At 38.9% G+C, this 57671-nt stretch carries 44 protein-coding genes and 2 pseudogenes (1 of these 46 running past the window's edge); 35 read left to right on the top strand and 11 right to left on the bottom strand.

What is annotated here, in order from left to right; translation table 11 throughout:
* Positions 1-136: the 3' portion of a hypothetical protein gene (locus H6G41_RS23570; protein ID WP_190749174.1), read on the top strand. The gene continues 11 nt to the left of window position 1, outside the view; 136 of the gene's 147 nt are visible here — the last part of the coding sequence; the start codon falls outside the window, past its left edge; its stop codon occupies positions 134-136.
* A gap of 84 nt (positions 137-220) precedes the next feature.
* Here the strand turns inward: H6G41_RS23570 and H6G41_RS23565 are convergent, their stop codons facing one another.
* The 3 genes from H6G41_RS23565 to H6G41_RS23555 all read right to left on the bottom strand — a co-directional run bounded on the left by H6G41_RS23565 (position 221) and on the right by H6G41_RS23555 (position 3698).
* Complete coding sequence (locus H6G41_RS23565) at positions 221-571, bottom strand: Rieske (2Fe-2S) protein (protein ID WP_190749172.1); 351 nt, start codon at positions 569-571, stop codon at positions 221-223.
* 295 nt (positions 572-866) lie between these two features.
* Positions 867-3335: a filamentous hemagglutinin N-terminal domain-containing protein gene (locus H6G41_RS23560; RefSeq protein ID WP_190749170.1), complete on the bottom strand. Its 2469-nt coding sequence runs from the start codon at positions 3333-3335 to the stop codon at positions 867-869.
* Between the two features lie 186 nt (positions 3336-3521).
* Positions 3522-3698, bottom strand: a complete 177-nt coding sequence (locus tag H6G41_RS23555) for a hypothetical protein (protein WP_190749167.1) — start codon at positions 3696-3698, stop codon at positions 3522-3524.
* Between the two features lie 736 nt (positions 3699-4434).
* On the opposite strand from H6G41_RS23555, the gene H6G41_RS23550 reads away from it, so the two are divergent.
* Complete coding sequence (locus H6G41_RS23550; protein WP_190749165.1) at positions 4435-7020, top strand: adenylate/guanylate cyclase domain-containing protein; 2586 nt, start codon at positions 4435-4437, stop codon at positions 7018-7020.
* Between the two features lie 216 nt (positions 7021-7236).
* On the opposite strand, the gene H6G41_RS23545 is transcribed toward H6G41_RS23550, so the two are convergent.
* Both H6G41_RS23545 and H6G41_RS23540 read right to left on the bottom strand, forming a co-directional pair.
* The gene (locus tag H6G41_RS23545) at positions 7237-7812 is read right to left on the bottom strand and encodes a DUF2808 domain-containing protein (RefSeq protein ID WP_190749163.1); all 576 of its coding nucleotides are present in this window, start codon (positions 7810-7812) and stop codon (positions 7237-7239) included.
* Positions 7813-7937: 125 nt separating this feature from the next.
* Positions 7938-10136 (bottom strand): polysaccharide biosynthesis tyrosine autokinase, encoded by a 2199-nt coding sequence (locus H6G41_RS23540; RefSeq protein ID WP_190749161.1) that lies wholly within the window; start codon positions 10134-10136, stop codon positions 7938-7940.
* 1805 nt (positions 10137-11941) lie between these two features.
* Here H6G41_RS23540 and H6G41_RS23535 point away from each other — a divergent pair.
* From H6G41_RS23535 to H6G41_RS23400, 29 genes and pseudogenes are all read left to right on the top strand, one after another.
* Positions 11942-13381, top strand: a complete 1440-nt coding sequence (locus H6G41_RS23535) for a glycosyltransferase family 4 protein (protein ID WP_190749160.1) — start codon at positions 11942-11944, stop codon at positions 13379-13381.
* A 372-nt stretch (positions 13382-13753) separates the two neighbouring features.
* Positions 13754-14179 carry a hypothetical protein gene (locus H6G41_RS23530; RefSeq protein WP_190749158.1) on the top strand — a complete coding sequence of 142 codons (426 nt, stop codon included), beginning with the start codon at positions 13754-13756 and terminating at the stop codon, positions 14177-14179.
* Between the two features lie 819 nt (positions 14180-14998).
* On the top strand, positions 14999-15361 hold the full coding sequence (locus H6G41_RS23525) for a hypothetical protein (RefSeq protein ID WP_190749156.1): 363 nt from the start codon (positions 14999-15001) through the stop codon (positions 15359-15361).
* 224 nt (positions 15362-15585) lie between these two features.
* Positions 15586-16545 (top strand): GDP-mannose 4,6-dehydratase, encoded by a 960-nt coding sequence (locus tag H6G41_RS23520; RefSeq protein WP_199316266.1) that lies wholly within the window; start codon positions 15586-15588, stop codon positions 16543-16545.
* A gap of 2 nt (positions 16546-16547) precedes the next feature.
* Positions 16548-17372: an ABC transporter permease gene (locus H6G41_RS23515; protein WP_190749152.1), complete on the top strand. Its 825-nt coding sequence runs from the start codon at positions 16548-16550 to the stop codon at positions 17370-17372.
* A gap of 55 nt (positions 17373-17427) precedes the next feature.
* Positions 17428-18678, top strand: a complete 1251-nt coding sequence (locus tag H6G41_RS23510; RefSeq protein ID WP_190749150.1) for an ABC transporter ATP-binding protein — start codon at positions 17428-17430, stop codon at positions 18676-18678.
* Between the two features lie 17 nt (positions 18679-18695).
* Positions 18696-19262 (top strand): DapH/DapD/GlmU-related protein, encoded by a 567-nt coding sequence (locus H6G41_RS35850; protein WP_190749148.1) that lies wholly within the window; start codon positions 18696-18698, stop codon positions 19260-19262.
* 31 nt (positions 19263-19293) lie between these two features.
* Entirely contained in the window at positions 19294-20409 is a 1116-nt protein-coding gene (locus tag H6G41_RS23500) for an acyltransferase (RefSeq protein ID WP_190749146.1), read from the top strand.
* A 158-nt stretch (positions 20410-20567) separates the two neighbouring features.
* Complete coding sequence (locus H6G41_RS23495) at positions 20568-21518, top strand: glycosyltransferase (protein ID WP_190749145.1); 951 nt, start codon at positions 20568-20570, stop codon at positions 21516-21518.
* 73 nt (positions 21519-21591) lie between these two features.
* Positions 21592-22059, top strand: a complete 468-nt coding sequence (locus H6G41_RS23490) for an acyltransferase (RefSeq protein ID WP_190749143.1) — start codon at positions 21592-21594, stop codon at positions 22057-22059.
* A 114-nt stretch (positions 22060-22173) separates the two neighbouring features.
* On the top strand, positions 22174-23145 hold the full coding sequence (locus tag H6G41_RS23485; protein ID WP_190749141.1) for a glycosyl transferase: 972 nt from the start codon (positions 22174-22176) through the stop codon (positions 23143-23145).
* Positions 23146-23196: 51 nt separating this feature from the next.
* On the top strand, positions 23197-24117 hold the full coding sequence (locus H6G41_RS23480) for an acyltransferase (RefSeq protein WP_190749139.1): 921 nt from the start codon (positions 23197-23199) through the stop codon (positions 24115-24117).
* A gap of 348 nt (positions 24118-24465) precedes the next feature.
* The gene (locus H6G41_RS23475) at positions 24466-25494 is read left to right on the top strand and encodes a glycosyltransferase family 2 protein (protein WP_190749137.1); all 1029 of its coding nucleotides are present in this window, start codon (positions 24466-24468) and stop codon (positions 25492-25494) included.
* A 700-nt stretch (positions 25495-26194) separates the two neighbouring features.
* Positions 26195-27361, top strand: coding sequence for a hypothetical protein (locus tag H6G41_RS23470; RefSeq protein ID WP_190749135.1), 1167 nt, complete (start codon positions 26195-26197; stop codon positions 27359-27361).
* 438 nt (positions 27362-27799) lie between these two features.
* The gene (locus H6G41_RS23465) at positions 27800-28900 is read left to right on the top strand and encodes a glycosyltransferase (protein WP_190749133.1); all 1101 of its coding nucleotides are present in this window, start codon (positions 27800-27802) and stop codon (positions 28898-28900) included.
* Positions 28836-29645 (top strand): FkbM family methyltransferase, encoded by an 810-nt coding sequence (locus H6G41_RS23460; RefSeq protein ID WP_190749131.1) that lies wholly within the window; start codon positions 28836-28838, stop codon positions 29643-29645. Before H6G41_RS23465 ends, H6G41_RS23460 begins: the two co-directional genes overlap by 65 nt.
* A 132-nt stretch (positions 29646-29777) precedes the next feature.
* On the top strand, positions 29778-31088 hold the full coding sequence (locus H6G41_RS23455; RefSeq protein WP_190749129.1) for a hypothetical protein: 1311 nt from the start codon (positions 29778-29780) through the stop codon (positions 31086-31088).
* Positions 31089-31099: 11 nt separating this feature from the next.
* On the top strand, positions 31100-32593 hold the full coding sequence (locus H6G41_RS23450; protein ID WP_190749127.1) for a hypothetical protein: 1494 nt from the start codon (positions 31100-31102) through the stop codon (positions 32591-32593).
* Between the two features lie 142 nt (positions 32594-32735).
* On the top strand, positions 32736-33929 hold the full coding sequence (locus tag H6G41_RS23445; protein ID WP_190749125.1) for a glycosyltransferase family 4 protein: 1194 nt from the start codon (positions 32736-32738) through the stop codon (positions 33927-33929).
* A gap of 63 nt (positions 33930-33992) precedes the next feature.
* A complete protein-coding gene (locus H6G41_RS23440; protein WP_190749123.1) occupies positions 33993-35186 on the top strand; it encodes a glycosyltransferase in 1194 nt (397 codons plus the stop codon).
* Positions 35187-35227: 41 nt separating this feature from the next.
* Positions 35228-36448 carry a glycosyltransferase gene (locus H6G41_RS23435; RefSeq protein WP_190749121.1) on the top strand — a complete coding sequence of 407 codons (1221 nt, stop codon included), beginning with the start codon at positions 35228-35230 and terminating at the stop codon, positions 36446-36448.
* A 12-nt stretch (positions 36449-36460) separates the two neighbouring features.
* Positions 36461-37597, top strand: coding sequence for a glycosyltransferase family 4 protein (locus H6G41_RS23430; RefSeq protein WP_190749118.1), 1137 nt, complete (start codon positions 36461-36463; stop codon positions 37595-37597).
* A 31-nt stretch (positions 37598-37628) separates the two neighbouring features.
* Positions 37629-37841 (top strand): annotated as a pseudogene (locus H6G41_RS36240) (methyltransferase domain-containing protein); the annotation flags it as partial.
* 33 nt (positions 37842-37874) lie between these two features.
* Entirely contained in the window at positions 37875-38096 is a 222-nt protein-coding gene (locus H6G41_RS35315) for a hypothetical protein (RefSeq protein WP_242038024.1), read from the top strand.
* 5 nt (positions 38097-38101) lie between these two features.
* The gene (locus H6G41_RS23420) at positions 38102-38908 is read left to right on the top strand and encodes a glycosyltransferase family 2 protein (RefSeq protein ID WP_190749117.1); all 807 of its coding nucleotides are present in this window, start codon (positions 38102-38104) and stop codon (positions 38906-38908) included.
* A 123-nt stretch (positions 38909-39031) separates the two neighbouring features.
* Positions 39032-39778: a Uma2 family endonuclease gene (locus H6G41_RS23415; RefSeq protein WP_190749115.1), complete on the top strand. Its 747-nt coding sequence runs from the start codon at positions 39032-39034 to the stop codon at positions 39776-39778.
* Positions 39779-39791: 13 nt separating this feature from the next.
* A complete protein-coding gene (locus H6G41_RS23410) occupies positions 39792-40364 on the top strand; it encodes a YdcF family protein (RefSeq protein ID WP_190749113.1) in 573 nt (190 codons plus the stop codon).
* Between the two features lie 11 nt (positions 40365-40375).
* Entirely contained in the window at positions 40376-40996 is a 621-nt protein-coding gene (locus H6G41_RS23405) for a WcaF family extracellular polysaccharide biosynthesis acetyltransferase (protein ID WP_190749111.1), read from the top strand.
* 203 nt (positions 40997-41199) lie between these two features.
* Positions 41200-41691: a DUF4149 domain-containing protein gene (locus H6G41_RS23400; RefSeq protein ID WP_190749109.1), complete on the top strand. Its 492-nt coding sequence runs from the start codon at positions 41200-41202 to the stop codon at positions 41689-41691.
* Between the two features lie 111 nt (positions 41692-41802).
* Here the strand turns inward: H6G41_RS23400 and H6G41_RS23395 are convergent, their stop codons facing one another.
* The 3 genes from H6G41_RS23395 to H6G41_RS23385 form a co-directional block, all read right to left on the bottom strand.
* The gene (locus H6G41_RS23395; RefSeq protein WP_190749106.1) at positions 41803-42090 is read right to left on the bottom strand and encodes a TMEM165/GDT1 family protein; all 288 of its coding nucleotides are present in this window, start codon (positions 42088-42090) and stop codon (positions 41803-41805) included.
* Positions 42091-42300: 210 nt separating this feature from the next.
* Entirely contained in the window at positions 42301-42729 is a 429-nt protein-coding gene (locus H6G41_RS23390) for a TMEM165/GDT1 family protein (protein WP_190749104.1), read from the bottom strand.
* A 101-nt stretch (positions 42730-42830) separates the two neighbouring features.
* Complete coding sequence (locus H6G41_RS23385; RefSeq protein WP_190749102.1) at positions 42831-43181, bottom strand: YkgJ family cysteine cluster protein; 351 nt, start codon at positions 43179-43181, stop codon at positions 42831-42833.
* Positions 43182-43481: 300 nt separating this feature from the next.
* On the opposite strand from H6G41_RS23385, the gene psb30 reads away from it, so the two are divergent.
* Positions 43482-43604: a photosystem II reaction center protein Ycf12/Psb30 gene (gene psb30, locus H6G41_RS23380; RefSeq protein WP_096642123.1), complete on the top strand. Its 123-nt coding sequence runs from the start codon at positions 43482-43484 to the stop codon at positions 43602-43604.
* Between the two features lie 65 nt (positions 43605-43669).
* Here psb30 and H6G41_RS23375 read toward each other — a convergent pair whose 3' ends face one another.
* Positions 43670-45817: a DHH family phosphoesterase gene (locus H6G41_RS23375; RefSeq protein ID WP_190749100.1), complete on the bottom strand. Its 2148-nt coding sequence runs from the start codon at positions 45815-45817 to the stop codon at positions 43670-43672.
* Positions 45818-45940: 123 nt separating this feature from the next.
* Here H6G41_RS23375 and H6G41_RS23370 point away from each other — a divergent pair.
* Together H6G41_RS23370 and H6G41_RS23365 are read left to right on the top strand one after the other, a co-directional pair.
* Positions 45941-46156 (top strand): annotated as a pseudogene (locus H6G41_RS23370) (sensor histidine kinase); the annotation flags it as partial.
* 162 nt (positions 46157-46318) lie between these two features.
* Entirely contained in the window at positions 46319-52312 is a 5994-nt protein-coding gene (locus tag H6G41_RS23365; RefSeq protein WP_190749098.1) for an AAA family ATPase, read from the top strand.
* A gap of 7 nt (positions 52313-52319) precedes the next feature.
* On the opposite strand, the gene H6G41_RS23360 is transcribed toward H6G41_RS23365, so the two are convergent.
* On the bottom strand, positions 52320-52745 hold the full coding sequence (locus H6G41_RS23360) for a hypothetical protein (protein ID WP_190749096.1): 426 nt from the start codon (positions 52743-52745) through the stop codon (positions 52320-52322).
* 298 nt (positions 52746-53043) lie between these two features.
* On the opposite strand from H6G41_RS23360, the gene H6G41_RS23355 reads away from it, so the two are divergent.
* Positions 53044-56052, top strand: coding sequence for a GAF domain-containing protein (locus H6G41_RS23355; RefSeq protein WP_190749094.1), 3009 nt, complete (start codon positions 53044-53046; stop codon positions 56050-56052).
* A 43-nt stretch (positions 56053-56095) separates the two neighbouring features.
* Here H6G41_RS23355 and sbcD read toward each other — a convergent pair whose 3' ends face one another.
* Complete coding sequence (gene sbcD, locus H6G41_RS23350) at positions 56096-57349, bottom strand: exonuclease subunit SbcD (protein ID WP_190749092.1); 1254 nt, start codon at positions 57347-57349, stop codon at positions 56096-56098.
* Between the last annotated feature and the right edge of the window lie 322 nt (positions 57350-57671).

Below are 57671 nucleotides of genomic sequence, written 5' to 3'. Positions count from 1 at the left end.
TCTTTCATCAACTCTAGAAGTTTTAATCTTTCTCTTCATTGCGGCTTTTGTGAGTGGATTTTTCTTATCCGATTTTGCCAAGAAATCCGAATCTTCTACACAAGTAACAGGTAACAAAGCAATAGCAAATAAATAAAATCAGCTATCATCATCTCTTGGTATATCTGTTTGGGTATACCAAGATGATGATGTCAACCTTTAAGAAATTCTTGGTAAGCTATTACACGCCTACCAAAATATTGCCATTTTCCACACGGGTGGGGAAAACAGGTACAGCTTTTTCCTTAGATACTAAGCCCATGAGCTTATTAATCCCAGGGGGAAAGGTAATCCATTCCGTAGGATTACCAGTATTTAGGTCAAAGGCGCTACGGTGAAATGGACAGACAATTGCCCCGTCATCTGTAATTTTGCCTTTCTTCAAAGGTAGCTTCATGTGCGGGCAAGAATTTTCTAAGGCGTAAATTTTGTTGTTATGGTGGACTAATAAAATAGAACGGTTTTCAACTTTTACTACTTTCCGTTCATTGGGTGGTAGTTCATTTTCTGCAAGAACCTGAATCCAATTCATAAATTCCTCTCTTGACATCATCTAAAGGACGGCTGGGTAATTCGTAATGCTTCGGCTTCTCTTCTCCCAAAGGGAGACGCTGACGCGAACGTTGGTAACGTAATTCGTCATTGAAGGTACAAGCCTAAGCTGCTATGCTGACACCGGCTCCTCACATAAGGCGCAGTCAATTCAAACATTGCCGAAATTGCAGGAAATAGCCTGAATTACCGGATAATTGACTTTTTGGTATTCCCTAGTTGATTAGACAAACATTATTTATTATCCCAGAGCAAGGGACTTCAATTGTGGAGAATCAATGACTAATCAGCATTGCCGCTGGTTGAGATCTAGTACAATCTGTTGACTTGTACCAAGAACTGTGAATATTCCCTGTGGCTGTATGGGCGGTGAGTACAACTTCGCCTTGGGGATTGACTGCCCATCCTGTAGCTTCGACAATTTTTGCATGAGGAGATGGAGAATTTAGGCTAGCAGTGGGTTGAGAGGTTGGTTGACGAATATTATCTACTGCAATCCAATCAGCGATCGCAATCTCACTATTGAGGGTTTGTGTGGGGTTGGAAGGTATACCCCCACGTCCAATAACTGTAAAACTACTTTTATCATTAGCGACAATTACTTTACAAGTTTCGTCTACTTTCAGTTCTACTGGTTGAGTTGGTAAGTTGACTAACCCACTATTAGGATCTACATCTGGGGTATTAATATCGACTACGCCGCTTAATGTTGGGTTTGTCTGGGAAATGGCGGTAATATCGTTTGTTTGTAACAGTTGGGGATTGAGTTGAGTCGGATCTTTAGTGTTGAGCAATGTTACCAAATCTTCCCGGCTGCGCTGTTCGATGCCAAAAATATCATAGGCGTTGATTTCCACTCTGCCACCAGAACCAGTGAAAGCATTAGCGGTGATATCGCTGTTTTCTTGGGGAACGGCAACAATAAAGCCATTGGGAGTATTGATGGTAATATTACCACCATTACCACCGCCCCCAGATGTTCCGGCGGTTGTGGAGATTTGAGCGCGATCGCGTAATAACAGTAAATTTTGAATTTCTAATGTTAAATCTCCACCGTTACCAGAGACGGTTTCCGCAACTACTTTACTTTGTCTCTCCAAACGCATTTCTGTGGCATTAACTGCCAATATCCCGGCATTTCCTCTCCCTAAAGCTTCTACAGTCAATCTTGCGCCATCTCTGACAATTAACTTTTCTGTATTCACAAACAAAGAACCCGCCTCTCCACTACCGCGACTGCGCGCAAATAAGCCGCTAGGATCTTTATCAATGGGTGAAACTCCACTTAAATCTATCAATTCAGAAGCCCGTACTGTGAGGCTACTGCCATTACCCCGACTATTTCTACCTGTACCGGCGGTAATTACTCCGCCATTCTGGGCAATAAACTGTTTGGTATCAATGATTATCGAACCGGCATTGCCTAAATCGAGAGTTTGCGAAAATAAGCCACTGGGAAAATCCTGAAAAGAAGCCCCGCTGAGTAAAATCGAATCTGTAGCGGTGACTTTCAACATTCCTCCATCACCTCTACCTTGCCAAGCGGTAGTTGTGATATTTGCCCCACCATCAATAATTAATTTTTTGGTTTCGACAGTCAACAAGCCAGCCGCACCATCGCCAAAGGTTCTAGTAGCTAAACCGCTGGGGAAACCCGCAAAAGGCTTACCTTGGGGAATAGTTCCGCTGACTTGGATCAAGTCTGTGACTTTTACGGTTAAACTTCCCCCAATACCTGTTGTTCCAGGGCTAGTACCAGCTACGATTTGCGAACCATCTTGCAGTGTTAACTGCTGTGCTTGCACAACAATACCTCTACCATTTTCACTGCCTTGGGTGTCTGCTTGGACTATAGAACCATCGGTGAGTTGAATTTGTCTACCTTGGAGTTGAATAAAACCACTCCCCAATCCATCAGCAACAATTACAGCTAGATTTTTGAAGGAAATATCCGCTGGTGTGACGTTATTCGGAAAGCTTAAAGGCTGATTTTGGCTGTCAATGTTGATTTGGATTGTCCCTGGCTGTGATATTCCACCAATAGCAATTTGTCCGCTAAAAGCTTTGAGCGTTCTCCGATTTTCCTGTAATTGACCATTGCCTATCAAGTTAATATTACCGCCCACTAAAGCCAAAGTTTTACCTAGGGGTACTTCTAGCGCTCCATAATGATTAATTTCTCCCCCTAGCTGGTCAAATTGCAAACCCACAGGTGTACTAATTGTTAATAGGGGTGCTGTTTGGGGATTAGTGGCACTAAAAACTGTGTCATCGGCAAATTTGATGCCGCTGGCTGTACTAGCAACAAAGGAACCACCTATATTGAGTCGAGCATTGGCTCCAAAAAATATGCCGTTAGGGTTAACTAAAAATAAGTTGGCATTGGAACCTACTATACTCAGTGTGCCAAGAATCTCGGAGCGATTATTACCAGTAACCCGCACCAAAATATTTTGAATATTACTATTAGGACTTAAGAAAACTGCTGAACGTCCTTCACTGACGTTAAATTCCCGTAAACTGTGGAATAAATTGCGATCGCGGATTGCGCCTTTGGCGATCGCTTCGGTAGCATCAAGGTAATTCTGGATAACTTGAGAACTTTCATTACCAAGGTTACTATCAGGAGTAATGGCACTCTGGGCAAATACAGAATTGCTCATGAACAAGCTCATGCTCAAGGTTAACGCGCCAACACTTCCTAAGCCCAGTTGCCAAGCACAAATTTTCCTACTTTTAACCATCTCCAGAATTGCCTCTGCTGAAAAATTTCCCACAAAAAAACGCTATAAATAGCGTCTGGTAAGGCATTAGCAATCTAGTATACCTGGTTGATGGGCCTTGATTCTGACTTTGACCACCCCATACTCATATCCAGGGGGCAGTTTTCCCTCTCCTTTCACCTGAGTGATGGGGTTTCCCGCCGCTTTTTATGAAGCTTCTTCAGTCTCGCTCGGCTCAGATGTTTCTTCTGTTGGCGTAGTTTCAGTTGCTTCTTCAGTTTTTGTCGGTTTAGATGGTGGATCTAAGGGTAATAAAGGTTTGGGATTGGGGGGAGTGTAGGTACTCTTGACTACAGTGCGTGGGCGCTCTAATGTTTGAACCATAAGTTAATTTACCTGGATAAAAAGATTAAACTATGAGGTTTGAGACTCAGTTGATGTAATTTTCAACGTCTACATTTATATATCGCCCTCTTATCTAGGTTTTATGCAATTAACTCAATTTTTTACAAAACTTCAACTTAAATCAGTGGTAATATCTGCACGGGTGGTTGACTGTTGACGGTTGACTGTTGATTCTTAACAAAGGCTTTTCATTCGTTCTGGTGTATGCATGAAAATACTTCCTTTCCTTCTGCCATCTGCCATCTGCCATCTGCCTTATTTAGGTAATAAAAACAACTGACAACAGACATCTTTACAATCAGCCTGAATTAGGGTATCTCTTGACTGTTGTTAGATTTGCTCCCATGAAGATGACTAGCAAAATAGAGCAAAATTTTGCTTATCGCTCATTCAATAAGCAGATTTTTAGAGGCATAAACATATGGAAGTTACTATGCATCAGTCTAGTAGAAATCCTCAATTATTAATTTCACCCAGTTTTCCACAGGATGACGCTAGCTCAACAACAGATTAAACTGTGGATACTGTCTATAGTAATCCGAAGAGCGGATTTGTGAAATATTACATGTAGAGTTGTTGACGGTTAACGGTTAACAGTCAACAGCCAAAACCGATATTTTTCATAACTGAAATAGGATTGCTATAGAGATTGTTGTCATCTGCAACAATTAAATTACAGTTCTAAAATATAACCATTATATATATAAAGCTGATTATGTCATCGCATCAACCTAGTTTTGATGAGACTGCCGATTTAATTATTGGTGTTCGTAATCCAGAAAATGGCTATTTACAAGAAAATACTGCTCCTGTAGGTGCGCTGGCAAAAAGACAAGGAACTATTTCATCTTTTCTAGCTCCCTTAACACAGGAAACTTTTAAACAAGTTGTTAAAGAAGTCGAACAGAAATTACAGATTGTACACCAAACTTTATCCAGATTAGATTCTCATGAGTTTGATACAATCCTGGAAGAAATGTTGCATTCGATTACTTTAAAAACTGGTGAATTATTAGGAGCAGATAGAACGACAATCTTTTTACTAGATGAAGAAAAGCAACAACTATGGTCAATTTTAGCGGAGGGTGAAGGCGATCGCTCTTTAGAAATTCGCATTCCCGCCGATAAAGGTATTGCTGGCGAAGTCGCAACTTTTAAAAAAGTCATCAATATTCCCTATGATTTTTATCAAGATCCTCGTTCAGTATTTGCGCGGGAACAGGAAAAAATCACTGGTTACCGGACATATACAATGTTGGCTTTGCCATTGTTAAATGAACATGGACAATTAGTTGCAGTAGTGCAATTACTGAATAAATTAAAACCTGTCCATAATTTAAATGCGGCAATTGCTGACAGAATTGATACTAAAGGTTTTACTAAAGCAGACGAAGAATTATTTCAAGAATTCGCTCCCTCAATTAGATTAATTTTAGAATCATCGCGTTCCTTTTATATAGCTACGCAAAAACAAAGAGCCGCTGCTGCTTTAATGAAAGCAATTAAATCACTTTCACAAAGCAATTTAGATTTAGAAGATACCCTCAAACGGGTAATGGATGAAGCCAAAGAATTAATGAATGCCGATCGCAGTACCTTGTGGTTAATCGACCGCGATCGCCAAGAGTTATGGACAAAAATTACTCAAGTTGACGGCACAAAAAAAGAATTACGAATTCCTATAGGTAAAGGGTTTGCGGGGATAGTTGCAGCATCTGGTAAAAAACTCAATATTCCCTTTGATTTATACGATCATCCCGACTCGGAAACCGCAAAAAAAATTGACCAGGAAACTAACTTTCGTACCTGTAGTTTACTTTGTATGCCCGTATTTAACGCCGATCGCGAATTGATTGGTGTTACTCAGTTAGTCAACAAACGCAAATCAGGAGATTTTCCCGCTTACGATCATTCTCTTTGGCCGAAAGCTCCAGAATGCTTCCAAGCAAGTTTCGATCATAATGATGAAGAGTTTATGGAAGCTTTTAATATTCAAGCTGGCGTAGCGCTACAAAATGCCCAGTTATTTGCCAAAGTGAAGCAACAAGAACAAATGCAGCGAGATATTTTGCGCAGTCTTTCTAATGGGGTAATTTCTACAGATAAATCCGGCTTAATTATTGCTGCGAATGAAAGTGCTAAACGCCTTTTAGAATTACCAGAAGTAGACAGATTAGAAGGTAAGTTAATTCAAGATATTATCCGCATTAAAGAGGGTAATTTTAGTATTTGGTGCGAAAATGCTTTAAATGCAGCCGACTTAAAAAATCGCCAGCAGTATTATCCCGATCGCACTTTAATTACTCCTGGTACAGAACAACACAGTATCAATTTATCAATTAATACCATTGCCGATGCTAGCGATCGCCAAAAAATTCAAGGCGCGCTAGTTGTCATGGAAGATATTAGCGATGAAAAGCGGCTGAAAAGTACCATGTACCGCTACATGACGCAAGAATTAGCTGAAGAACTACTTAAGTTAGATGATGCCAAATTAGGAGGCGATCGCAAAGAAGTTTCTATTCTCTTTTCTGATATTCGGGGCTATACAACTTTAACCGAAAATCTCGAAGCTGAAGAAGTTGTGAGTATGCTTAATGAATATTTTGAATCAATGGTAGAGGCAGTTTTTAAACATAAAGGCACACTAGATAAATATATTGGTGATGCCATTATGGCTGTATTTGGTTCGCCTTTACCATTGGAAGAACATGCTTGGATGGCAGTGCAAACAGCTTTAGAAATGCGCCATCGATTACAGGAATTTAATCACCTCCGCTACCTCACTAATAAGCCAAGAATTAACATTGGTATTGGCATTAATTCTGATACCGTAATTAGCGGTAATATTGGTTCTAGTAAAAGAATGGAATTTACTGCCATTGGCGATGGTGTAAATCTTGGTTCCCGACTTGAAAGTGTTAGCAAACAGTACGGTTGCGACATCATTCTTAGCGATAATACTTATAAACCATGCCGCGATAATATTTGGGCAAGAGAATTAGATTATATTCGCGTCAAAGGTAGAAATGAGCCAGTAGCCATATACGAATTAATCAGTTTACGTTCCGACCCTATTAGTAGTAAAAAATTAGAAGTAATTGAGCGTTATCAAAAAGGGCGCGAGTATTACCTGAATCGACAATTTCACCAAGCACAAACCGAATTTAGTCAAGCTTTAGCTGTTGATAGTAATGACAAAGCCGCTATCTTATACCTGCGCCGTTGTCAGCACTGGATACAATCACCCCCATCAGATGCAGATTGGGATGAAGGTGTTTGGACATTTAAGGAAAAGTAATATTTATTGGGCATTGGGCATTGATGATTTATTTTTTGTCCTGCTTTCCTTCCCCTATCCCCTCATCCCAATGCACAAAAAATTTGGTACAGATGCAAACGCTAAAAGGTATGCTGAGTCTCACTTTCTTAATTTTGAATTTTGCGAAAAGTTGCGTGCGGGGGTTCCCCCCGTTGAGCAAACTTTTCAAGACGAATTTTGAATTTTGAATTTGTATCACCACCCAAAAGGTGAAAAAATAGTGCGACCGTGATTGTAAAAATGTAGTCGGCCAAAACCAAGAAATTGCCCGTGAGATTTTTCTCCGGCGGGAAAAGCTGTAACACCAAATAAATAAACACCAGAAACTGAGGGATTTTGTTGAGGTTGGAGCGCAATTGTAATGGTTTTACCGGGAGCTACTGGCGGATCGAATGTTAGTGTTACTGTCTGAGTTTTGCGATCGCTATTCGCTTCTTTTAATCCTAGCTTTTGACCTTCACGGGAACTCGTCCCTTCAAAGGCAAAACTCTTTTTGAGATTGAAGCGAATATAATCTACTCCTTCACGCTGGTTAATTGTGATTTTCTGTAAGGGTTCGCCAGCATTTTCTGGGAGGCTAAGAGTAAAGTAGTAGGTTGCACCCCAGACATAAACTTCATTAAAAGTAGTAGACGCCCCAAGCAGGCGAGGTGGTGAGGCAAAATATACTGTGCCATCTTGCAACTGAATTGCTGAACTTGATTTTGAGGTATATCCTTCTAGTCCAACTATAGTTGCGATCGCTATGCCAAATATGACTGCAACACGCATGGCTGTACCTGAAAAGCCCAACTATTACAGCCTAACGTACTTAAATAAGGGCTAGGGGCTAGGGGCTAGAGACTAGGGGCTAGATAGAGCTAGAGAGTAGAGAAGGCAATGCCCAATGCCCCTTTCTAATAAGTTTTATAATAATGTTTATAGCCTTTGTATTGAGTTTTATCTCCATTAGCCACAATGCCTAAGAGATTGACTGGAGAAATTTTCAGACTTTCCTGAGCTTGCATGATGCCTGTTTTATCTGTTTTGTCTATCCTGACAACTAAGACTACTCCATCGGTGTAGGGTGCGAGCATTCTGGCATCAACTAATCCCACGATGGGCGGAACGTCATAAATTACTAAGTCAAAGGTTCTTTGGAAATATCCCATCAGCTGTTTCATCTTTTCTGATGAAAGTAACCTTGCTGGGTCGGGTGGTATAGGCCCGGAAGTCACTACAGATAAGTTATTCATCTCTGGCATTTGCCGGATGACTTGCCCCGCAGGTATATTTGTCGAAATTAAACTACTCAATCCCCATAAATTATTTAAATCGCATAACCGATGAACTTGGGGACGGCGCAAATCTGCATCTACAAGTAGGACTCGTTTACCCATTGCGGCGGCGATTTGGGCTAATTGGAATGACACAGTAGACTTACCATCACCTGGTAGTGCTGAACTAATAATTAAGGATTTAATCGGTTGATCGGAACTGAGCAGTTGAATATTTGAATACAGTACCTGTAAAGATTCCCAGAATCTACCTTGACCGTAATAGCGATCGCTCCCTGAGCCATGCTGTAAACTTTTAGACACTTTAGAAACTTTTCGCCAAAATTTAAATGGCGTTTTTTCGGTAATATTTTTCCGTTCTATATTGTGATAAAGCTGGTTTTGAATTTTCTTCTCAAAAGGTAAGACTCCTAACAAAGGTAGTTTCAGATTTGCCTTAAGGCTTTCTGCATTATGGTAAGTATTATCTACCTTCTCCATTAGCAGGCTAATACCAAAACCTAATAGTAAACTAGCTACAGCGCCTAGAGCTAAACTCCGAGGAACATTAGGAGATATAGGATTTTCTGGCTCAAATGGTTCTTGAATTAATTCCCAGGGTAGTTCTGTTTGAGCAACTTGAATTTCTAGAGTTTCGCGAGTAGTTAAAAACCGATTTAGGCTATCAGTGGCAATTTGGAGTTCTCGTTGAAGTTCCGCATATTTTCTAGATAAAACTGGTAAGAGTTTCACTTGACGATAGAGAAGGCTTTCGGCTTTACTCAGTTCTTGACTTTGAACTTCCAAAATTTGGATTTGCGTGGCTACTTCAGCAAATTTTACCCCTAAAATCCGCTGTGCTTCTTGCTTGAGCATTGTTAAGATATTTTCTTTCTTCTGCTTCAAGCGTATTACTGGTGGGCTGTCTTCTTGAAATCGCACTAATTCACCAGCCATTTCCGTTTCTAATTGCTGTATTTGTCCAAATAATTGCTGATATACAGGTGCATTATTTAAGGCTGCTAGTTCACCTTGTTCTCCTTTAAGTCCCGTAAAAATAGCCCGATATTCTGCTAATTTCTGATCTATTGCTAGCCTTTGCTCGCTTAAGGCTTGGACTCTTTCTGCTACGTGTGAAGCCTGAGTTTCTGGACTAATAAATTCATATTTTTGGCGAAACAGTTGTAGCTCTTTTTGGAGATGTTCTACTCGTTTTTTAATATTAGGTAACTGTTTATCAACAAACTGTACTCCTTGCCTTAGCTTAGTTTGGCGTTTATCTAGACTGTAGTTTAAGTAAGATTTGGAAATAATATCTAGTACTAATTTAATTTGATTACTATCACTGCTGCGATAGCGTACTTCTATAATCTTAGCTGTACCTAAACGCCGAATGGTTAGATTTTCGATTAAAGAGCTATAGCTAATTTCAGGATAAAAAGTTTGTATTTGCTTAACAATACCTGCCATTAATTCTGGACTTCTGAGAACCTGAATTTGGCTTTCATAATCTAGATTACCTGACTTATCTGAGTTAGTAGGATCTACCGTCAGTTGCAACAAAGATTTTTCTTCATTGAGGGGTTCTACTAAAAGTTGAAAATTGCTTTCATAAACTGGTTTTTGATTGATTGTTGAGTAGGTAACAGCACTCATGACTAAAGTACCTACCCCCACAATAATTAAAGCCCTGCGCTGTAACAGCCCCAGGATTTGCCGTAAATCCCAATCACTGCTTTCTTTTTCAAATCCTAAGGCTGCAAACTGAGATGGAAATATTGAATGGTCAGCATTTCCATTCCGTTCGTAACTTGAAGTTTTAGTAAAATGGTTCTCCATTATTAATTCGTATTGTGTAATCAGTTAAGTGAGTTTATATCCGACAAAGTTCAGTTAAAGCCAGCACAATCTTGTAATTCTAATTAATTGCTGCTATCGCAAATGTCAATAGTTAAATTTAAATAAATTCAATATTTTTTCTGGAAGACTTTTATCTACCCCAATCCACAGATTTACTCAAAGTTGAGATTTTATCTAGCTGGTTGAGATTCTCAGATGAGATGCTAAACCTTCCCAGTATTTATACTCTGAATGCAATCAACCTGGATTAGCTGGAGCAAAATCAGAGGGTTTGCTGGTGTTAAATAGTTGAAAATGAATATTGTCCATTGTACGTAGTTTAACAGTAATTACTGTAGTAATGTAAACAATTGGATACTTGTGCAAGTATATTCTGGCTTCTCTTCAGTAAGCCTGGGTATTTATGTTAATTTTAAGTATAAAAATATTTAAGTATAAATGATTAAGCTCGTTTAGCGGTTGATTGGCACACCCTTTTAGTAATCTTGGTTGATAGCTTCAGTCAGCACTGTTGACAGTAGGCAGTAGTATCTGTTAGTAAACAAGGCAGAAAGCCGCAAGCAGAAAGATTTAAATTGTTTTATTCATCGCTAGTGGCGATCGCTATCAGTGGGGCTGTCTAAAAAGAAACAGTTTTTATTGGTTTGCTAGCTAGCCTACTGCATTTTTGCTAATTATGATATTACATAAATATTAAGTTTTGTATAGTCCTCAGATAGCTTCGATTTGATTGTTGCCAACAACCTTTCCTAGAAGCTGATGTTTAAATCGGGCATTATCTAGAATATAGCTCGTTCTTAAGACAAGAAAAAATTGCGATATTCATCCAAAGAACTGGAAAATCATTGCTAAATACCAATTTTTGCCATTAATAAAGACAAAAATCTACGTTTATTAGCTCCTAGCTAATAAAAACTAATAGCTATTAAATTTGAGTGACTTATAATCGAAGTCTAATTCAGTGATTGAGAAGTAGCCGCGATTTACAATTTGGCAATTTTGCGGATAATTAACAGCAGTTTTAGCTTGAGAAATAATACCTATATCGAGAATATAGCTCCTAGATTATCCTCCAAAGAGACGATATTCAATTTATTTGCTTAACTACCTATGGGCTGATTATTTCCTAGTTGTAGGTAGTTGGGCAGATGTAAAATTCTTGAGCCGAGGAACAAAATACCTGAGTCTAGAAAAAAATTAAAAAATTATTGAATTGCGATTAAATTATTGACTTATCAAATATATTTGGTATGATATTTTGCTTAAGTGGATCCGTGTTGCCAGAAGCACTGAAAGTAACTCAAAAACCAGCAAAAGGTTGAATTAACAGCTTTTGAGGAGTTGTAGCAATAATTTCTCATGGGGGAGACAGCAAAACAAGGTGATAGACAAGGCATTATTTGTGACTACTGTCATCTAAATCTGTAAAATTTTGCTCTTAACAAGATTCGGAGTTTTATAAATGAAACTCTGGGATTTTTGCGTCTATTGCTAATAAAAATATTCGCTTATTTTGGCGTCATTTAATATCTTAAACATACAAAATACCAGCCTTAAAACATCTGTAGTTTTTGAATCGCGAGAAAAATAAAGTGCGAGCTTACTCAGGACTATATAAAAAGTTATACTTTTTTTTAATAAAGAGTTGCTTTTTAACTAATTTCCTGAGACATAGATTATAAAGGAATTTAACAACAGGGACTCAGCCATAAAAGCCGACACTGTTTACCTTGCTGTTAAGGGTATTTCTAGATAGAAAACATTTTGAAAGGACGATGTAGCCAATGACATTTAGTGAGTGGCTGAAAAAATCGTTGCTAACCAAATCCATAAACAACCGTTCTCAAAATCAGAAAATAGTCGAAACTGATAGAGGATTGTTGTCAAGTGAAGAAGTTAACTTCGAGGATAAAAGAGAAAATAATGGCAAGAATTTTTCCACCTTTGTTTTTCCTTCCATAGTTCCCCATCAGTCTTTAGGCTTCAAGGAAGCTTGGTACAATCAATCGCTAAATTTATCGGTAATAACTGAGTTTTTTCCCCCAGACTATGCTGCTACAGGACAATTAATTGAAGAATTAGTTAGCCAGTTAAGCAAACAGGGGGTAAATATTGAAGTATTTACAGGACAGCCTGGTTATGCGTTTGGGACTGCTAGTGCGCCAGCTGTAGAACAACTCGGTCGAGTCAGAATTCAACGATCGCGCACTGCACAATTATGGTCGCGGCGGGTTCGAGGTAAGGCCGTCAACGGTATATTATTTACTTTGCGCGCTGTGGTACATCTCATCAGATGTGTCCGTCGCCGGAATTTATTGTTGTTGACTTCCGCCCCACCATTTTTACCCATCGTGGGATATATTGCTCACTTGTGTTTCGGGTTATCCTACGTATGCTTAATTTATGATATTTACCCAGATATTGCGATCGCTCTCGGTGTCATCCCCAAAAATCACTGGTTAGGCAAATTCTGGCAAGCACTTAATAAAAAGATTTGGCAAAAATCCAAAGGTATCGTCGTCCTCAGCCCGGCGATGAAACAGCGCTTAGTGGCAACTTGTCCCGAAGTAGCGGATAAAGTTACCGTGATTCATAGTTGGGGAGATCCTGACTTGATTGTGCCAATTGTTAAAAAAGATAACTGGTTTGCTAAGAAATATGACTTAGTTAACAAGTTTACTGTTCTGTATTCTGGCAACATGGGTAGATGTCATGATTTAGACACAATTTTAGCAGCTGCCAAACAACTGCAAGACGAGCCAATTCAGTTTGTTTGTATTGGTGGCGGGCCAAAACATGACAGTTTTATCCAAGAAGTTAATGATTTAAATCTCAGCAATTTCCTGTTTTTACCGTATCAAGAAAAACAAGTACTTCCTTATTCTTTAACAGCTTGCGATCTCTCCTTAGTCAGCGTAGAAGCAGGAATGGAAAGTTTAGTTGCACCTAGCAAACTTTACCCAGCCCTAGCAACAGGCCGTCCAGTAGCCGTGATTTGTTCCAAGTATTCTTACTTAAGGCAACTCATTACAGATGCTCAATGTGGTGCTAGCTTTGAAAATGGTGACAGCTATGGACTAGCAGAATTTATTCGCCTACTCAATCACGACCAAAAACTAGCAGAATACATGGGTGTGTCCTCGCGTAAGTATTTGCAGTCGCATTTTACGCCAGAAATCATTGCTAAACAATATTTAAGAGTTCTGCAAAAGGCTGTATCTTAAAGTGTGTGAGTGCGATCGCTCTGACTTATTCCCAAACTTGTATTAATTTATCTTCACTGTTGGCTTGACAATTAAAAATGGCAGCTATATAAACTAAGTGCGCCTACCTTTTTGCCCAGCTAACTCTATGAGCGATGTTGTGTAAGCTGGTAAATGAAATTTATTCCTCAGCAGAATTACTTATATCTGCTGCCAAAGAAAACGAACTTTATGCATGTTCCCTAGAACTTGTACTGGTTCATCACTGTTTCTTTTAAAACCCAATAACTGTTGTTGATGATAGAAGTGGGCTTTGATGGTCTTTAAGATCTCAGTCCCTTCAACGCAACCTTCTTGTAATCTATTTGATTTTTACTGATGCGGAGGGCCGAAGTGCAGAGAAGGTGTGATCGAAATCGAAAACGTTCCAAACGACGAGCTATATATTGTCCCGTACATAACTGCTACATGAATAGTGTGAGTCAAAAATACGGGTTATTTGCTGAACGAGCAGGACAGTTACAACAAAGGGGGGTGAAGCGACGAGAAGCTTTAATGTTAGTAGCAGCCAAAACTGCGGTTCCGTTACAAGGTGAATGGTTAGAAGCTTTTTGGTGTGAAGAATGCCAACAAACCAAGTGGTACCACATTCGTAAACGCGACGCGACTTATGAATTATCTCTAGCACCAGCAGAACTTTGGGAACAAGCAACCGGCGTCATTCATCCCCACAAAAATCCCACTGTCAGCGAGTTCACAACAAGACAGTCCCGGATGATGGATCATCGCAGCATTCTTGATTTTCGGTTTATCAGCTAATGCAAAAACTCAAACATCTGTCGTTCTGAACGAAGCAAAAGCTTTAAATATAATTCGCTTCGACCAAAATGACACCTGCAAAGTCTGTTATTAGATGAGGATACTTGCAAGAAACAAAGTATTTATCGATTTGATGGATTCATTCATAAGTTTTGTTTAAGCCTAATTCGATTAGACCAAAGCATTAATAAGTTTTGTTTAAGTCTAATTTAATTAGACATAAGTATTTATCGATTTGATGAATACGTTTAAAAGTTTTGTTTCAAGCTAATTCGATTAGACCAAAGCATTAATAAGTTTTGTTTAAGTCTAATTTAATTAGACATAAGCATTTATCGATTCGATGGATACGTTTAAAAGTTTTGTTTCAATCTAATTTGATTAGACATAAGCATTTATCGATTCGATCAACTCATTTACAGATTTGATGACGATTTTGGCAACTATAGCCGTAGCCAGATAGATTAGGACATCAAGCTCAGTGCGGCGCTGTTAACTGTTGACTGTTAACCGTGAACCGTCTGTAGGGGCGGGTTTTGTGAGATATTCACGCTCCTAACAGATATGTCGGTTAAACCCGCCCGTACAACAATAGCAATGGGATATTTTCTTACTTGGAAGTCCCTAACATGAATATCTAGAACAGAAAGACTGTCCGCTTTATGCCGTAAAATCAATTATTCTGCAATAAATTAGGGAATTTACCCAAATATTGTGAAAATTTGATATAGCTGCATTCCTTGTTAACACTGGTTTCGTCTAGCTCAGACGTAGGTTATTTTGTGTGTATCGTTTAGAACATTGATACATACAACTCATATGTCCAGAGCAAAACGGAGTTCTGCAATTCTTGATAAAGCTCAAATTAGAATGGCTGCTTTGAAATCAATTGATACCTCCCTTGATTTGGGAAATGGGCTAACAGTTGAATCATTTTCCGAAGTGATTGAAGATACACGGCAGCAATTAGAAGCATACAACACAGCTTTGTCTACGGTCGATCAGACACGCAATATGGTTGCAGAAACCGAGAAAATGCTTGCAGAACTCTGCGAGAGAATGTTAGCCGGCGTAGCTTCAAAGTACGGTAAAAATAGCGATGAATATCAAATGGCTGGAGGTGTGCGGAAGCGCGATCGCAAGCGGAATACTCGCAAAGTGAGTAAATCAATATCCGCATAAAGTCTAGACAGAGCTTACAACAAGCCATCATTAATATTCAACAACCTGCTATAGGGATATAGGGACACAAACAAATTTTTGTGTCCCTATTGAGTTTGCAATCAGAGTGCAGTTGTAGAAGTAGATATCTAGGGCTTGTTTTCAAAATCGCCGTCACCTCCGGGTGCTTTCAATAAACTGGTTTACCTACAGTCAACCGTCAACCATCAACCGTCAACCAATTGATGAAAAAAGCCCTAATTTGTGGAATATCAGGTCAAGATGGAGCCTACCTGGCGCAGTTACTGCTCAATCAAGGCTATACAGTCTGCGGTACTTCGCGAGATGCACAGATTTCCCCATTCTCAAATTTGGTTTACTTAGGAATTCGCGAGCAGGTAAAGCTAGAGTCAATGGCTTTAACTGACTTCCGCAGCGTGTTGCAGGTACTAACAAAAATCCAACCCGATGAAATCTACAACTTAGCTGGACAAAGTTCAGTAGGTTTATCCTTTGGACAACCAGTGGAAACTTTAGAAAGTATAGCCACTGGAACCCTCAACTTATTAGAAGCCATTCGCTTTTTGGGTAAGCCCATCAAGCTTTACAATGCTGGTTCTAGTGAAAGTTTTGGCGATACTGGCGACACAGCCGCCAATGAAACCACACCATTTCGTCCCCGCAGTCCCTATGCTGTCGCCAAAGCCACGGCATTTTGGGAAGTTGCAAACTACCGCGAAGCTTACGGTTTATTTGCTTGCTCAGGGATTTTGTTTAATCATGAATCTCCCCTGCGCCCAGAAAGATTTGTGACACAAAAAATTGTTGCGGCTGCTTGTCGAATTGCCCAAGGTAGTAAGGAACAACTTTATTTAGGAAACATGCAAATTCAGCGTGACTGGGGTTGGGCACCAGAATATGTTGAAGCGATGTATTTAATGTTGCAGCGAGAACAGCCCGATGATTATGTCATTGCCACAGGAGAAAGCACTTCCCTAGAAGATTTTGTCTCAGCAGCATTTGCATCATTAAATTTAGATTGGCGCGAACATCTGGTGATAGATAATAGCTTGCTCCGCCCTACAGATTTAGAAGTGGGTAGAGGTAATCCTGCTAAGGCAGAAAATCAACTAAGATGGCAAGCAAAATACAAGATGAAAGATGTAGTACAGATGATGGTAGAAGCGAGGTTAGCTAAGTCTTGACAATGAAAGATTCACATTTAGTAATTGAAGCTGGACGCACAGAAAAGCAATATTGGAAAGACTTATGGCGCTATCGAGAGCTATTTTACTTCCTCGCATGGCGAGATATTTTAGTGCGGTACAAGCAAACAGCAATTGGGATTGTTTGGGCATTAATTCGTCCGTTTCTCACAATGGTTGTATTTACAGTTGTATTTGGACAATTAGCTAAGTTACCTTCCCAGGGTGCGCCTTATCCAATTCTAGTTTTTTCGGCGATGTTGCCTTGGCAGTTCTTCGCAAATTCCCTTTCAGAATGCAGTAATAGTTTAATTAGTAATGCTAATTTAATTTCTAAAGTTTACTTTCCGCGCTTAGTAGTGCCAACAAGTGCAGTTGTAGTGAGTTTTGTAGACTTTTTGATATCTGGTATGATTTTGTTGGGGTTGATGGCTTGGTATAACTTTGTCCCCAGTTGGCGAATTTTGACACTACCTCTATTTATTGCGATCGCTTTTGCTGCTTCAATGGGTGCTGGGTTATGGCTGGCTTCGTTGAATGTCAAGTACCGCGACTTTCGTTATATTGTGCCGTTTATTGTCCAATTTGGTCTTTATATTTCACCTGTAGGATTTAGTAGCAGCATTGTGCCCGAACAGTGGCGCTTACTCTACTCCCTAAACCCAATGGTAGGAGTAATTGATGGTTTTCGCTGGGCTATTTTAGGGGGTGAATCTAAGCTATATTTACCTGGCTTTTACCTATCTATCGGAATAGTAATGTTAATCTTCGTCACTGGAATTTGGTATTTTCGCAAAATGGAAAGGACATTTGCCGATGTAATTTAGATTCTTACTGAATTCTCGATTAAGCACAACACTATTGTGATCAACTAAAGAACTAATGTCTGACACTGTTATTCGAGTTGAAAATTTAAGTAAAAAATATATTATTGGTCATCAGCAGCAAGAACGCTACACTGCGCTAAGGGATGTAATTGCTAATAAAGCTAAAGTACTAATTAGCCCTTTTTACAATAAAACATCAAAAATGTTAAATTCCCAAGAGGAATTTTGGGCACTAAAAGATGTCTCATTTGAGATTAAGCAGGGCGACAGAGTTGGAATTATTGGACGTAATGGTGCAGGAAAATCTACGTTATTAAAAGTTTTAAGTCGGATTACAGAACCTACAGAAGGAAGCATCAAAATTAAAGGAAGAGTTGCTAGTTTGTTAGAAGTAGGTACAGGATTTCACCCAGAGTTAACTGGGAGAGAAAATATCTACCTCAATGGTGCAATTTTGGGGATGAGTAAGGTAGAGATTAAACGTAAGTTTGATGAGATTGTTGATTTTGCAGAAATTGCCAAGTTTTTAGATACGCCAGTCAAGCGGTATTCTTCAGGTATGTATGTGAGATTGGCATTTGCGGTAGCTGCTCATCTGGAACCAGAAATTTTAGTAGTAGATGAGGTATTAGCAGTAGGAGATGCTCAATTTCAAAAGAAATGTTTAGGGAAAATGCAAGAAGTTAGTACTCAAGGACGAACCATTATATTCGTTAGCCATAATAGTAGTGCTATAGCTAATCTTTGTGACCGAGGCTTATTTCTAGAAAAAGGAAATTTAAAAGCAAATACAACTAGCATTCAAGCGCTTAGCCTTTATACTAGCGAACTTAATAAGTTCAACTTTGTTTCTCAGACAAAAATAGATTCACCAAGCATTTGGAAAGTAGAGATTGATCAAAATGCTTTAGAAAAAGGAGATCTCTGCGTAAAGGTACACTTTACTTCTCCTTGGGTACTTGATCCTCCTTTAGTTGGAATTGTAGTATACAGTATTCACGGTATTCCATTATTTGGAACGAATACTTGGCTAGATCCTGATTTTAAACCTCAATGTCTAAAATCTGGCATCGCTACCTTGCTTGTTAAAAACTTACCCTTACATTCAGGGAGCTACAAGCTTTCTATCTGGCTAGGAGAAAAAAACCAAAACTACGATTCTAAACTAGATGCGATTGCCTTTGATTTTATTTCTCTAGATGTGTTACCACAAGGTTTATCTCCAGACTTTATTGGTCCATTTAAAATTTATGGACAATGGCATTTAGCACCTATTATGGAAAATATAAATATTGTTAAAGGTTAATTTTTGATGAGTTTTTAATGATAAATATATTTAAGAACATTTGGCTAAAAATACAGGTAATTCAACAAAAATGGCGATTATTTTTGTTGAGGGTATTTGGCGTAGAAATAGATTATTCATGCTTAATAAGCGCAAATGTCGTCACATCTTTAGGATACTCAAAAGGCAACCGTGGAAAAATTAAAATTCGAGCGAAAACGCAGCTATCTCATGGAGTAACATTGGAATGTTGGGGTGGAAATATAGATATTGGAGAAAACGTTTATTTTGGTCCTTATGCAGTAATTTATGGACATGGCGGTGTCAAAATTGGCAAAGATAGCCTAATTGCTATGCACTGTCGTATTATCTCTTCAAACCATACAATTTCTGATAGAAAAACTAGAATTCGCTCCTGCCCAGATATTATGTTGCCAGTAACCATTGGAGAAGATGTTTGGCTCAGTGCTGGTGTCACGATCTTGGGAGGGGTAACTATAGGAGATGGATGTGTCGTAGGTGCAGGTGCCGTAGTTACTAAAGATTTACCTCCTTACTCTATTGCTGTAGGAGTTCCTGCTCGAGTTATTAAGGAACGTTTATAAATTTACATTGGTCTCAAAGAAAAGTTTATTTATGACAGCATTTTCAAATGTTTTTAATCCCAAAAGTAATAGCTTAGGCTTTATTAGATTTGTAGCAGCAATCTTAGTGATATTTACTCATTGTTTTCCACTTGGAGGATTTGATCAAAAACCACTGATGATTTTTAATGAAATTCCAGGATCTATAGCAGTTGAAGTTTTTTTTATTTTAAGTGGTTTTCTTATTACAAGCAGTTATTTAAAATCAACTTCATTGATTCGTTATGCTTGGCATCGATTCCTTCGCATTTATCCTGGGCTATGGATCTGTCTAAGTATAACTGCAATAATTATTTGCCCCTTAGTAATTATTCATACGAATGACGGTTCATTAGGACAATATTTTGCAACAACAAATAATAGCCCATTTACATATATCTACGCTAATTTGTTTAATCCTAGAAAGCAAATAGGAATATCAAATATTTTTGAAGCTAACCCTTGGCCTATTGATTTGAATGGTTCTCTTTGGACTCTATGGTTAGAAGTAATATGTTATACTTTAGTACCTTTTTTAGGGATTATAGGATTTTTATCTAAAAAGAAAGACTTATTCTTATTTATATTTTGCTTAATTTTTGCTATTTATATATTGCAAATTATTATTCCTAGTACTAATTATTGGTTTTCATCATTACCTTATCTAGCATTTTATGCCCAAAATGGAATCAATAACTGGAAAAATAAAAGGCTGGTTTTATATTTTATGTCTGGCTCTTTGTTCTTTCTATATAAAGACAAAGTAGATATTACTTCAAAGCCTCTAGTCGTTATAGTATCCATATTAATTTTCTTGGGAATTACTGTACTACCTCACGACTTAATTTGTGTTTTTGCTTTTCCTTATTTAATTTTTTGGCTAGCAGTTCATCTACCTTTTAATAAATTTGAAAAAGCTCTGAAGGGCGATTATTCCTATGGGCTATATATATATAGCTATCCTATTCAACAAACTTTAACAAGTTTTAAATTAAATCACTACAGTTTTAGTATTTATTTTATGATGTCTTTGTTTTTCACTCTAGCTGTTTCAATAGCAAGCTGGCATTTAATTGAAAAGCCTTGTCTTAGCATGAAAAATATACAATTTACTTTTTTAAAAAAGTAAAAATGTTAGTTTTTAATTTTAAGTAACTTAAGAATTTATTAAAATATCACATTTTAAAGATTTATTAAAATTTTGGATTTTGAATTTATTTTTTTATATATAAAAAGAAAAAATCTCTTGTTTAAAATTAATTAATTTAATAAGAATTGTATTGGATTATGAATCCTCTGATTTCTGTAATTATTCCTACCCATAACCCTAATCAGATCCGTTTGCAAAGAACCCTTTGTGCTTTAAAGCAACAGACTTTGGCTCAAGAAAACTGGGAACTGATAGTAATAGATAATTTGACACCAGACCATAAATATGTCCCTAGTTTTGATTTCTCCTGGCATTCTTCCACAAGAATTATTAGAGAGGAACATTTAGGCTTAACAAGAGCAAGAATAGCAGGAATTAAAAATAGCCAGGGCAATTATTTGGTATTTGTCGATGATGATAATGTTCTCTCTCCTGATTATCTGGAGAAAGTAATTAATATTTTCCAAAATAATCCTAAGTTAGGAGCAATTGGTGGAAAATCATTACCAGAGTTTGAAATTGAACCAGAACCTTGGGTAAAAGATTTTTGGGTTTGTTTAGCACTACGAGATTTAGGTGAAGAAATCCAGATTTATTTTTACAATCAAGCATCTATTGGAGAAAAGCAACATCCATCATTTGCACCAATTGGCGCAGGAATGGCCTTAAGCATAAAGGCAGCTAAATTTTATGTTGATAGTCTTTTGAAAGACATTACCAGGATGTCTTTAGACCGAACAGGTAAAAATTTGCAATCTGGAGGAGACTGCGACATTAACCTCACACTATTAGATGCAGGTTGGGGAGTTGGTTACTTCCCTCAATTACAACTATCTCACTTAATTTCTGCTAATCGCCTAACCAAAGATTACCTTGCTCGGCTGAACTATGCTTCATCACTTTCATGGATTCAAGTTTTAAACGCACATAGTATCCGCCCTTGGAAGAAAATTTACCGTTGGAGTGTTCTACCTAGAAAAGTAAAAGCGTTTCTTAATTATCAACCTTGGAAGAGCCATGCTGCTTATGTGCGTTGGCAAGGTGCATGTGGCACTTTTGAAGGTTTAGGTGCACTATCAAAAAAATAGATACAGGCTTTATTAAAAGCATATTTTCACATAAGTATTTTGTAATTCAAATAAAAGTCAATTAAAATATTAGATGCCAAACCAAAAAGAACACAATAGAAATGTATGGTTAGATACTCTTAGAGGAATAGCAGCATCTTGGGTAGTTATTTTCCATCTCAATGAAGTTATACCTAAAGAAGATAATTTTTATTTTCATTTTGTAGGTTTAGGCTACTTAGGAGTGCCCATATTTTTTATTATAAGTGGTTATTGTATATATTTAACAGCAAGACGTTCAAACTCTATTTTTGAATTTTACTTAAGAAGACTTCGTCGCATTTATCCCCCTTATATTCTTAGTATTTTTATAGTTATCAGCATTTGTGCTTTGCGTAAGTTTGTAACAGGCAATAATGATGTGACACAACTACCAAGCAATTTACATTCATGGTTCGCTACTTTGACTATCACAACTACTCCTGTTAGCTCAGTTCCAACTATTAACTCAGTATCGTCAAGGTATATGGCTAAAATTATTACCCTTACATATTGTCTATGATTTGTGTGTATTGCTATTTTGTTTAGTGGTAGCACTGTTATTTTTTAACTTAATTGAACGTCCGTCACTTCGTTTTGATAGCTCTAAAAAAGTTAGATAAAGTAATTAATAATAATGATATTTTTCCCAAATATAAAACCAGGAGTTATTGCTTACAAGCTCTACTATGCTCCTAAAGGGTTCCTCCAAAAATTACTTAAGAAAGGTGCAATCAATACGGCTGTAAACTTTCAAGCACAACTGCAAATGGAACAAGCAGCCTACCGCCTGAAAACAGTAAAGAGTGAGTCAGCAATTAGTCCGTTAGAAATTCATTTTCTAACTGGCAAAAGGTTTTGGTATCAAACCTGTTTTTGTGCCTATTCAATGGCAGAACATACAAATATTCCATTGTGTCCGGTTATTTATGATGATGGCTCCTTAGAAAAGGAGTCTCAAAAAGAGATTCTCAGAATTTTTCCCAATGCAAAAATTATTCTTAAGCCAAAACTAGAAGAACATCTAGATAAATACTTACCCCAAATGAAGTTTCCCTATCTCAGAGAGCGCCGCCTCAATTATCCCAATATGCGGAAATTGACGGATATTCACGCTGGCTCAAAGGGTTGGAAACTAGTACTTGATTCTGATATGTTGTTTTTCCACACTCCAGATGTTCTGCTGGACTGGCTGAAATCACCCCAGCAACCTTGTCACATGGTGGATGTAGAAACTTCCTATGGATATTCTGATGCTTTAATGACCTCATTAGCAAAAGCGGCAATTCCCGAACGCTTGAATGTAGGAATCTGTGGTTTAAAAAGTGAAGATATTGACTGGGAGCAGTTAGAATACTGGTGCAAAACCATGATTCAGCAGCAAGGCACTCATTACTATCAGGAACAAGCACTTGTGGCTATGCTTATGGCGGGTAAAGCTTGTAAAGTTGTGTCGGCAGAAGACTACATTGTTATGCCAACTCAGGAAGAAGTAATTCAGCCGAAAGCAGTCCTACATCACTATGTAGCAGATTCTAAGCCCTGGTATTTCCGCTATGGCTGGAAGCATGTTTTACGAAACAGCCAAGTCAATTTAATAAAAGCTTGATCAAGGCAATAGTAACAATTTTTATTCCTAACTATAACTATTATCGACAAAATGTACTCAAGCATTCACAGTGAATCAAGTTCTAAGGCTCGATATACATTTGATTGGAACCTCGAAGGGTTGAGAGGCTTTGCTGCTCTCGCTGTAGGATATTCCCATGTTTTTGGATTTAACAACTTTCTCGATCCTTCTTATCAACCAAGTGCATACTTGAAAAATTTATGGGCTGGTCATGCAGCAGTTCTAATTTTCTTTATGCTTTCTGGTTATTTGATTGGTTTGACGAACACAGCTAAATTTTCTTTACAGAACGCAAAACTGTATTTAATCCGTAGAGGTATTAGATTAATTCCAATATACTGGTTTGCTATCTGCTTTTCTATTGTAGTTTTGCCGACAAAAAGTTTGATAAATATTCTAGGGAACTTATTATTTTTACAAAATTTACTAGTTTCGCCATTACAAGGCAATACCATTATATGGACTTTAAATTATGAAATAGTGTACTATTTATTATTTTTATTAATTTGGTGTTTCAAACCAAAACTTGCACCTTTACTGTTGGGTTGCTTGATCATCAGTTCAATCGGATGGTTGATTCCACAGACGCCACAGCTTTGGTCGAGTTACGCAGCAGGTTGGATATTTTGGTTAATCGGTCTAGGGTTTGCTTGGAAAGTTCAGTGTATCCAAACAAACTCTCAGAAAATACCATTATTCAGTTATTTATTACTGTTAACTGCTACAAATTTTTTTAGTACAGGAAAAGTATTTTTAAATAGCTTAGGTTTTTCTAATCCATCTGCTGCTATCGTTAATTTATCTGATCTAGCATTGTTGCCTATTTGTGTACTAATTTTTGCTGAGGTGACTCATCGCCAATTACGATATCTAATAATGGCTACAGTTAATTTGCTTTGCTATCCCGTTAACGAATATTGTTCTCTTAATGCTTATAGGTCGTTTGTTTGAAAATACTTCATGGATAGTATCAACAGTTTTAACTGTAGCTGCTACAATAATTTTTCCATTTAAGAGTGAAGTAACTATATTAGCCATATTAGCTCCTATTGGACGAATATCTTATGCATTTTATATTCTTCATATGCCCATAATGCGATTGATACATGATTATTTTCCTTATCAAGGCACAAGTTGGAGTTTTGCTATTCGTCTAATATTATGGTTTGCAGTGACAATATGTTTGTCAACTTTATTAGAAATAGTTATACAACCAATAATTAAGCAGTTTTTTATAAAAAACTGCTTCTCGAAAATACTTAATAATGTTAAAAGATAAATTATAATATAGCAAACTGCATGAAGCCATTAGTATCTATCCTTATTCCTTGTTATAATTCTGCACCTTGGCTAGCAGCGACTTTAGAATCTGCCCTAGAGCAAACTTGGGAAAATATAGAAGTTCTTTTGGTAGATGATGGTTCAACTGATGACAGTTTAGAGATAGCGAAGAAATTTGAGCCATGCGGCGTCAAAGTTATCAGTCAAAATAATCGAGGAGCCAGTGCTGCAAGAAATCGCGCATTACAAGAAGCACAAGGTGATTTTATTCAATATTTAGATGCTGACGATTTGTTAGCACCTGACAAAATAGAACGACAAGTACAACTTTTAAATAGCGATCGCAATTCAAATTATATCGCTTCAGGAGCATGGGCAAGATTTTACAAAACTCCCTCAGAAGCTTTGTTTATTCCTCAGCCTCTTTGGGTAGATATGTCACCTGTTGACTGGCTGATTTGTGCTTGGGAAGGACACTGGATGATGCACCCTGCTGCTTGGTTAGTTCCTCGCAAGATTGCTGACAAGGCTGGCTTTTGGAGTGAAAATCTATCATTAAATGACGATGGTGAATATTTTGTCCGTATTCTCCTGTCTAGCCAAGAAGTGAAGTTTTGCAAAGGAGCTAAATCATACTATAGATCAGGCAACTCTAATAGTCTTAGTGGTTCCAAATCTAGAAAAGCATGGGAATCTGCTTTTCTAGCTCTAGAACTTAGTAGCAATAATCTCTTGCTGAAAGACGACAGTCCACGTACACGCCATGCTTGTGCTACTGTTTTTCAACGTTTTCTTTATGAAGTCTATCCTCATGTACCATATCTACAACAAAAGGCAGAAGCAAAGGCTAAAGAATTGGGTGGTTCTGATTTGGAACCCTCAGGTGGACTAATATTTAAGCTTTTGTCCTCATTTTTGGGCTGGAAGAGGGCAAAATATATTCAGGGGTTTGCATATCAGTACGGATACATTAGCCTAGCTTTAGGATGGAAGTTATCGAGACTTAAGGAAAATAAGTTTTTAATAGACCCATCCGAAAACTCGTAAGCCAATATTTACAAGGCTTTGAGACCAGTCCTTGCAGATTCTGTTTCAACGAAGAAATCAGTGTTTGATATAGTTATTGATAGTTTAGATCTGAAAAATACATAATCTTGCCCGACGAAAACACAATTTTTAATTAATACTAATTTATTTCGGTAAGACAAAATTTCCAATTCGCAGTCTTACTAGACCACACACTAACAAAACTATTTCATTATAAACATCAGTATTTAATCTAAATCTTTGTGATGCTTTTTCTTCAGTCATGAAAAGTATCATTAGATAAAGTTTTTGATATACCAAACATCATTCCCAAAACTTCAAATGTGGGTATTTATCTCAGATAAAACAAACACAAACATACATGTTCTGGGATAGATAATAATTCTTTGCGTCCACCTCCAAGACGATGTATTCTAACTTTCCTCTGTTCAAATTTGAGTTGTTCTTCTTCATGACTTTTTTTAGCATAGTTTACAAGGTCAGTAAATTGGCCATAACTAATCCCTAAAAGTTGCTTTGCACGCGAGGGATACTTTTGTATATAACCAAAGATACTAATCATTTAGTTAGATGCTGGTAGAGGGTCAATTTTACTTTCTACCATTTTTTTGTACCCAAATCATATTCCGGACATGTCTATTGATTTATGAAAAAAATTTGTTTACTGAGTCATGGACAACCTTCCAGGAATCCTCGTCTTGTGAGAGATGCTAATTGTCTTGCAGAAGCAGGATATGATGTAACTGTAATCACACCAAGTTTTGTAGAGCGTTGGGTCAAATACGATCAAGAAATAATAAAAAGTGTGAAATGGAAATATATATATTTAGATTTTATTAACAATCCCATATCTAGAATATATTGGAACTATGTTAAAACGCGCCATCGCTTAAGTAAAATACTTGCCTCTTGGCTTCTTACAGAACAAATTGTTGCAAATGCATGTGAATACGTCAATCGAGAATTATTCATGTTAGCAGCAAAAAATGAGGCTGATATTTACATATCTCATCAACAACAATCTTTACCTGCTGCTGTTTGGGCTGCCCAAAAAGTAAAAAGTAAGTTTGCTATAGATATTCATGATTTACTATCTGATTGTTCATCGGAACCTATTCATTTAATCAAGAATATAGAAGAACGCTACTTAAAACGATGTGCATATGTGTCAACTATGTCCAGTGTAGCCGCTCAAAGGCTAAAAGAGGTAAATAAACTTTCTAAAATACCCATAGTGAGGCACAATACACCAAAAATCCAAGAGAGGGAAGGAATTTTATCTCCAGAGCAGCGTTCATCTTCGGACATCATAAGTATTTATTGGTTTGGGCAAACCATAGGATATCACTCTCGCGCTGACCAGGTAATAAGAGCTATGCCATTGCTATGTAAGCCAGTGAAACTTGTATTACGTGGAAATCCTAATAATGAATTTGTTGGCAGCTTGTACGCTCTAGCACAAAAACTTGATGTTGCTCAATATTTGGAAATAAAGCCAATATCTTCTCCAAATAAAATGGTTAAACTGGCTGCAGAGCATGATATTGCTCTGGGAACACAACCAGGAAAAGAACTATTTCATCAAATGGCGATTGGTAATAAAGTTTTTACCGGAATGATGGCTGGTCTTTGTTTAGCTTTGACTGATACAATTGCTCATAGGCAGTTAATGCGTGAAGCTCCAGGATGTGGATTTCTTTTTCCTGATGAAGATGAATACATATTGGCTGAAAGGCTAAATGAACTACTCAATAATTATGAGAGAATTCAAAAAATGAAATCTACATCATGGCATTTAGCTGAAGAGCGCTTTAATTCTGAAAAAGAGGTTCAAATTTTGCTAGATACTTTGCTATATCTAACTTAAATGAATAAGCGATCGCTTATTGATTCACTCTACTGTTCCCAATGACGAGTTATTATCCTGCATTGCTGAACACGATATTGGTATAGCTTTATAGTGCAATGATATTCCTAGTCGTAATCTCACAGTGACAAATAAACTTTTTCAATATCTACAAGCAGGTTTAGCAGTCATTGCAACTGATACAGATGGCTAAAGAGAAATTTTGTCTCAATATCCTGAAGTTGGTCAATTGATACCTAATAGTAATCCATTAGCTCTAGCTCAAGCATTAAAAGATTTACTTTGCCAACCGAAAAAATTAACTGCTAGCAAAGTAGCTGCCCTCTACTGTACTCAGGAGCAATTTTGTTGGGAGCAGCAAGCTAAACAGTTATCACAGTTGATTGTTAAGACACTTGAGTCCGCTAACTTAAAGTCATTAAGGTTGAACATCCTGAAATGCGTATCCTGCTTACTGCCGATCCTGAACTCCCTGTACCGCCACAGCTTTACGGCGGGATTGAACGTATAGTTGATTTATTAGTCACTGGGCTACAAACCCGTGGTCACAAAGTTGGACTAGTTGGTCACCCCGACTCAACCTCATCTGCAACTCAGTTGTTTTCTTGGCGGCGGAAGCGATCGCAAAATAAATTTGATACTTTAAACAACAGCATTACCTTATGGTCAGCAGTGCAGCAATTCCAGCCCGATATTGTTCACAGTTTCTCTCGCATCCTTTATTTATTACCGCTTCTGCGCTCTCAGCTACCCAAGGTAATGTCTTATCAGCGATATCCTAGCTATTGCACTACAAGCTGGGGTGTCAAACTTGCACAAGGTTCTCTTTCCTTTACAGGTTGCAGTGATTATATTTGCAGCATTGGTCAAAAATCTGGAGGAGTATGGCATAGGATTCACAATTGTGTTGAATTAGAGAAATACACTTTCCAACCCACAGTTGCAGCAGATGCTCCTTTAGTGTTTCTCAGTCGAGTAGAACGGATTAAAGGAGCGCATACTGCGATCGCCATTGCTCGCAAAACAGGACATCGCTTAATCATTGCGGGTAATCATATTCAAACTGGAGAAGCAGGACGATATTGGCAAGAAGAAATTGTTCCTCACTTGGGAAAAGATGGAATTGAGTATATCGGCCCTGTTAATGATGCTGAAAAAAATCAGCTGCTAGGGCAAGCGGCTGCGATGATTGTGCCGATTGAGTGGGAAGAACCTTTTGGAATTGTTTTTGCTGAAGCTTTAGCTTGCGGTACACCTGTGATCTCCTGCCCAAGAGGAGCCTTACCAGAGATTATGCGTCATGGGGTTGACGGTTATTTAGTTAACAGTCTTGACGAAGGAGTTGCTGCTATTAAGCAATTGCCAGATATTGACCGTTCTCAATGCCGTCAACGTGCTGAGCAGTGTTTTTCTGCTGATGTGATTGTAGAGCAGTATGGAAAACTTTATCAAACCCTTTTGTATGGAGATCAAGATGATGAAAACTGTTTCTCTACCAATACCTTTAACCTGGATACAACCAATCGATTTTCAACATAAATTGGGTATTTGCGAACGCTTATTTGGAAAGGCGATCTCCTCAGAAGGTATTTGTTGGGTAAAAACTGGATCTGGTATTTCTTGGAAACTTGACCTAGCAAACCCCACCCATCGTTGGATTGTCTATGGCAAATATGAAGGTGCTGCATTCCTTAACTGGGCACAAAAATTTCTGCCTACAGATGCCATTATCGTAGATTCAGGAGCTAATATCGGTCAGATGTTGATGTATCTGGCTCAATGGATACCGCAAGGTAAAATATTAGCCTTTGAGCCAGGTAATGAAGCAGCCAAATGGCTAGAAGAATGTTTAACTATTCACACTAGCTTACCTGTTGAAATTATTCGGGCCGGGCTTGGTGCATCTCCAGCACAATTACATCTCAACAATATAGGAGCTAGTATTGGACACGGAGCTTGGAATCAAATATCTGAAACTGAAGGTGAAATAATTCAGATTGTAAGCCTAGCAGATGAGTTAGCAAATCGCTCAATGACAAAGGTTGATTTGTGGAAGTTGGATGTAGAAGGTTATGAAATTCCAGCTTTAAAAGGTGCAGAATCCTTACTCAAGGAACAACGGATTAAAGCTATTTATGCAGAGCTTATCGGTAATAACGGTCAGCAAATTAGGAATTACCTAGCTCAATTTGGCTATTATTGTTATCTTTTTGACTCTCATGGTAAGCTCTATTCTCCTGCTCAGTTGCCAAGTCATACTAACGGACTATTCATACTTCGCTAACTTTGAATGAATGTTTGAAATTGATGAATATGGCTTTTGAATATGGGGCTGAGGTAATACCTCTCACCTAATAGAATTAGAACTAAAAAGCATTGAATTAAGAACCAACTAATTTATGTAAGGTATGAAACATTGAATTATAAAGTTCTAATTGTTAGTCCCCATTTCCCACCAATTAACGCCCCCGATCATCAGCGAGTACGAATGTCCCTACCTTATTTTGAAAAGTTTGGCTGGGAATCTCATATTCTGACAGTTCGACCAGAATGTGTTCAAGGTGTTCAGGACTCTCTATTAGCAAAAACAATTCCCGACCATATTCCTGTCACTTCTACATCAGCATTACCTGTTCAATACACCAAACTAATTGGTTTAGGCAACTTGGGTTTGCGATGTTTTCCCTATTTACTTAAAGTAGGCGATCGCCTACTCCATCAAAAAAAATTTGATTTAATATACTTTTCAACTACCGTATTTATTAGTATGGCTCTAGGCCCCAGATGGCAGAGCCGCTTTAGCATCCCCTACATCTTAGATTTTCAAGATCCCTGGCTCAGTAATTATTACAAACAGTCAAGGGAAGTACCCCCAGGTGGAAGATTTAAGTACGGATTTGCTCAATTCCAAGCCAAGTTTTTAGAACCCAGAGCTACAAGCAAAGTTAGTCACATAATTAGTGTGTCACCAAAGTATCCAGAAATTTTACAACAGCGATATCCACACCTAAAACCAGAACAGTTTACTATTTTACCTTTTGGCGCTCCAGAGCCTGATTTTGAGCAACTTTCCTCCTTAAATGTTCAGCAAACAATATTTAACCCCAAGGATGGTAAGCGCCATTGGGTTTATATAGGCCGAGGCGGCAGTGATATGGCTTTGGCAGTGCGAATTCTATTTTTAGGAATTCAGTCAGAGCGTTGCAAAAACCCGAAACTGTGGCAAGCTGTTAAATTACACTTTGTTGGTACAAGCTATGCACCTGATAATCGAGCAGTTAAAACGGTAGAACCGATCGCTCAAGAATTAGGTGTTGCCGATCTTGTAGAAGAACATCCTCACCGTATTCCTTACTTTGAAGCTTTGCAAACTCTGGTAGATAGCGATGCTATTTTACTGATTGGCTCCGATGATCCTGCCTACACTGCTTCTAAGCTCTACCCTTGCATTCTGGCAAAAAAACCAATTTTTGCGATTTTCCATCAACAAAGCTCTGTTGTCAAAATTCTCAATCAATGTTGTGCAGGTAGAGCAGTGACATTTAAAGAAGGCGATCTGCCCAACACACTCTTACCTAAAGTCGTGCTTCAACTTCAATGGCTTTTATCTACTTCCAAAGGTTATCAGCCAGATACTGACTGGCAAGCTTTCCAGCCTTACACTGCAAAGGAAATGAGTCGGCGGCAATGTGCCATTTTTGATCAGGTTCTCATGACTGCCAGCTAAGACAAACTGCTATGAGCAAAGATATGGAATCACAACCTTTATTGATCGCACAATACGCAAATGCCTTTGAGTATCGAAGGCATCGAAAATTGCTCAGAGTGTTTTGGCTGGTTGCTTTCTCTTTACTTATATTTGAATTATTTTTTACAAATACTACTTCTTTAGAAAGCAATCTGGGAGCAATTTTCATCACCATTGCAGCGCTGATACCCGCCTACCTTTGGTGTTCTAAACGGGCACTAGGTATACCAATTTTTCCAGTTTTTGCACTAACCTTTGTTTGGACTTACGCTCTGCCCTTGGTAAGCAATCACCCCAAAGTGTTACAATACTCTCCAGAAAGCCACTTATTTGCCAGTATTACTGTTACAGCATTTTTACTCTTAGGAACATTTATCTGGTTTCAATTTGTTAAATCTGCACCTCCCATACCTAAGTTATATCTGACCTTTAAAAGTGGTAGCGGTAATGTATTTTTATTATTTGTTTTAGCATTTAGTATTTTATTTAACTTTTCTTCCTTGGGTGGTTGGTTATTGATTGATAGCGGCATATTTGCCCTCCTCCGTGGTATTGTCCTGGGATTATCTGCACTAGCTACTTTTGTGCTTTCCTATTACTTTGGTACTAAACAATTATCGAAAGCACAATCTCTAAGTTTTTTGTTCTTAATAGCAGCAGCAATAATTACAAATTCGGTGGGTTTGCTACTAGTAGGTGCAGCTTCTCAATTTTTGATTGCAATAACTGGCTTTGTAATTGGAAGCAAAAAAATACCAACCTTACTAATTATCATTATACTCCTTTGTTTTTCGTTTTTGAACTCTGGCAAAGGTGAGATGAGAGCTAAATATTGGTTCGGAGTACAAAGCGCCTATGTACAACCGTGGGATTATCCAGCTTGGTATAGTGAATGGGCAGGCTATAGCTTGAATTCGTTATTAATTAATCAAAATAATTTTGATCTAAGCCAGTCCTATAATTCCTCAGAAAAAGCCTCATTTTTAGAGCGTGCTAGTGTAATTCATATGTTACTGCTGACGCAAAATAAAAGTCCCCAAGAGATACCTTATCTTTATGGAGCGAGCTATGCAATTGTACCACAGCTATTAGTTCCTCGAATTTTTGGCGTTAATAAAATTGCTAGTCATGAGGGTACTTATTTACTTAATATTCATTACGGTTTACAAACCCGTGAAGCTACTTTCAGAACCACAATAGGTTGGGGGCTGTTGGCTGAATCTTACGCGAATTTTGGTCTATTTGGTTGCGGTGGGCTAGCTATTGTTTTAGGGTTAATGTATGGACAAGTTACGCGCTGGAGCATTAATGCACCAGTACTGTCTGCTAATTATTTATTTGCTGTTCTAGTGCTGACATTATGTTTCCAAACTGAATTTAGTGCAGGGGTATACGTGGCTGCCTTATTTCAAGCAAGCATTTCACTTAGTGGGGTAATAGTGTTGTTAATGCGACCCTACAAAGCACCAAACTTTTTAGTTTGACATAAAAAGTGGTGTTTTATGCTACGCGATAACACACTCTACATATACTTAGATTCTTTCATAAATCAAATCAGATTACTATCATAAAAAATCATATAAAAACTAAGGTTTTACCAGTATGGGATATTCTAATTAAACGGATATGCGAAAAATAGCAATCATTACCTCTCATCCAATCCAATATTATGCACCTTGGTTTCGCTATCTAAGTAATACTGGTAATTTAGCCATTAAAGTTTTTTATCTTTGGGATTTTGGTGTTACTCAGCAAGTTGATGCAGGTTTTCGTAAGACACTTAAGTGGGATATTCCGTTATTAAGTGGCTATGAATATGAATTTGTACCAAATGTTAGTTTAAAACCAGGTACTCATCACTTTTGGGGGTTACAAAATCCAAATTTAATTTCACAAGTTAGAGCCTATAATCCTGATGCTGTACTATTGATGTCCTACAACTATGTCAGTATATATCGTTTTCTGTGGCATTGGAATGCTCATCAAATTCCATTAATATTTCGGGGTGATTCTCATCGATTGTTACCTACTCATGGCATCAAAGCATGGATGCGTCGGCAGTTTATCACCCAAATTTATCGGCGATTTTCCGCCTGTCTTTATGTAGGTAAAGCTAACCATGATTACTTTCAATATCATGGTGTACCTACTGATAATCTCTTTTTCTCTCCCCATGCAGTTGAGAGCGATCGCTTTTTAAAACAAACTGAAATAGCTAAGCAGCAAGCTATTGCTTGGAAGCAAGAAATCGGCATTCCTCAAGACCATGCAGTTATATTATTTGTAGGCAAGTTTATAGACATCAAACGTCCTTTAGATTTGCTTCAAGCTTTTTTACAAGCCAAGCTTAACCGTGTATCATTGCTGTTTGTAGGTAATGGCAACATAGAAAATGACTTAAAATCCCAAGCCGCAGGGCAGACAAATATTTACTTTGCCCCTTTTCAAAACCAATCTTTGATGCCACGCACTTACGCAATTGCAGATTTAGTAGTGCTACCTAGCTATAGTGAAACTTGGGGTTTGGCGATCAATGAAGCAATGTGCTTAGGCCGGCCAGTTATTGTTAGTACTCATGTCGGTTGTGCACAAGATTTGGTTCATCCTGGTAAAAATGGTTTGATTTTTCCGGCTGGTGATGTGCCTGCATTAGCAAGTAGTCTACAAGCAGCATTCTCAGATCGACAATGCTTACAGTTTTGGGGAGAAGAAAGCCGCCGTATCGTATCTCAGTACAGTTATATCCAAGCAACTCAAGGACTAAATCAAGCACTAGACTACATAATGAAGAGTAAGATTAATAACCCTGCTGTTGCTTAACAATAAATTTGATTTAATTTTTTAATGTAATTATTTAATCTCAAAAATACCAATCTTATCAAAATGCAAACTCATTCTAATGGAAAGCAATTTCATTTGTGGCTTCCTAACATTTTTCAATTTAAAGGTGGTATCCAGGTTTACTCAGCGTTTTGCTTACAGTCATTGCAAAGGCTTTATCCTCGAAGTCAGTATGAAGTTTTTCTCAAGCATGATGTAAAAACATCATCGGATATCTCTTATTTGCCTACGACTCGATTTCATTTCTCTGGAACTTGTCCGCTAAAAATTCGTACACCTGTCTTTGCTAGCAAAATCATCAGTCAGGCTCTTTTAAAGCGCCCTAACTTAATAATTGCAACTCACCTCAACTTCACTACGGGTGCCTACTATCTAAAACATCTCAAAAATATCCCTTACTGGACAATTGCTCATGGAGTAGAAGCTTGGAATATTAATAATCCTACTTTAAAAACTGCGCTACACCATGCAGATCTAATTTTGTCCGTTAGTAGTTACACCCGCGATCGCCTGATTAAAGAACAAAACATTGATCCACGTAAAATTTCTATCTTACCCAACACATTTGATCCCAACCGTTTTCAACCTGCACCAAAACCTCAGTATTTACTTGAACTATATAAACTCAAACGAGAACAACCAGTTATATTAACGGTGGCAAGACTAGCAAATGTTGAGCGCTACAAAGGATATGACCAAATTTTAAAAGCGCTGCCTGACATTCGTTCGATTATTCCTAATATCCACTACATAATTGTTGGTAAAGGAAATGACAGAACAAGAATTGAAGAATTAATTGCCCAATTAGGTTTACAAGATTGTGTCACGTTAGCTGGATTTGTTCATGATGAACAGCTTTGTGATTACTATAATCTCTGTGATGTTTTTGCTATGCCTAGCAAAAGAGAAGGGTTTGGTATTGTTTATTTGGAAGCACTAGCTTGTGGCAAGCCTGTTTTAGGTGGTAATCAAGATGGAGCAATTGATGCTCTTTGTCATGGCGAACTTGGTGCATTAGTCAATCCTGATGATGTGAAGGAAATTGCTAATACGTTAATTCAAATTCTACAACGAAGCTATCCTAACCCTTTAATATATCAGCCAGAAAAGTTACGCCAAAAGGTAATTGATACCTTTGGATTTGAGCGTTTCCAAAAAACTCTGGCTAGCTATTTAGATTCCCATTTTTCAATCCATAACAACGATGCTGATTTTGAGCATAAATTGGTTGTGTAACTAAATTAAATTTTTATATTTTATTTTCAAATAAAGCTAAAATGTCAACAACTGCCACATTAGTTGATAAATTTCGTGTTTGCCAAGTAGTCGCCAGTATAAATGAAAATGTTGGTGGGCCTGCTTATTCAGTTACTAATTTAGCTCAAGCATTATGTCAACATCATATTAGTTCTCATCTATTCACCCTTGATTATCAATCTCACGGCAAACAAATTTTTGCGAATGGAGTTAAAATTCACAGTAAGGAAGCTTTAAAATTAGCAAAATATTTTAGAGGTTTTCAACCGCAAGCTGCTAATTATTTGTCAAAATTAGCATCAACAGATTTAGATTTAATTCATAATCATGGTTTATGGATGTTTCCTAATCTTTATGCTCGGCAAGCAGCAGTTCGTAATAAAGTTAGCTTAGTAATTTCTCCAAGGGGAATGCTAGAACCTTGGTCATTAAATAATAGCTGGCATAAAAAATGCTTAGCATGGATATTATACGAACAAAAAAATTTAAATAGTGCCACAGCTTTTCATGCCACATCTGCTGAAGAGGTAAATTCAATTCGTAGATTAGGATATAAGCAGCCAATTGCATTAATTCCTAATGGAATTAGTGTTCCTGCTATTAATAATCAACCTGGTAGACAAATATTAATTAACAATTTTCCTGAACTAGTTAATAAAAAATGGTTACTTTTTTTATCAAGAATACATCCTAAAAAAGGTTTAGATAATCTATTAGATGTTTGGCATTCTCTTACTAATCATTTTCCTGAGTGGCATCTAATTATTGCTGGGCCAGACTTAATCGGCTACCGAGAGAAGTTAGAACTAAAAGTAGAAAAGTTAAATTTGAGGCAACAGGTCACTTTTACTGGGATGCTATCAGGACAACAGAAATTTTCTGCACTCAGTAATGCTGACTTATTTGTTTTACCAACTCATTCAGAGAATTTTGGCATTGTAGTAGCAGAGTCTCTAGCTTACGGTGTCCCAGTGATAACTACCAAAGGTGCTCCTTGGGAAGATTTACAGTATTACGGATGTGGTTGGTGGATTGAAGATAATCAGCAAGCACTAAAGGTTGCTTTATTTAATGCAATGCAGATGTCTGTTATAGAACGCCAAATAATGGGTTTGAAAGGGCGAGATTTAGTAGAAGCTAAATACTCTTGGAATTCAATAGCAAAGGAAATGGCAAATTTCTACCAGTGGATTCTCCATGGTGGTGAACCTCCCAATTGTATTCAATCTTATAATTCTTAGGAAGGTACGACAGTGATTATTAACATTGCAACAGGCCCTTGGCTGCCTGTTCCTGCTGTGCAAGGAGGCGCTATTCCTAGACTTTGGCAAGGTTTAGCAGAAGAATTTGCGGCTAGAGGCCATGACGTAAGGATTTTATGTCGTTCTTATCCTGGGCAGCCTCAAACAGAGGTAATTAATGGTGTGCAATACATTCGATGTGGAGGAATGCCACAAAGTACCAATATTATTTTGGATCTACTCAAAGACTTTTTCTATGCCTTGTTGACATTTCCCACATTACCTCCAGGCGATATTTTAGTTATTAATGATTTTTGGTTACCTATATTTGCCGCTCTGCGTCCTACAACAGGCAAGGTTGTAATTAATGCCAATCGCTATCCTAAAGGACAGTATTGGTTATATGCAAAAACTACTTTTTTTGCTGCTGCATCACGAGCTATACAAGAAGCTATTGCTAAAGAATATCCTGCTGCTATACACCGAATGGGAATTATCCCTAACCCGATTGATACTTGTATATTCTCACCAAATACTCAACCAAAATTAGAAAATAAAGAAAAAGTTATTTTGTATGTAGGTAGAATTCATCCAGAAAAAGGAGTTCATCTTCTTTTGGATGCATTTTCAATATTATCTCAACAAATCTCTACAGTAAAATTGAGGATTATTGGCCCTATAAAAGAAAATCAAGGCGGTGGAGGAGAGCTATATTTACGTAATCTTCATTCTAATTCTAAAGGTTTAAACGTTGAATTTTTGACACCTATTTTTGATGTGTATAAGCTAGCTGAAGCTTATCGAGAGGCAGATGTATTCTGCTACCCCTCATTGGCTGAAAAAGGTGAGTCTTTTGGAGTTGCACCCTTAGAAGCAATGGCATCTGGTCTTGTACCAGTTGTGTCAGACTTAGCTTGTTTTGGAGATTTTATTCAAGAAGGACAAACTGGATACTTTTTTAATCATCGGAGGGTTGATGCTGCTAAAAATCTATCAGAAAAATTAGCCTTAGCAATAATTAATTGTGAGGCTGATAGCACAATGAGCATACAAGCTGCTCAAAAGGCAAAAGAATTCAGCTATAAGCAAGTTAGTGAATTATACCTTGCTGATTTTCAGCAATTATTAGCAACAGAATCAATAGGTTAGAATCTGCATAAACAGACGATAAAAGCTTTGTATCACAGCAGGAGTAGATAAGCTTGGTAAACTTGGAGTTACAGCTAATCAACATGATATAGAATATATTCCCTATAAGTATACAGATAACTTTTTTGATGAAGTATTTTGGGGTGATAATATAGAACATCTTTTTTTCCCAGAAGCAGTTGCTAAGGAAATATATAGAATTCTCAAACCTGGCGGCAGATTAGTGTTAATTACACCTAATCATGTTTGGATTATTAATAGAATTTATTATCTATTCATGGTTGTTACTAGAAGAACAGAAGGACATAAAATTCCAATTTGGGAATGGCAGTATATTAGGTATTTTAATAAATCTGAAATGCCACGATTTTTAACTTACTGCAATTTTAGTAATAATTCTTCTTTTTATGGCGATGAGCGTAGACAACCATTTGCAGCTTTAAGCAGATATTTCCCCTTAATTATGGCATATGTCATGGTTGTGAAAGTTCATAAATAATAGATATGCTGGATCAAGTAACTCCTCTCATTCTCACTTATAACGAAGCACCGAATATTGCTCGTACTCTCCAACATCTTGTCTGGGCAAATAAAATTGTCGTGATTGATAGTGATAGCACTGATAACACTATTAATATTTTAGAGTCTTATCCTCAAGTTCAGCTATTTCAAAGGAAATTTGATACCCATTGTTTACAATGGAACTATGGTTTAGAAAAAGTTGAATCTGAATGGGTTCTTTCCCTTGATGCAGATTACATCGTTACGGATGAACTGATTGCAGAGATTAAAAACCTGTCTCTAGATTCTACTATTGATGGCTACTTTGCTAGATTTAAATATTGTGTATTCGGCAAACCTCTGGGAAGTACTATACTACCACCACGTCAAGTATTATTCCGGAAATCTAAAGCCATTTATATTGATGATGGCCACACTCAACTACTAGAAGTTAAAGGTCAGTCTAGTAAATTATCAGCGTATATGTACCATGATGATCGCAAACCCTTAAGTCGTTGGCTATGGGCACAGGATCGTTATATGGTGATTGAAGCTCAGAAATTGCTAGAAACACCAAACAGCGAACTCAGTTTAAGCGATCGCATCCGTAAACGAAAAATCCTTGCACCCATTATTATCTTGTTCTACTGTCTAATCCTTAAGGGAGGAATCCTCGACGGTTGGCGCGGTTGTTATTATGCATTCCAGCGAGTATTAGCAGAAGTTCTATTGGCAATTCATCTAATTGAAGCGGAAAAGTTAAAACATGATTCTGCTGCACAAATTGAGAAGTCGATGCAATATCAGTGACATCTTCGTATCGCTCAGTATTAATCCATTGCAAATAGCGATCGCTCTTATCCCAGCTTTAATAAATTCTAGTCTGTATAATAGTAAGAAATCGACCCTGCTAGCGATCGCCTAAATCAGACCATGACAGTTCTACAAGGTCACCCGGCAAATGCCTTACCCCCGATTACCTGGCAGAAACTAGCTGCTGATTTTCCTTTGCCCGATGAACCTGTGGAAAGTAACCTGCAACCCCTGTTAGCCGCCGCCCTGCGAGAATCCCTAGAATTAGCAGGTTTGATTCTCGAATCAATGTTGATTGCTTCTAATTTTGGTATTTGTGCTACCGTCGGTGACAAAACTATCGTTAAAGCCCCCGATTGGGTTTATGTCCCATCGGTTTATCCCCTACCTTCAGGAGAAATTCGCCGCAGCTATACTCCCCATGCAGAAGGAGACAAGCCAGCTTTAGTCATGGAATTTATCTCCGCTACAGAAGGAGGAGAATATTCAATTAATCCCCACTATCCTTATGGTAAGTGGTACTTTTACGAACAGATTTTAAAAATTCCTGTCTATGTAATTTTTCATCCGCAAATTGGAGTATTAGAAACTCATTTATTAGAGCAGGGTAAGTATCAACAACAATCCCCAGATGAAAACGGACGTTTTTGGATAGAAGCCTTGGGTTTATTTTTAGGCCTGTGGATAGGGAAAAAAGCAGAATTAGAGGGCTACTGGCTACGCTGGTGGGATCGATCTGGTAATTTATTACCTTGGGGAAGTGAGTTAGTAGAACAAGAACGTCAACGTGCAGAACAAGCAGAACAAAAAGCTGGTAAATTAGCACAAAGACTGCGAGAAATGGGGATTAATCCTGAAGAAATTTAGCTTTTTTCCCATAATGAAGCGATTGCATAGACAAATCAGAAAATATGGGCTATTAACTTTAGCCACTATGATTCTGGTGTTGTTGAGCGTCATTCCTATCCGAATTGCGATCGCATCTTACCAAGCCCCCTACCCTCAAGCTATTCTTACCCTTGGTGGCGGTTCAAATAGAGAAAAATTCACTGCCCAATTTGCCCAAAACCACCCCACTCTAGATATCTGGGTTTCTAGTGGTATACGCCCAAAGCTAGCCCGTAAAATTTTTGATAACGCAGATATCCCTAACAGTCGTCTTTACCTTGACTATCGTGCTGTTGATACAGTTACTAATTTTACTTCTCTGGTATTTGAGTTTAAACAACGTCATATCCAGCATCTATATTTAATTACCTCTGACTTTCACATGCCAAGAGCAGCATCCATAGCCATTCTAGTTCTTGGTAGCCAAGGCATTACTTTTACCTCCATTTCCATTCCCTCCAACCAACCTAGAGAATCTACTGTCCACATTCTCCGAGATATTGGCCGTTCCTTCCTCTGGATTATCTCAGGGCGTACAGGAGCTAGCCTCAATCCTAATATTTAAGTAACGATTTTATGCATTTAAATAACTATTCTCTTGGCAGTTATACTCCTGGCGCACCTTACTGGAAACAACTGTTGTGGTACTTTTTGGGTTCACCTATAGTTGAGAGTAATTGGCTACCTTTTTCAACTTTCAAGGTTTGGGTACTTCGCAGTTTTGGCGCTAGCATTGGTAAGCAAGTCCGGATTAAACCAGGCGTGCGGGTGAAGTTTCCTTGGCGTTTAAATGTTGGTGATTTTGTTTGGATTGGGGAAAACACTTGGATTGATAACCTTGCGCCTGTCATTCTTGAAAGCCATGTATGTCTATCACAAGGGGTCTATCTTTGCACGGGTAACCATGACTGGTATCATCCAGACTTTAAACTGATTCCTGCACCTATCCACATTCACGAGAGTAGTTGGATTGCAGCTAAGTCAGTAATTGGCCCTGGGGTGACAGTTGGGCGAGGTGCAGTGCTGGCTTTAGGGGGAGTGACAGGGCGATCCTTAGAGCCAATGATAATTTATGCAGGTAATCCGGCTCAACCTATCAAGAGTAGAGTTCGGGAAAAAGTAGAAGATGTACTTGAAATATCCGTCGCAGATGAATTCATTCATACCCGCCACGTTCTTGAAGAGACTAGAGACTAGGGACTAGGGATTAGGAAACTAATGACCAATGACTAATACGCTATTTTAAATAAAATTATTACATTGCATTTTTAAGTAATAAAACTCAATAATCTTGCTGTTTTTATCCCCAGTTGCAATTGCTTTGTAAAGGATAATTGATAAGTGTTGTCAAACTCATGCCTACAGCTCGAAACTAGAGATACAACACAGCAATTATTCTTATGCTTACTATTTCTAACGTTCAATTCAAGCAGTCCTTTTGGCGACCTGCTGTCCTATTAACTTTAGGCTTTTGGCTTAGTGCTAGCTTACTTTTAGATTGGGTAATTATGCCTAGTCTATACATTTCTGGCATGATGACTCAAGCTAGTTTTTCTACAGTTGGCTATGTGATTTTTTGGAATTTTAATCGTGTGGAATTATTATCGGCGGCTGTAGTATTAACTGGTGTACTAGCTCTAAGCCAAACCCATGCCAACTGGCGGCGCAACGGTATTATTTTGTCTGTGCTGCTGCTAGTTATAGCGTTGCTTGATACTTATTTTTTAACGCCACAGATGAGTGCGATTGGCGTAAGTCTCAATGCATTTGATGCGGAAAATACTATTCCCGCAGCGATGAATTTGCTCCACGGTAGTTATTGGGTGTTGGAAGTTACCAAACTGATAGCTGGTGGTTTGCTTTTAAACTGTTGTTGGAAACAGGAAGCTTAAGATTGCAATCTTAAGCGATCATCTTCAATAAAATTAACTAAAATTAGGGGGTACAACATTGTTGTGCCCCCTAATTGATATATGGTAATTATTTTGCCAGTTTTGTATTGACTATGCCGATTCTTCAGAGTCATTAAAAAATAACAAGCGTATGGCGAGTATAGCAAATCCTACAGCCGCGATCGCTTTTAATAATCTTGTGGGTAAAACCTCTGCAACGGCTCCCCCGGCTAATGCTCCTAATAAACTAGTTAATATTAGAGCAAGAGCAGTAGCAAAAAACACAGCACGCCGCGATTGACTGCGTCCAGAAAGAGCGATCGCTGCTAGCTGGCTTTTATCACCTAATTCTGATAAAAAAACTGTAATAAAGCTTAGTCCTAAAAGATGCCAATCCATATTATTTGTTGACGGTTGACTGTTGACGGTTGACTGTGGTTACTGAGTCTCGACTATGCGGTAATCGAGCGAAGTCGAGATTCAACTACCGCGAAGCCAAAGTGTTGACCACTAACCACTGTACGGGCGGGTTCACAGATATCCTCAAATATTCATAACGATCTCCCTTAAATCCGCCCCTACTGACCACTGACCACTGACTATTGACTATTAACCAATCAATACATCCCAAAACAGCATGATGGAAATGAGCAATAACATCACACCTGCTGATTTCTCTACAGTTTTGGGACTTAGCTTAGTGGCGATCCATCCTCCTAAGAGAACTCCTAATAAGCTGGTGGTGATTAATGCAGCCGCAGAACCCATAAATACTACCCAAGGCGCGTGAGATTCTGCACTCATCAATAAAGTAGATAGCTGAGTTTTATCACCAATTTCTGCGAGAAAAATGGTGATGAAGGTAGTAGCAAAAATCATCGCTACTGATTCTGGCTTTTTGGGACTATCGGCTACTACAGGCTGAAGCTGCTCAATGGTTGCGGTCGTAACGTTAATGTCGTTACTGTCTTTTAGTTCTAGCTGGTTTTCAGTCTGAGATATACCAGAAAGGCTTGGTGGTGCAGAATCAAGTTTCACGGGCAGTAGTTTGATTACTAGATTGTTTTCATATTTCTCTCATTTTCTCAGATTGTTGTAATAAATTGCAACTAGATCAGTTGTCAGTTGCTTGAGTCTGATTAAAAACCGACGGCTTTGTTGAAGCGGATCAGTTCCAAACTGCGATCGCCATATACCCCTTCTATTTGTTGGCGACAGCAGTCAATGGCAAAATCGTTTAACTCTTCTGGTTCAATACCATACATATCTTGAAATATTTCTGATTCCACGCGACAAAAACGCGGGCGATTGGCGTAAATGCGACATTCTCGCGTGATATGGTCAAAATTGACGCACCATCCGCCTTCACCTACCATGCTCATGTAAAGTTCTAGTTCTGCGGGTGTCAGATAATCTTCTATCTCTGGACGATCTGCTGGGTCAAGATTACAGCAGGCTCCACATTGCTTAATACATTGCCAAGTTGTCATAATTTTTAGTCAGTTGTCAGTTGTCATTAGTCAGTAGGGGCGGGTTTATGTGAGATCGTCATGAATTCGTGAGGATATCTGTGAACCCGCCCGTACAGTTGTCAGTTGTCAGTTGTCAGTGGTCTTTCTCTACTCCCTAATCCCTAGCCTCTAGCCCCTAGACCCTTATCTTACATTTTTGTATTTTTTTCTATAATTTTGTTAAGTAAATTAAATCTGGCGCTCCTTCGCCGGATATGATCGATTGCGGGTTTTGCAATTTGAAGTTATTGAATTTTTTAAAACAATCGGGAGGATAACATGTTTGAGGCTCTAGCTAATATCAATTGGGAAGTTATTTTTCAACTGCTGTTTGTTGGTCTCATTGTACTTGCTGGGCCAGCTGTAATCTTTGTCCTAGCATTTCGTAACGGCGACCTGTAACAGTATTGCGTTACTGAAGTTCAGAGCAGCAGTTTGAGCTGCTCTGATGTTCGATGTCTGGAAATTCAGAATTTTTGGTTCAGCACGGATAAAGCCTGAAGTGCAGCTTGAATGATGTTGTCATACTGTGGTTGACAAATATCAACTTCTTTGGCGTCTTCACGGCTATTCCCCAGTAAACCAATTGTATGTCCTGGTTGCATAACTAAGACTTTGCCTTCTGGATTTTTAATTCTTAACTCTGGTAAAGAACCCTGGTGAAAGATTCCACAACTGTATTGACGTTGTTTGTACTCAAAATTGGTTCTTAAGGGTTGAGTTGATGGGGTAAAAAATAGGTGAGACTGTGTATTCAGCCTCAATCCTAGTAGTTCCATCTCAATGGTGGTACTGCCATTAAAGTTATTTTCTCGTAATTTATAAGCAACATCGACGCGCGAGGGTAGGGGGTAGTAGTCGCGCCAACGCCAAGCGATCGCTTTAATTTTATACTGTTGTCCATCAATAGTTTGGGCAAGTGTGAGTTTGATATGTCCTTTCCCAACTATTTGTTGTTCAACTACTTGCACATTCGGCGTCCAGAAGACTGGATCGGGATTATCGATACCGCAGGGATGCAAAGCATTGATCTGTTGGTAAAGCTGGTAATTGATTTCACTAAAGTTGACTTGGGTGTCAATTTTCAATAATGGCTTGAGGTGCTGGGGTTCTAAGCATTGATTAGCAAATTCAATTAAACGCGATCGCAATTTGCCTAAATTCACCGCAGGTAAAGAAAATCCGCCAGCAGCCTTGTGTCCGCCATATTTACCTAATAAATCGTCACAAGCTTGCAAAGCTTCAAATACGTGAAATTCAGGAATTCCCCTGGCGGAACCGCGAATATGGGTGTCATCTTCATAAGTACCAATAAACACCGGCACACCATAGCGTTCTACCAAACGAGAAGCGACAATTCCTATCACACCATGATGCCACTTTGGTTGCACAACAACTAATACTCTGTCTTCCGGGAGTGAAGTGATAAATTCAGTTTCCACATAAGCGATCGCTTCTTGTTCAATTTGCTCGCACATTTCTTGGCGCTGTTGATTCACCGATTCGCACTGCATTGCTCTTTCCAGGGCAATTCCCATATCATCTGTGGTGAGTAAATCAATTACAATCTGCGGATCGCCAATTCTCCCGATCGCATTAATTCTCGGCCCCAAACGAAACCCAATATCCTCAGGCTTTAACGATTTTGGATTTTGGATTTTGGATTTTGGATTGATCTCAACTTCTTCTGAATTTTGAATTTTGTAGCGCTCTGCGCTTCCCGCAGGGTATTTTGAATTTTGAATTGTTTCACTCCCCTGAACTCCCGCCATTTGAATCAACGCCTGTATCCCTGGTAAATGGGATTTGGGTAAAAGTTGTAAACCGCGTTTTACCCAGCGACGGTTAACGCCTGTTAAGGGAGCTAAATCTGCGATCGTGCCCAAGGTAAATAATGCTAACATTGGCTGAACTAAACCCCGAATTTCGCCTAGCTGTTGTGCTAGGGATACAGCCAGAATATAAGCGACACCGACACCCGCAACGCCGCGATAGGGTGAAGATTCAGCGATTAATTTTGGATTGAGAATAGCATTTGCGGGTGGTAATTGTTGGGGAATGTCGTGATGATCGGTGACAATTACCTTTAATCCTAATTCTCTGGCTCTGGCGATGGGTTCATAAGCGGAAATTCCGTTATCAACGGTGAGAATTAACTCTACGCCTTCACTGTGGAATTCTTCAACAATGCGTTTATTAATGCCATAACCATCGTGCATTCGGCTGGGAATAGCATAATCCACCTTAGCACCCAGAGCGCGGAGACTGCGCAACAGTAAAGCGGTGCTAGTCATTCCATCAGCATCGTAGTCACCGCAGATAGCAATTTTTTCTTCTAAGGCGATCGCATTTTGCAATAACTCCACACTCAGCGCCAAATCTGGGAATTCTTCTAAAGGCGCAGGTAAAATTAAAGATTCTGGCTCTAAAAAGGCTTGTGCTGCTTCTAAGCTTTCAATCCCTCGGTTAATCAAAAGCTGGCTGACAATGGGCGATATCTGACTGGACACAGCCAACTTTTGGGCAAATTCGGCTTTTTGTGGGTAAATTTGCCAACGCTGATTGGGTAAGCGCCTACGAGGTTTTAATGTTTCTGAGCGAGCAATCTCTAGCACAATCAAAGTTAAAAGTTATTCCTCATAACTCATAGCGTAAACTGATTGATTTTGCTAGTTGTTAACATCATTCTTTCCATTTTTAGGGGTGAAATTCTGGAGGCGATCGCTAACCAAGTCTAGATTAAAATTCGCGATCACGGTAAAGGGATAGGTGCAGAAGTCCAAGAGAGAATCTTCGACCATTTATTTACGACAAAAGCAGTCGGTAAAGGTACGGGGTTAGGACTAGCGATCGCCCGACAAATTGTCGCAGAAAAACATGGCGGTCAAATTAAAGTAAATTCTGTTTTGGGAGAGGGAACGGAATTTATTATTTCCCTACCGATTGCTGGTTAGTTTTTTTGATGGTTGACGGTTGACGGTTAACGGTTGACTGTGGCCGCACTGCGATGTCGAAGGGAGTTTGTCGAAGTGTGGTCTATCGTTAACAAACATCTGGCTAATGGGAATAATAGTTTCACGAATCAAAGCCCAATTTGTGCCATGAGGTATATTGAGATGACGACTGAAACCTACACACCAATTATTCCCGGATATCAGATTTGCTCTCAATTATATGCTGGCACAAGAACCAAAGTCTATCGAGCTATTCGCGAATTAGATAAAGTTCCAGTAGTCATCAAAATGCTAGCTGTGGAATATCCTAGCTTTCACGAATTATTGCAATTTCGTAACCAATATACCATTAGCAAACATCTCCACATTCCCGGAATTATTCAGCCTCTATCCCTAGAAACCTATGGCAATGGTTATATTTTAATCATGGCAGATACGAGGGAAATTTCTTTACGGGAATATATTCAAGATAATACTATTTCCCTGATCGAGTTTTGCCAAATTGCGCTCCAACTAACCGATATTCTCCATGATTTACACCATAATCGGGTGATTCATAAAGATATTAAACCTGCAAATATTCTCATTCACCCCCAAACAAAGCAAATCCAACTGATTGATTTTAGTATTGCCTCTTTATTACCTAAAGAAACTACAGAAATTCAAAATCCCCATGTATTAGAGGGGACACTCGCTTATATTTCTCCAGAACAAACCGGGAGAATGAACCGGGGAATCGACTACCGCAGCGATTTTTATGCTTTGGGTGTGACATTTTATGAATTATTGACTGGAGAATTGCCATTTATTGCTCGCGATCCGCTGGAGTTGGTACATTGTCATCTGGCGAAACAACCAAATCCAATTAACAATGAAGCCATCCCTCAGGTAGTGGGGGATATTGTGATGAAGTTGCTGGCGAAAAATGCTGAAGATAGATATCAAAGTGCTTTGGGATTAAAGCATGATTTAGAAATTTGTTTAACCCAACTTAAAGATACAGGGGAAATTACAAATTTTGCGATCGCTCAGCGGGATATTTGCGATCGCTTTTTAATTCCCGAAAAATTATATGGGCGCAAATTAGAAGTCAGCACCCTACTGCAAGCCTTTGAGCGTGTCGCCAATGGCACATCGGAAATGATGCTCGTAGCCGGGTTTTCGGGGATTGGGAAGACATCTGTAGTCAACGAAGTCCATAAACCCATTACCCGTCAGCAAGGCTATTTTATTAAAGGTAAATTTGACCAATTTAATCGCAATATCCCTTTATCAGCCTTTGTGCAAGCTTTGCGCGATTTAATCGGGCAATTATTATCAGAATCGGACGCACAATTGCAAATATGGAAAACCAAGTTTTTGGCTGTTGTGGGCGAAAATGGCCAGGTTTTAATTGATGTAATTCCGGAATTAGAAATCATTATTGGTAAACAACCCCCAGCGCCAGAATTATCGGGGAAAGCCAGCGAAAATCGATTTAACTTATTGTTCCAAAATTTTATTGCCGTTTTCACGAAAAAAGAACATCCATTAGTCATGTTCCTGGATGATTTACAGTGGGCGGATTTAGCATCCCTACAATTGATCCAGCTGTTGATGCAAGACAATGGGCATTTGCTGTTATTGGGGGCTTACCGAGATAATGAAGTGTCGCCTGCTCATCCCTTGATGTTGACAGTGGACGAACTCCAGCAAGCGGGGACAACAATTAATACTATTACTTTGCTACCGCTAGCTTTCAGCGATACCAATCTATTAATTGCGGATACTTTGCAATGTACCACCGAGCGATCGCATCCCCTTGCAGAATTAATTGCGCGGAAAACTCAAGGTAATCCCTTTTTTATCACCCAGTTTCTTAAAGCATTACATGAAGATGGACAGATTACTTTTAATCACCATCAAGGCTACTGGGAATGCGATATTACTCAAATCAATGCCCTATCTCTCACTGATGATGTAGTAGAGTTTATGGCGCAACAGTTGCAGAAATTGCCCAGCCAAACCCAAAATGTATTGAAGTTAGCCGCTTGTATTGGTAACTCTTTTGATTTGACAACTTTGGCGATCGTTTCTCAGCAGTCTCCGACTCATACCGCTACAGATTTGTGGAAAGCGTTACAGGAGGGGTTGATTCTCCCAGCCAGCCAGAATTATAAGTTTTTTCAGGGTGAAATTGCACAATCAGCTGTTACGGCGCAGTCTGTTAGTTTGACTTATCGCTTTCTCCATGATCGCGTCCAACAAGCTGCTTACAAACTCATTGCAGAAGCTGATAAACAAGCAACCCATTTGGCGATTGGGGAGTTATTGTTATCTAACACTCCCGCCGAGCAATTAAATGCATATATTTTTGAAATTGTCAATCATTTAAATACAGGCATTAATTTAATTACCCAGCCCCAGAAAAAGCTAGAACTAGCCAGACTTAATCTCATTGCTGGGTGTAAAGCCAAAACTGCGATCGCCTATGATGCGGCGGTGAAATATTTCAGCCAAGGGATTGATTTACTACCCGCTGATGCTTGGCAACAACAATACCAATTAACCCTAAATTTGCATCACGAACGTCTGGAAGCAGCTTGTTTACATACAGACTTTGACAAGCTTGCAACATGGGGTGACATGATTTTGCAATCTGCGACTTCGTTGCTAGACACAATCAAAGTCCATGAAACCAGAATGACAGCATTTCGTTCTCAAGCTCAATTTGCCAATGTCGTGGAGATTGGGTTACAGGTGCTGAAATTGCTTGGTGTGGAATTTCCGGCGCAACCGACTGTGGCGGATATTGGCGCAGCCGCCGAGCAAACCAGGCAACTTTGGCAGGAACGGACAGCTTTAAGTTTACTAGATTTGCCAGCCATGAGCGATCCGCATCAACTTGCAGCTATGCAAATCATGAGCAAACTAGTGTCTTCTGTCTACATTGCTGTACCACCACTTTTGCCGCTACTCATCTTCAAGCAAGTGGAAATGTCTATCCAGTATGGCAATTGTGCTATTGCTATTTTCTCCTATGCCGACTACGGATTGATTCTTTGTGGTGTCCTCGGCGATATTGATGCCGGGTATGAATTTGGACAACTGGCATTAAAGTTACTAGACAAGCTGCAAACTACTGCCTTCAAGAGTAGAGCTTACTTTGTTGTTAACAGCTTTATTCGCCACTGGAAAGAACCTCTGCATCAAACTCTACCATCTCTTTTGGCTGGCTATCAGAGTGGCTTAGAAACAGGAGATTGGGAATGTGTAGGATTGAACTTATTGACATATAGTCAGTACTGCTATTGGAGTAGTCGAGAATTAACTGATTTAGCTCAACAAATAGAGGCGCATCGGCAATTCATCAACCAAATCAAACAACAACCCACAATCAACGCTCAACTAGTTTATCAGCAAGCAATTCTCAACTTAATGGGACAGGCGGAAGTTCCCTATTTGTTACAGGGTAAAGTTTTGAATGCTACCCAAATCTTACCCGCTTTACAAGGGGCGAGTGACTGGACTGGGTTATTGTATATTTATCTGCATCAAGCCATTCTCTGTTATCTGTTTGGAGAAGAGGAACAAGCTGCACAACAAATAGCCATAGCAGAAAATTATAGTAATTCCATCGTTGGCTATTTCATGGTAGCTATTCAGGTATTCTATGATGCCTTAATTCATCTGGCGCGCTATGGAGATGTTGGAGATGCAGAAAAATTAGCTCTGATCGAGCGAATCAATACCCATCAAGACAAACTCCAAGGATGGGCGACTTATGCCCCATTTAATCATCAACATCGCTGGGAATTGGTGACAGCCGAACGCTATCGCGTGCAAAGACAACATGCTGAGGCGATGGAGTATTACGATTTGGCGATCGCTAATGCCAAAACCAACGGTTATCTGCAAGAAGAAGCACTCAGCAACGAACTAGCGGCTAAATTTTACCTGGATTGGGGTAAAGAGAAGGTAGCCGCAGGCTATATGCAAGAAGCTTACTATTGTTATGCTCATTGGGGTGCAAAAGCCAAAACTAACGATCTGGAAAATCGCTATCCCCATTTACTACGTCCGATTTTCCAGCAAACAGCACAAACTTTGAATCCCTTGGAAACTTTAGCCTCAATGGTGGGGGTTACTGTTTCAAATCGGACTTCCACCCATAGCGATCGCTCATCTAGTACCAATCTCAATACTGTTCTAGATTTTGCGGCGATTCTCAAGGCTTCTCAAAGCCTGTCGGGAGCAATTCAACTCGATGAACTTCTGCAAAAACTAACTCAGATTATTTTGCAAAATTCTGGGGGCGATCGCTGTGCCTTAATTCTACCCAACAGTCACGGCACATGGGAGGTGAAAGCTATTGCCACACCGGAAACTACACAACTGTGTTCTCAACCCCTAGAAGGTAATCCTCACCTCCCAGTTAAGCTGATTCAGTACGTCAAAAATACGCAAGAACTTGTGCTGATTGACGAACTTAAGACCGATTTAGCGATAATTGATGCATATTTAGAGCAACATCAACCGAAGAGCGTGTTATGCTTGCCAATTCTCAATCAAGGACATTTAATCGGTATTTTGTATTTAAAAAATCGCTCTGCTAGTCGCGTGTTTACTAGCGATCGCATTCTCATTCTCAATTTTCTTTGTACCCAAGCCGCGATTTCCCTAGAAAATGCCCGTTTATATCAAAAATCTCAAATTTATGCCCAACAATTAGAACAATCTCTGGAAATTTTACAGACAACTCAAAAACAGCTACTCCAAGAGGAACAAACATTACAACAACAAGCTTTAGCATTACTTCAGCTTTCCCAAAGTCAAGCTATTACTCAAGGAAAGTTGAGCACAGCATTCCCAGAATTGACGCAAGTCACGGCGCAAACCTTACAAACAGAACGAGTTAGTGTTTGGCTGTTTGATGAACATCACACCAAAATCCATTGTCTGGATTTATTCCAGCGTTCATCTCAAGAACATTCACAAGGATTTGAACTCCAGGTAGCAGATTATCCAGCTTATTTCTGCGCAATAAAGTCACAACCAATTATTGCAGTAGATGATGCTTTGAGCGACCCCCGCACCTGTGAATTTAGTCATGGTTATCTAGATGTATTACATATTGCATCTATGCTTGACTGCGGCGTGCAAGTGGATGGAGCCATCGGCGGAGTTATTTGTTGTGAACATGTGGGAGAAAAGCGTAGTTGGACTCCCGCAGAACAAAATTTCATTAGTTCAATTGCCAATTTAATCGCCCTCACCCTAGAATCTCATCAACGCCAACAAAAAGCGCAACAACTCAAGCAAGCACTTTTAGATTTAAAGCAATCTCAACTGCAAATAGTTCAAAATGAGAAAATGGCATCTTTGGGTAACTTAGTTGCAGGTGTAGCCCACGAAGTCAATAACCCGATTGGTTTCCTCAATGGTAGTATCAGCAACACTCAAGACTATATACAAGACATACTGGCACATCTAGAACTGTATCAACAACAATATCCCCAAGCCACTGCACCGATTCTCGATCACGCCGAAAATATTGATTTAGAGTTTTTGATTGCAGACTTACCAAAACTCCTGGAAGCAATGAAGGGAGCCACAAACCGCATCAAATCTATTAGTACTAGCCTGCGTACCTTCTCCCGTGCTGACACAGATTGCAAAGTCCTGGCCAATGTGCATGAAGGTCTTGAGAGTACATTGTTAATTTTAAAATACCGCCTCAAAGCTAACGAACACCGTCCAGCGATTATCATTCACCAACAATATGGTGTGATACCAGCTATTGAATGCTTTCCTGGTCAATTAAATCAAGTATTTATGAATATCTTGGCAAATGCCATTGATATGTTTGATGAGATGGCTCAAAGCCTGACCTTACAAGAAATGCAAGCCCATCCCCAACAAATTACGATTTCCACAGAGGCGATCGCTAACCAAGTCTACATTAAGATTCGCGATAACGGTAAAGGCATGAGTCCACAAGTCCAAGAGAAAATCTTTGACCATTTATTTACGACTAAAGGAGTCGGTAAAGGTACGGGGTTAGGACTAGCGATCGCCAGACAAATTGTTACAGAAAAGCATGGTGGAACTATTGAAGTGAATTCTGTTTTAGGACAGGGAACGGAATTTGCGATCGCCATTCCCATTACCATTTAAGCGCTAATTAATATACATTAATCCGCCCATCACTGAGCATATGCAGAGCGCGATCGCCTGGGTTGCGTATCCCCGGACGCAGTTCTACACGTAAGGTAGCAAAGTCGCGTTTAGATATCACCGCTTGTAGTGGTAATCCCCCCTCATCCCAGAACACTAGAGAAATGTTCGGCTGGATCTCGTCACCCTGAAAAAATTGTAATTCCTGTTCTGGGCGTAAAGGAATGGGTTCAGTTCCTTGAAGTTTTTCTAGTTTTACGATACCCCTTGTTTTATTAACTACCTCTAAGCGCAGGGATTGTCCGGGTGTAAATTCAATTGGTCGCGGGCCGCATTTAGAAGCACAAGTTCCCGCAAATGTAGCCCTAGGTTGATTAGTGGATGTGATGATAACAGTCACGGCGGCTAAGACAACTGGCAGTAGTTTGGACATAGCACCTAGTATAATTACGTGACTAAAATCATACTCTAGCAAAGTTCTTTCAAGCCTCAGCAGATTTTCCAAAGTTGTGAGAAAAATCCTTACTTCATTGGAAGATGCGCTTGTAGATTTTTACTGACTATTGAAATTTCCTGCTGAGGAAAGGGGAAATATAGAAATAGCTATCTTCTCAGCCACAGATGAATATTGCCTAATCTTGCAGTGTTTCATCATTAGATGTGACATTAGTCGCGCGCGAGAATTTTGGTAGCCAGCCTCTTTGTCCGCAAATTCCCATATCCTCAGAGCAATGGAACTCAATTCAAGCTTGTCAAGCACTCACCTTCAAGAACAACTAGAGCAACAAAAAGCTTTGACTAACGTCATTGTGCGCATTCGCGAGTCTCTTGATTTAGAAACTATTTTTCAAACTACCGTCACAGCATTATTACAATTGCTCAATGCTGACCGAGTAGCAGTTTTTCAGTTTGATCGCCAAAGAGACTGGGAAGGTGAATTTGTTTGTGAGGAAGTTGCACCTGGGTGGGAATCGGTCATAGCAGCTAAAGTTTATGACCATTGTTTTGGCGAACAATTTGCGGCTCAGTATCAACAAGGTCGAGTGCAAGCCGTTGCTGATATTTATGCAGCTGGACTAAGCAATTGTCATGTAGAAATTTTAAGTAAATTTCAAGTCCGTGCCAACCTGGTTGTACCTCTATTAAGGGAAAAACAAGTGTGGGGTTTGCTGTGTATTCACCAGTGCAGTCAGGCGCGTGATTGGCAAGAATCAGAAATTGAATTTATCCGCCAAATTGCTAACCATTTAACTGTAGCTATTCAACAAGCCAAGCATCTACATGATGTTCAACTACAAGCTACACAATTAGCACAAGCAGCTCAACGCGATCGCGTCATTGCTCAGATTGTTGATAAAATTCGTTCACCTTTAGATATCGAAAGTATCTTTGCAATGACAACCCAAGAAATTCGCCAACTATTACAAGCGGATCGGGTTGCTATCTTTCGCTTCAATGAAGATTGGACTGGTAACTTTGTAGCGGAATCTTGTGCAGCAGGCTGGACAGCTTTAGTTGGTGTAGAAGCTGTAATTAATGATACTTATTTACGGGAAAATCAAGGGGGACGCTACGCTGATAATGAAACATTTATCGCAAATGATATTTATCAAGCAGGATTATCAGACTGTCACGTCACTTTATTAGAGCAATTTCAAGCCAAAGCCTTTGCTACATCTCCCATTCTTCAAGGTGATAAACTGTGGGGAATTATTGCTGCCTATCAAAATTCTGCGCCTAGAGAATGGCAAACTTACGAAGTCGAATCACTAACCAAAATTGGCACACAAATTGGCGTAGCCTTGCGCCACCATCAGTTGCTATTACAAGCTAAATACAAAACAGAGCAACAAAAGACTTTAACTGGTGTCATCGCTCGCATTCGCGAATCTCTTGATTTAGATACTATCTTCCAAACTACGGTCAAAGAAGTGCGACAAATGCTTAAAGCTGACCGAGTAGCAGTTTTTTGTTTCGATCCACAACAAGATTGGGAAGGAGAATTTATCTCCGAAGATATAGCTCCTGGTTGTATTTCCGCCATTAAAGAAAAAGTTTACGATTACTGTTTTAGCGAAAGATTTGCACCGCTTTACATGGAAGGGAGAATCAATACAATTGCTGATATCTATCACGGAGAATTTCCCGATTGCTATATCCAAATTCTGGCAAGATTCCAAGTACGTGCCAATATGGTTGCACCTCTATTAAAGCAAGGCGAACTTTGGGGATTACTTTGTATTCATCAATGCGATGCGCCTCGTTATTGGCAACCTTCAGAAATTGAATTTGTGGCGCAAATAGCTGAGCAATTAGGTGTTGCGTTAAAACAAGATTCTTATTTAAAGCAATTTCAAAATCAGGCTGTGCAGCTAGCAGAAGCTAAAGAACGTGAAAAAGCAATGGAAAGACAAAAACTGCTAGCGACAACGATTGATAAAATTCGCCAATCACTCGATATTAAAACGATTTTTAAAACCACAACTCAAGCTGTATTAGAGTTGCTAGAAGTTGAGCGAGTTGCAATCTACCGTTTTAACTCCGATTGGAGTGGTAAATTTGTAGCAGATTCCTTTAAAGATGGTTGGAAACCTTTGCTAAAGCCGCAAACAATTCTCGTAGAAAGCTTTGCAGATCGAGATGACGATAACGAATTTCCTCGGAATGAAACTTTTGTTCCCATTCGCCAAGGCGAACAATTATGGGGATTGTTAGTAGCTTATCAAAATTCCCAACCCCGCTATTGGAAAGATGAAGAAATTAATTTACTTGCTCAAGTAGGCGTGCAGTTAGGAATTGCAATTCAGCAAGGGGAATTACTCGAACAAACCAAACGTCAAACTTTAGAATTGACGCAAGCTTTACAAGAATTAAAACAAACGCAATCCCAATTGATTCAGGGTGAAAAAATGGCTGGTTTAGGACAACTAATTGCGGGAGTTGCTCATGAAATCAATAATCCTGTGACCTTTATTAAAGGTAATCTCACATATTTGCATGAATATACACAAGAACTGCTAAAAGTGGTACGAATCTGTCAACAAAATCAATCATTATTACCAGCAATTTATGAGCAAATTAATGAAACTGAGTTGAATTTTATTATTGAAGATTTACCTAAAACCCTAGAATCGATGCATATAGGAACAGAACGAATTCATCAGATTGTCCTATCTCTGCGCAACTTCTCACGTACAGATGAAGCTGAATTAAAAGCAGTAGATATTCATGAAGGTTTGAATAGTACTTTGTTAATTTTAGGACATAGATGTAAAAATAACTCAGAGCATCCAGCTATTAAAATCATCAAGAAATATGGCGATTTACCTTTAGTAGAATGCTATCCCGCACAACTCAATCAAGTGCTAATGAATCTTCTGAGTAACAGCATTGATGCTCTAGAGGAGAAGTATCTTCATATCCGACAAAAATATTTGCAATTATCAAAACCTTGTCCAGAAGTTCCTTTAACTATTTGGATTAGTACGCAGATAGTAAATCACCAAGTTGTGATTAAAATAGCAGATAATGGTTTGGGTATACCAGAAGAAGTGCGATCGCGCATTTTTGATCCCTTCTACACTACCAAAGAAGTCGGTAAAGGTACAGGACTGGGATTATCCATTAGTCATCAAATCATCGTGGAAAAACATCAAGGTCAAATTCGCTGTTCCTCTCAACCAGGTGAGGGTACAGAGTTTGTCATTGAAATTCCCATCAAATCATTACGAGAAGTCTAAAACAGAAATTATTTTGCTGACGGTTGACGGTTGACAGTCAATCTTAATCAATATTTGCGCCTTCTAACCAAACTTCCACATCATCAGCGAGTAGCTTCTGTGCTGCTTCTAGCATTGAGCCGGCTATATCTTTGAGATCTTCGCGATTACCTAGATATGTTTTTAATGCTTCTATGGGATCGATGCTACTACTTGCTGTTAGTTCGGGAATGCGGGGTCTAGCTAACTGGCTGACTAATTCTGGTTGAATGGTGTAGGTATGAGCAGAACTTAAAGCGCTATGCAATAAGGAGTTATCAATTAAATCTAATTGTTCGGAGCGGAGTTTATAGATTAAGCGGACTACAGCATCTTGAATATCATATTTCGCGATCGCTTTGATTAATGCTGCTTGCGAATCTTCTGCTTTCGATAAATCTACTTCAATTGTCCGAAAAGTCCGCACAGGTAAAGGACAAAACTCCCAATCTGCTTTTCCTGGCTCTAATTCTACAATTACATAACCCTTAGCTTCTTTTTCTTCGCTAAAATCTACCCGTTCAATGCTTCCGGGATATATCACCGGGGGATTATTAGATTTATTCAGGTTTTGATGCTTGTGGACATGTCCCAAGGCGACATAATCAAAACAAGGCCTGGTTAATAAAGATAACGGGAGAGTAAAACCTTTCCCCACCGCTAAAAAGCGTTCGGCTCCCAAGGTAGCATTGTCAGCCATCAAATGTGCTAACAGTACAGTAGGTACATCCGGATCGAGACGGCGAATTTCTGCTTCTAAAACAACTTGTAACCTGTCAGTTAACAGTTGATTGACTTCAGCAATCGATATACCTTCAGTTTCTTGGCGCGTCATTAACGTTGAACGTGTCAGCCAAGGTAGGGTAATGACTTGTACTTTACCATTGCGGGTTTGGATGTTATGGGTTGTTAAGGTATCACCCACCACAAAACCGCGCACTCCCAAGGTGCGGTAAATATTTAAACTTGCGCCTCCCAGTCCTTGAGAATGTTGATCGTGGTTTCCCACCAACAATACCGTCGGAATCTCTGCATCCACCAGACGGCGAAATTGACTAGCAAAAGCTTCTTGGACATAAGGCGGTGGAGTCGCATCGGGAAAAGCATCACCACCAAATATGACTAAATCTACCGGATCGGCGATCGCTCGGTCAATACATAAAGATAATGTATTGACAAAATCCTCTAATCGTGTGTTTAACCCTGTTGTGGGATTAATACGTCCGTGGGAGAAGCTGCTCCCCATGTGGATATCTGAGAGATGGAGGATTTTAATCATAATCGTCAATAGTCAGTTGTTAGTTGTCTTTATTAGTGTAAATACTAATGATTAATCACAGCAGGCTAAAACTCTTTAGCTTACTAAGGTCTTTATCTTCGTTTTCTGATAAATTTTGCTGTAATATCTGAAATTTTGCAGAAAGTTCATTTTATTTTACGAAAATTGGTTCTTCAGTAGCTATTATGCCAAATTATTAGTTATAGCACTCATATAAACACAAAAAAGCATCTTTATTTTGCCAAAAGCCTTATATGTATTGACATCTGAATGGTATTTATTGTTAGCTGTAAATACAAACAGATTATTTTTATGTAAATTT

The sequence above is a fragment of the Tolypothrix sp. FACHB-123 genome (assembly GCF_014697075.1).
In the GTDB taxonomy this organism is placed as follows: Bacteria; Cyanobacteriota; Cyanobacteriia; order Cyanobacteriales; family Nostocaceae; genus Aulosira.
Note: the sequence above shows the minus strand (reverse complement) of the source record. Positions and strands in the feature narration are given on the sequence as shown.

Bases quoted from the DNA above. Each gene is read 5' to 3' on its own strand.
- H6G41_RS23555 (WP_190749167.1), bottom strand. From the start codon at position 3,698: ATGGTTCAAACATTAGAGCGCCCACGCACTGTAGTCAAGAGTACCTAC.
- H6G41_RS23400 (WP_190749109.1), top strand. From the start codon at position 41,200: ATGCTTACTATTTCTAACGTTCAATTCAAGCAGTCCTTTTGGCGACCT.
- H6G41_RS23540 (WP_190749161.1), bottom strand. From the start codon at position 10,136: ATGGAGAACCATTTTACTAAAACTTCAAGTTACGAACGGAATGGAAAT.
- H6G41_RS23500 (WP_190749146.1), top strand. From the start codon at position 19,294: ATGACAGCATTTTCAAATGTTTTTAATCCCAAAAGTAATAGCTTAGGC.
- psb30 (WP_096642123.1), top strand. From the start codon at position 43,482: ATGTTTGAGGCTCTAGCTAATATCAATTGGGAAGTTATTTTTCAACTG.
- H6G41_RS23415 (WP_190749115.1), top strand. From the start codon at position 39,032: ATGACAGTTCTACAAGGTCACCCGGCAAATGCCTTACCCCCGATTACC.
- H6G41_RS23495 (WP_190749145.1), top strand. From the start codon at position 20,568: ATGAATCCTCTGATTTCTGTAATTATTCCTACCCATAACCCTAATCAG.
- H6G41_RS23410 (WP_190749113.1), top strand. From the start codon at position 39,792: ATGAAGCGATTGCATAGACAAATCAGAAAATATGGGCTATTAACTTTA.
- H6G41_RS23490 (WP_190749143.1), top strand. From the start codon at position 21,592: ATGCCAAACCAAAAAGAACACAATAGAAATGTATGGTTAGATACTCTT.
- H6G41_RS23435 (WP_190749121.1), top strand. From the start codon at position 35,228: ATGTCAACAACTGCCACATTAGTTGATAAATTTCGTGTTTGCCAAGTA.
- H6G41_RS23420 (WP_190749117.1), top strand. From the start codon at position 38,102: ATGCTGGATCAAGTAACTCCTCTCATTCTCACTTATAACGAAGCACCG.
- H6G41_RS23450 (WP_190749127.1), top strand. From the start codon at position 31,100: ATGAGCAAAGATATGGAATCACAACCTTTATTGATCGCACAATACGCA.
- sbcD (WP_190749092.1), bottom strand. From the start codon at position 57,349: ATGATTAAAATCCTCCATCTCTCAGATATCCACATGGGGAGCAGCTTC.
- H6G41_RS23515 (WP_190749152.1), top strand. From the start codon at position 16,548: ATGAAAGATTCACATTTAGTAATTGAAGCTGGACGCACAGAAAAGCAA.
- H6G41_RS23445 (WP_190749125.1), top strand. From the start codon at position 32,736: ATGCGAAAAATAGCAATCATTACCTCTCATCCAATCCAATATTATGCA.
- H6G41_RS23465 (WP_190749133.1), top strand. From the start codon at position 27,800: ATGCGTATCCTGCTTACTGCCGATCCTGAACTCCCTGTACCGCCACAG.
- H6G41_RS23365 (WP_190749098.1), top strand. From the start codon at position 46,319: ATGACGACTGAAACCTACACACCAATTATTCCCGGATATCAGATTTGC.
- H6G41_RS23535 (WP_190749160.1), top strand. From the start codon at position 11,942: ATGACATTTAGTGAGTGGCTGAAAAAATCGTTGCTAACCAAATCCATA.
- H6G41_RS23545 (WP_190749163.1), bottom strand. From the start codon at position 7,812: ATGCGTGTTGCAGTCATATTTGGCATAGCGATCGCAACTATAGTTGGA.
- H6G41_RS23525 (WP_190749156.1), top strand. From the start codon at position 14,999: ATGTCCAGAGCAAAACGGAGTTCTGCAATTCTTGATAAAGCTCAAATT.
- H6G41_RS23485 (WP_190749141.1), top strand. From the start codon at position 22,174: ATGATATTTTTCCCAAATATAAAACCAGGAGTTATTGCTTACAAGCTC.
- H6G41_RS23360 (WP_190749096.1), bottom strand. From the start codon at position 52,745: ATGTCCAAACTACTGCCAGTTGTCTTAGCCGCCGTGACTGTTATCATC.
- H6G41_RS23520 (WP_199316266.1), top strand. From the start codon at position 15,586: ATGAAAAAAGCCCTAATTTGTGGAATATCAGGTCAAGATGGAGCCTAC.
- H6G41_RS35850 (WP_190749148.1), top strand. From the start codon at position 18,696: ATGATAAATATATTTAAGAACATTTGGCTAAAAATACAGGTAATTCAA.
- H6G41_RS23395 (WP_190749106.1), bottom strand. From the start codon at position 42,090: ATGGATTGGCATCTTTTAGGACTAAGCTTTATTACAGTTTTTTTATCA.
- H6G41_RS23405 (WP_190749111.1), top strand. From the start codon at position 40,376: ATGCATTTAAATAACTATTCTCTTGGCAGTTATACTCCTGGCGCACCT.
- H6G41_RS23475 (WP_190749137.1), top strand. From the start codon at position 24,466: ATGAAGCCATTAGTATCTATCCTTATTCCTTGTTATAATTCTGCACCT.
- H6G41_RS23510 (WP_190749150.1), top strand. From the start codon at position 17,428: ATGTCTGACACTGTTATTCGAGTTGAAAATTTAAGTAAAAAATATATT.
- H6G41_RS23565 (WP_190749172.1), bottom strand. From the start codon at position 571: ATGAATTGGATTCAGGTTCTTGCAGAAAATGAACTACCACCCAATGAA.
- H6G41_RS23355 (WP_190749094.1), top strand. From the start codon at position 53,044: ATGGAACTCAATTCAAGCTTGTCAAGCACTCACCTTCAAGAACAACTA.
- H6G41_RS35315 (WP_242038024.1), top strand. From the start codon at position 37,875: ATGGTTGTTACTAGAAGAACAGAAGGACATAAAATTCCAATTTGGGAA.
- H6G41_RS23460 (WP_190749131.1), top strand. From the start codon at position 28,836: ATGATGAAAACTGTTTCTCTACCAATACCTTTAACCTGGATACAACCA.
- H6G41_RS23385 (WP_190749102.1), bottom strand. From the start codon at position 43,181: ATGACAACTTGGCAATGTATTAAGCAATGTGGAGCCTGCTGTAATCTT.
- H6G41_RS23560 (WP_190749170.1), bottom strand. From the start codon at position 3,335: ATGGTTAAAAGTAGGAAAATTTGTGCTTGGCAACTGGGCTTAGGAAGT.
- H6G41_RS23440 (WP_190749123.1), top strand. From the start codon at position 33,993: ATGCAAACTCATTCTAATGGAAAGCAATTTCATTTGTGGCTTCCTAAC.
- H6G41_RS23550 (WP_190749165.1), top strand. From the start codon at position 4,435: ATGTCATCGCATCAACCTAGTTTTGATGAGACTGCCGATTTAATTATT.
- H6G41_RS23480 (WP_190749139.1), top strand. From the start codon at position 23,197: ATGTACTCAAGCATTCACAGTGAATCAAGTTCTAAGGCTCGATATACA.